The 53,071-nt window shown below is 60.2% G+C and carries 65 protein-coding genes (3 of these 65 only partly in view); 33 read left to right on the top strand and 32 right to left on the bottom strand.

All coding sequences use genetic code 11. The annotated features are described in order from the left end of the window. Both VW35_RS10130 and VW35_RS10125 read right to left on the bottom strand, forming a co-directional pair. A protein-coding gene (locus tag VW35_RS10130) for a response regulator transcription factor (protein WP_046142917.1) crosses the window boundary here: on the bottom strand, positions 1–85 show its 5' portion. 599 nt of this gene lie to the left of the window's left edge; only the first 85 of its 684 coding nucleotides appear in the window; the start codon lies at positions 83–85; its stop codon lies beyond the left edge, outside the window. A 176-nt stretch (positions 86–261) separates the two neighbouring features. Beyond that, the gene (locus tag VW35_RS10125; RefSeq protein WP_046142916.1) at positions 262–936 is read right to left on the bottom strand and encodes a YggS family pyridoxal phosphate-dependent enzyme; all 675 of its coding nucleotides are present in this window, start codon (positions 934–936) and stop codon (positions 262–264) included. A gap of 130 nt (positions 937–1,066) precedes the next feature. Between VW35_RS10125 and leuS the strand changes: the two genes are divergently transcribed. From leuS to holA, 3 genes are read left to right on the top strand one after another with little or no spacing between them, the layout of a single operon-like run. Further along, complete coding sequence (gene leuS / locus VW35_RS10120) at positions 1,067–3,676, top strand: leucine--tRNA ligase (RefSeq protein ID WP_046142915.1); 2,610 nt, start codon at positions 1,067–1,069, stop codon at positions 3,674–3,676. Continuing rightward, positions 3,663–4,166 carry an LPS assembly lipoprotein LptE gene (lptE, locus tag VW35_RS10115; protein WP_046142914.1) on the top strand — a complete coding sequence of 168 codons (504 nt, stop codon included), beginning with the start codon at positions 3,663–3,665 and terminating at the stop codon, positions 4,164–4,166. Before leuS ends, lptE begins: the two co-directional genes overlap by 14 nt. Further along, positions 4,166–5,188 (top strand): DNA polymerase III subunit delta, encoded by a 1,023-nt coding sequence (gene holA / locus VW35_RS10110; RefSeq protein ID WP_046142913.1) that lies wholly within the window; start codon positions 4,166–4,168, stop codon positions 5,186–5,188. The genes lptE and holA overlap by 1 nt, the downstream gene beginning before the upstream one ends. Before the next feature lie 65 nt (positions 5,189–5,253). On the opposite strand, the gene VW35_RS10105 is transcribed toward holA, so the two are convergent. The 8 genes from VW35_RS10105 to hemE form a co-directional block, all read right to left on the bottom strand. Beyond that, positions 5,254–6,129: a ParB/RepB/Spo0J family partition protein gene (locus VW35_RS10105; RefSeq protein WP_046143060.1), complete on the bottom strand. Its 876-nt coding sequence runs from the start codon at positions 6,127–6,129 to the stop codon at positions 5,254–5,256. A 9-nt stretch (positions 6,130–6,138) separates the two neighbouring features. After that, positions 6,139–6,939 carry a ParA family protein gene (locus VW35_RS10100; protein ID WP_046142912.1) on the bottom strand — a complete coding sequence of 267 codons (801 nt, stop codon included), beginning with the start codon at positions 6,937–6,939 and terminating at the stop codon, positions 6,139–6,141. Positions 6,940–6,961: 22 nt separating this feature from the next. Beyond that, the gene (gene rsmG, locus VW35_RS10095) at positions 6,962–7,609 is read right to left on the bottom strand and encodes a 16S rRNA (guanine(527)-N(7))-methyltransferase RsmG (protein ID WP_052951635.1); all 648 of its coding nucleotides are present in this window, start codon (positions 7,607–7,609) and stop codon (positions 6,962–6,964) included. Continuing rightward, positions 7,609–9,471, bottom strand: coding sequence for a tRNA uridine-5-carboxymethylaminomethyl(34) synthesis enzyme MnmG (gene mnmG, locus VW35_RS10090; protein WP_200896885.1), 1,863 nt, complete (start codon positions 9,469–9,471; stop codon positions 7,609–7,611). The genes rsmG and mnmG overlap by 1 nt, the downstream gene beginning before the upstream one ends. 148 nt (positions 9,472–9,619) lie before the next feature. Continuing rightward, positions 9,620–10,891 (bottom strand): tRNA uridine-5-carboxymethylaminomethyl(34) synthesis GTPase MnmE, encoded by a 1,272-nt coding sequence (gene mnmE / locus VW35_RS10085; RefSeq protein WP_244465872.1) that lies wholly within the window; start codon positions 10,889–10,891, stop codon positions 9,620–9,622. A 27-nt stretch (positions 10,892–10,918) separates the two neighbouring features. Further along, positions 10,919–12,184 (bottom strand): transcription termination factor Rho, encoded by a 1,266-nt coding sequence (gene rho / locus VW35_RS10080; protein ID WP_046142909.1) that lies wholly within the window; start codon positions 12,182–12,184, stop codon positions 10,919–10,921. Between the two features lie 238 nt (positions 12,185–12,422). Beyond that, positions 12,423–12,848 carry a protoporphyrinogen oxidase HemJ gene (hemJ, locus tag VW35_RS10075; protein ID WP_046142908.1) on the bottom strand — a complete coding sequence of 142 codons (426 nt, stop codon included), beginning with the start codon at positions 12,846–12,848 and terminating at the stop codon, positions 12,423–12,425. 10 nt (positions 12,849–12,858) lie between these two features. Next, complete coding sequence (gene hemE, locus VW35_RS10070) at positions 12,859–13,884, bottom strand: uroporphyrinogen decarboxylase (RefSeq protein WP_046143058.1); 1,026 nt, start codon at positions 13,882–13,884, stop codon at positions 12,859–12,861. A 447-nt stretch (positions 13,885–14,331) separates the two neighbouring features. Here hemE and VW35_RS10060 point away from each other — a divergent pair, with 447 nt between their 5' ends. Genes VW35_RS10060 through dnaQ form a run of 4 tightly spaced genes read left to right on the top strand, consistent with a single transcriptional unit; the run spans position 14,332 to position 17,077 of the window. After that, entirely contained in the window at positions 14,332–14,943 is a 612-nt protein-coding gene (locus tag VW35_RS10060; protein WP_046142906.1) for a Maf family protein, read from the top strand. Next, a complete protein-coding gene (locus VW35_RS10055) occupies positions 14,940–15,770 on the top strand; it encodes a shikimate dehydrogenase (RefSeq protein WP_046142905.1) in 831 nt (276 codons plus the stop codon). Before VW35_RS10060 ends, VW35_RS10055 begins: the two co-directional genes overlap by 4 nt. 3 nt (positions 15,771–15,773) lie before the next feature. Next, positions 15,774–16,370 (top strand): dephospho-CoA kinase, encoded by a 597-nt coding sequence (coaE, locus tag VW35_RS10050; RefSeq protein ID WP_046142904.1) that lies wholly within the window; start codon positions 15,774–15,776, stop codon positions 16,368–16,370. Beyond that, positions 16,370–17,077, top strand: coding sequence for a DNA polymerase III subunit epsilon (dnaQ, locus tag VW35_RS10045; protein ID WP_046143057.1), 708 nt, complete (start codon positions 16,370–16,372; stop codon positions 17,075–17,077). Before coaE ends, dnaQ begins: the two co-directional genes overlap by 1 nt. A 131-nt stretch (positions 17,078–17,208) precedes the next feature. Here dnaQ and secB read toward each other — a convergent pair whose 3' ends face one another. Further along, positions 17,209–17,718: a protein-export chaperone SecB gene (secB, locus tag VW35_RS10040; RefSeq protein ID WP_046143056.1), complete on the bottom strand. Its 510-nt coding sequence runs from the start codon at positions 17,716–17,718 to the stop codon at positions 17,209–17,211. An 87-nt stretch (positions 17,719–17,805) separates the two neighbouring features. Continuing rightward, a complete protein-coding gene (locus tag VW35_RS10035; RefSeq protein WP_046143055.1) occupies positions 17,806–18,264 on the bottom strand; it encodes an FxsA family protein in 459 nt (152 codons plus the stop codon). Positions 18,265–18,418: 154 nt separating this feature from the next. On the opposite strand from VW35_RS10035, the gene VW35_RS10030 reads away from it, so the two are divergent. Genes VW35_RS10030 through VW35_RS10020 form a run of 3 tightly spaced genes read left to right on the top strand, consistent with a single transcriptional unit; the run spans position 18,419 to position 20,126 of the window. After that, a complete protein-coding gene (locus VW35_RS10030) occupies positions 18,419–19,144 on the top strand; it encodes a Tim44/TimA family putative adaptor protein (RefSeq protein WP_046142903.1) in 726 nt (241 codons plus the stop codon). Positions 19,145–19,170: 26 nt separating this feature from the next. Then, complete coding sequence (locus VW35_RS10025) at positions 19,171–19,755, top strand: Smr/MutS family protein (protein WP_052951634.1); 585 nt, start codon at positions 19,171–19,173, stop codon at positions 19,753–19,755. Further along, positions 19,752–20,126 carry a helix-turn-helix domain-containing protein gene (locus VW35_RS10020; protein ID WP_046142902.1) on the top strand — a complete coding sequence of 125 codons (375 nt, stop codon included), beginning with the start codon at positions 19,752–19,754 and terminating at the stop codon, positions 20,124–20,126. The genes VW35_RS10025 and VW35_RS10020 overlap by 4 nt, the downstream gene beginning before the upstream one ends. Positions 20,127–20,261: 135 nt before the next feature. On the opposite strand, the gene hslU is transcribed toward VW35_RS10020, so the two are convergent. From hslU to VW35_RS10000, 4 genes are all read right to left on the bottom strand, one after another. Next, positions 20,262–21,569 carry an ATP-dependent protease ATPase subunit HslU gene (gene hslU / locus VW35_RS10015; RefSeq protein WP_046142901.1) on the bottom strand — a complete coding sequence of 436 codons (1,308 nt, stop codon included), beginning with the start codon at positions 21,567–21,569 and terminating at the stop codon, positions 20,262–20,264. A 25-nt stretch (positions 21,570–21,594) separates the two neighbouring features. After that, a complete protein-coding gene (locus tag VW35_RS10010; RefSeq protein WP_046142900.1) occupies positions 21,595–22,110 on the bottom strand; it encodes a GNAT family N-acetyltransferase in 516 nt (171 codons plus the stop codon). After that, the gene (gene hslV / locus VW35_RS10005; RefSeq protein ID WP_046142899.1) at positions 22,111–22,665 is read right to left on the bottom strand and encodes an ATP-dependent protease subunit HslV; all 555 of its coding nucleotides are present in this window, start codon (positions 22,663–22,665) and stop codon (positions 22,111–22,113) included. Between the two features lie 64 nt (positions 22,666–22,729). Further along, positions 22,730–23,227: a hypothetical protein gene (locus VW35_RS10000; RefSeq protein ID WP_152662548.1), complete on the bottom strand. Its 498-nt coding sequence runs from the start codon at positions 23,225–23,227 to the stop codon at positions 22,730–22,732. A gap of 124 nt (positions 23,228–23,351) precedes the next feature. On the opposite strand from VW35_RS10000, the gene hisB reads away from it, so the two are divergent. The 8 genes from hisB to coaA all read left to right on the top strand — a co-directional run bounded on the left by hisB (position 23,352) and on the right by coaA (position 28,416). Then, complete coding sequence (gene hisB, locus VW35_RS09995) at positions 23,352–23,945, top strand: imidazoleglycerol-phosphate dehydratase HisB (protein ID WP_046142897.1); 594 nt, start codon at positions 23,352–23,354, stop codon at positions 23,943–23,945. A gap of 197 nt (positions 23,946–24,142) precedes the next feature. Continuing rightward, positions 24,143–24,499, top strand: coding sequence for a DUF2628 domain-containing protein (locus tag VW35_RS09990; RefSeq protein ID WP_046142896.1), 357 nt, complete (start codon positions 24,143–24,145; stop codon positions 24,497–24,499). Next, on the top strand, positions 24,496–25,140 hold the full coding sequence (gene hisH, locus VW35_RS09985) for an imidazole glycerol phosphate synthase subunit HisH (protein WP_046142895.1): 645 nt from the start codon (positions 24,496–24,498) through the stop codon (positions 25,138–25,140). The genes VW35_RS09990 and hisH overlap by 4 nt, the downstream gene beginning before the upstream one ends. 139 nt (positions 25,141–25,279) lie before the next feature. Next, the gene (gene hisA, locus VW35_RS09980; protein ID WP_046142894.1) at positions 25,280–26,011 is read left to right on the top strand and encodes a 1-(5-phosphoribosyl)-5-[(5-phosphoribosylamino)methylideneamino]imidazole-4-carboxamide isomerase; all 732 of its coding nucleotides are present in this window, start codon (positions 25,280–25,282) and stop codon (positions 26,009–26,011) included. Next, positions 26,008–26,337, top strand: coding sequence for a hypothetical protein (locus tag VW35_RS09975; protein ID WP_046142893.1), 330 nt, complete (start codon positions 26,008–26,010; stop codon positions 26,335–26,337). Before hisA ends, VW35_RS09975 begins: the two co-directional genes overlap by 4 nt. Further along, entirely contained in the window at positions 26,334–27,131 is a 798-nt protein-coding gene (gene hisF, locus VW35_RS09970; protein ID WP_046142892.1) for an imidazole glycerol phosphate synthase subunit HisF, read from the top strand. The genes VW35_RS09975 and hisF overlap by 4 nt, the downstream gene beginning before the upstream one ends. 14 nt (positions 27,132–27,145) lie before the next feature. Next, positions 27,146–27,463, top strand: a complete 318-nt coding sequence (locus VW35_RS09965) for a phosphoribosyl-ATP diphosphatase (RefSeq protein WP_046142891.1) — start codon at positions 27,146–27,148, stop codon at positions 27,461–27,463. Further along, complete coding sequence (gene coaA, locus VW35_RS09960) at positions 27,463–28,416, top strand: type I pantothenate kinase (protein WP_046142890.1); 954 nt, start codon at positions 27,463–27,465, stop codon at positions 28,414–28,416. Before VW35_RS09965 ends, coaA begins: the two co-directional genes overlap by 1 nt. Here the strand turns inward: coaA and VW35_RS09955 are convergent. Further along, positions 28,413–28,763, bottom strand: a complete 351-nt coding sequence (locus VW35_RS09955; RefSeq protein WP_046142889.1) for a VOC family protein — start codon at positions 28,761–28,763, stop codon at positions 28,413–28,415. The two genes, coaA and VW35_RS09955, sit on opposite strands and share 4 nt — an antisense overlap. Positions 28,764–28,911: 148 nt before the next feature. Here VW35_RS09955 and dapB point away from each other — a divergent pair, with 148 nt between their 5' ends. Beyond that, a complete protein-coding gene (gene dapB / locus VW35_RS09950) occupies positions 28,912–29,724 on the top strand; it encodes a 4-hydroxy-tetrahydrodipicolinate reductase (protein ID WP_046142888.1) in 813 nt (270 codons plus the stop codon). A gap of 11 nt (positions 29,725–29,735) precedes the next feature. Further along, on the top strand, positions 29,736–30,350 hold the full coding sequence (locus VW35_RS09945) for a 2,3-bisphosphoglycerate-dependent phosphoglycerate mutase (protein ID WP_046142887.1): 615 nt from the start codon (positions 29,736–29,738) through the stop codon (positions 30,348–30,350). Positions 30,351–30,492: 142 nt separating this feature from the next. Here the strand turns inward: VW35_RS09945 and VW35_RS22205 are convergent, their stop codons facing one another. From VW35_RS22205 to VW35_RS22005, 3 genes are all read right to left on the bottom strand, one after another. Continuing rightward, positions 30,493–30,771, bottom strand: a complete 279-nt coding sequence (locus VW35_RS22205) for a methylated-DNA--[protein]-cysteine S-methyltransferase (protein WP_342016914.1) — start codon at positions 30,769–30,771, stop codon at positions 30,493–30,495. Next, positions 30,765–31,361, bottom strand: a complete 597-nt coding sequence (locus VW35_RS09940) for a helix-turn-helix domain-containing protein (protein ID WP_342016913.1) — start codon at positions 31,359–31,361, stop codon at positions 30,765–30,767. The genes VW35_RS22205 and VW35_RS09940 overlap by 7 nt, the downstream gene beginning before the upstream one ends. Positions 31,362–31,433: 72 nt before the next feature. Continuing rightward, complete coding sequence (locus tag VW35_RS22005; RefSeq protein ID WP_083982625.1) at positions 31,434–31,919, bottom strand: DUF2244 domain-containing protein; 486 nt, start codon at positions 31,917–31,919, stop codon at positions 31,434–31,436. A 45-nt stretch (positions 31,920–31,964) separates the two neighbouring features. On the opposite strand from VW35_RS22005, the gene nth reads away from it, so the two are divergent. Then, entirely contained in the window at positions 31,965–32,636 is a 672-nt protein-coding gene (gene nth / locus VW35_RS22000; RefSeq protein WP_046142885.1) for an endonuclease III, read from the top strand. Here nth and VW35_RS09925 read toward each other — a convergent pair. Then, positions 32,633–33,085 (bottom strand): DUF2214 family protein, encoded by a 453-nt coding sequence (locus VW35_RS09925; protein WP_046142884.1) that lies wholly within the window; start codon positions 33,083–33,085, stop codon positions 32,633–32,635. The two genes, nth and VW35_RS09925, sit on opposite strands and share 4 nt — an antisense overlap. A gap of 57 nt (positions 33,086–33,142) precedes the next feature. Between VW35_RS09925 and VW35_RS09920 the strand changes: the two genes are divergently transcribed. Beyond that, positions 33,143–33,703, top strand: coding sequence for a TetR/AcrR family transcriptional regulator (locus VW35_RS09920; protein WP_046142883.1), 561 nt, complete (start codon positions 33,143–33,145; stop codon positions 33,701–33,703). Between the two features lie 86 nt (positions 33,704–33,789). Next, positions 33,790–34,794: an adenosine kinase gene (locus VW35_RS09915; protein ID WP_046142882.1), complete on the top strand. Its 1,005-nt coding sequence runs from the start codon at positions 33,790–33,792 to the stop codon at positions 34,792–34,794. Positions 34,795–35,004: 210 nt separating this feature from the next. On the opposite strand, the gene VW35_RS09910 is transcribed toward VW35_RS09915, so the two are convergent. Both VW35_RS09910 and pyrF read right to left on the bottom strand, forming a co-directional pair. Next, positions 35,005–35,775: a TIM barrel protein gene (locus VW35_RS09910; RefSeq protein ID WP_046142881.1), complete on the bottom strand. Its 771-nt coding sequence runs from the start codon at positions 35,773–35,775 to the stop codon at positions 35,005–35,007. Continuing rightward, positions 35,772–36,473 carry an orotidine-5'-phosphate decarboxylase gene (pyrF, locus tag VW35_RS09905; protein WP_046142880.1) on the bottom strand — a complete coding sequence of 234 codons (702 nt, stop codon included), beginning with the start codon at positions 36,471–36,473 and terminating at the stop codon, positions 35,772–35,774. Before pyrF ends, VW35_RS09910 begins: the two co-directional genes overlap by 4 nt. 154 nt (positions 36,474–36,627) lie before the next feature. On the opposite strand from pyrF, the gene VW35_RS09900 reads away from it, so the two are divergent. Beyond that, a complete protein-coding gene (locus VW35_RS09900; RefSeq protein WP_052951633.1) occupies positions 36,628–37,053 on the top strand; it encodes a MarR family winged helix-turn-helix transcriptional regulator in 426 nt (141 codons plus the stop codon). Here VW35_RS09900 and VW35_RS09895 read toward each other — a convergent pair. After that, entirely contained in the window at positions 37,050–37,655 is a 606-nt protein-coding gene (locus VW35_RS09895) for a histidine phosphatase family protein (protein WP_046142879.1), read from the bottom strand. The genes VW35_RS09900 and VW35_RS09895 overlap by 4 nt on opposite strands. Then, the gene (locus VW35_RS09890; protein ID WP_046143052.1) at positions 37,652–38,194 is read right to left on the bottom strand and encodes an NADPH-dependent FMN reductase; all 543 of its coding nucleotides are present in this window, start codon (positions 38,192–38,194) and stop codon (positions 37,652–37,654) included. Before VW35_RS09890 ends, VW35_RS09895 begins: the two co-directional genes overlap by 4 nt. A 103-nt stretch (positions 38,195–38,297) precedes the next feature. Here VW35_RS09890 and VW35_RS09885 point away from each other — a divergent pair, with 103 nt between their 5' ends. Together VW35_RS09885 and VW35_RS09880 are read left to right on the top strand one after the other, a co-directional pair. Continuing rightward, on the top strand, positions 38,298–38,708 hold the full coding sequence (locus VW35_RS09885; protein ID WP_046142878.1) for a VOC family protein: 411 nt from the start codon (positions 38,298–38,300) through the stop codon (positions 38,706–38,708). A 45-nt stretch (positions 38,709–38,753) separates the two neighbouring features. After that, the gene (locus VW35_RS09880; RefSeq protein ID WP_046142877.1) at positions 38,754–38,966 is read left to right on the top strand and encodes a hypothetical protein; all 213 of its coding nucleotides are present in this window, start codon (positions 38,754–38,756) and stop codon (positions 38,964–38,966) included. On the opposite strand, the gene dnaJ is transcribed toward VW35_RS09880, so the two are convergent. The 4 genes from dnaJ to VW35_RS09860 all read right to left on the bottom strand — a co-directional run bounded on the left by dnaJ (position 38,963) and on the right by VW35_RS09860 (position 43,313). Then, the gene (gene dnaJ, locus VW35_RS09875; RefSeq protein WP_046142876.1) at positions 38,963–40,096 is read right to left on the bottom strand and encodes a molecular chaperone DnaJ; all 1,134 of its coding nucleotides are present in this window, start codon (positions 40,094–40,096) and stop codon (positions 38,963–38,965) included. The genes VW35_RS09880 and dnaJ overlap by 4 nt on opposite strands. A gap of 276 nt (positions 40,097–40,372) precedes the next feature. Further along, complete coding sequence (locus VW35_RS09870; protein ID WP_046142875.1) at positions 40,373–40,663, bottom strand: GIY-YIG nuclease family protein; 291 nt, start codon at positions 40,661–40,663, stop codon at positions 40,373–40,375. A 178-nt stretch (positions 40,664–40,841) separates the two neighbouring features. Continuing rightward, entirely contained in the window at positions 40,842–42,746 is a 1,905-nt protein-coding gene (gene dnaK, locus VW35_RS09865) for a molecular chaperone DnaK (protein ID WP_046142874.1), read from the bottom strand. Between the two features lie 237 nt (positions 42,747–42,983). Then, a complete protein-coding gene (locus tag VW35_RS09860; RefSeq protein WP_046142873.1) occupies positions 42,984–43,313 on the bottom strand; it encodes a hypothetical protein in 330 nt (109 codons plus the stop codon). Positions 43,314–43,460: 147 nt separating this feature from the next. On the opposite strand from VW35_RS09860, the gene VW35_RS09855 reads away from it, so the two are divergent. Next, positions 43,461–45,224, top strand: a complete 1,764-nt coding sequence (locus tag VW35_RS09855) for an aminodeoxychorismate synthase component I (protein ID WP_046142872.1) — start codon at positions 43,461–43,463, stop codon at positions 45,222–45,224. Then, entirely contained in the window at positions 45,221–45,856 is a 636-nt protein-coding gene (gene pncA / locus VW35_RS09850) for a bifunctional nicotinamidase/pyrazinamidase (RefSeq protein ID WP_046142871.1), read from the top strand. Before VW35_RS09855 ends, pncA begins: the two co-directional genes overlap by 4 nt. Positions 45,857–46,004: 148 nt before the next feature. On the opposite strand, the gene grpE is transcribed toward pncA, so the two are convergent. Both grpE and hrcA read right to left on the bottom strand, forming a co-directional pair. Then, positions 46,005–46,592: a nucleotide exchange factor GrpE gene (gene grpE / locus VW35_RS09845; RefSeq protein WP_046143051.1), complete on the bottom strand. Its 588-nt coding sequence runs from the start codon at positions 46,590–46,592 to the stop codon at positions 46,005–46,007. 148 nt (positions 46,593–46,740) lie between these two features. Continuing rightward, positions 46,741–47,817 carry a heat-inducible transcriptional repressor HrcA gene (hrcA, locus tag VW35_RS09840; protein WP_244465871.1) on the bottom strand — a complete coding sequence of 359 codons (1,077 nt, stop codon included), beginning with the start codon at positions 47,815–47,817 and terminating at the stop codon, positions 46,741–46,743. A 139-nt stretch (positions 47,818–47,956) separates the two neighbouring features. On the opposite strand from hrcA, the gene rph reads away from it, so the two are divergent. From rph to hemW, 3 genes are all read left to right on the top strand, one after another. Further along, entirely contained in the window at positions 47,957–48,673 is a 717-nt protein-coding gene (gene rph, locus VW35_RS09835; RefSeq protein WP_046142869.1) for a ribonuclease PH, read from the top strand. A 199-nt stretch (positions 48,674–48,872) separates the two neighbouring features. Then, a complete protein-coding gene (locus VW35_RS09830; RefSeq protein ID WP_046142868.1) occupies positions 48,873–49,514 on the top strand; it encodes a non-canonical purine NTP pyrophosphatase in 642 nt (213 codons plus the stop codon). Between the two features lie 180 nt (positions 49,515–49,694). Further along, the gene (gene hemW, locus VW35_RS09825; RefSeq protein WP_046142867.1) at positions 49,695–50,849 is read left to right on the top strand and encodes a radical SAM family heme chaperone HemW; all 1,155 of its coding nucleotides are present in this window, start codon (positions 49,695–49,697) and stop codon (positions 50,847–50,849) included. A gap of 20 nt (positions 50,850–50,869) precedes the next feature. On the opposite strand, the gene VW35_RS09820 is transcribed toward hemW, so the two are convergent. Then, positions 50,870–52,111: a penicillin-binding protein activator gene (locus tag VW35_RS09820; protein ID WP_046142866.1), complete on the bottom strand. Its 1,242-nt coding sequence runs from the start codon at positions 52,109–52,111 to the stop codon at positions 50,870–50,872. Positions 52,112–52,197: 86 nt separating this feature from the next. Between VW35_RS09820 and rsmI the strand changes: the two genes are divergently transcribed. Beyond that, positions 52,198–53,071, top strand: partial view of a 16S rRNA (cytidine(1402)-2'-O)-methyltransferase gene (gene rsmI / locus VW35_RS09815; RefSeq protein ID WP_046142865.1) — the 5' portion only. Its footprint extends 11 nt past the window's final position; the window shows 874 of its 885 coding nt (coding positions 1–874); its start codon is at positions 52,198–52,200; its stop codon lies beyond the right edge, outside the window. Next, a protein-coding gene (locus VW35_RS09810) for a YraN family protein (protein WP_046142864.1) crosses the window boundary here: on the top strand, positions 53,051–53,071 show its beginning. It continues 372 nt past the right edge of the window; 21 of the gene's 393 nt are visible here — the first part of the coding sequence; the start codon lies at positions 53,051–53,053; its stop codon lies beyond the right edge, outside the window. The genes rsmI and VW35_RS09810 overlap by 32 nt, the downstream gene beginning before the upstream one ends.

The raw sequence follows: 53,071 nt of genomic DNA, 5'->3' as shown, positions 1-53,071 counted from the left end.
ATTCGGGTTGCGCCTTGAGCTGTTCGACCAAGGTTTCACGCAGGTCCGCATCGTCGTCTACAACAAGGATGCGTCGCTTGTTCATTCTCTTCTCCGGGCTTGCGTCGGCCGAGCAGGATTCACATCATCACGGTGTGTTTGAGGCTCGCCATTCACATCGATGTTATTCAACGCTCAACAACGAAGCGAAAACGCCAAAAGTTGCAGCGCTGGCTCTATGTGTTCGCCCGCATTGGGAATTCAACCCCACGCGGCCAGAGCCTAGCGGTGACCGAAGAGGGCTGAACCCACGCGGACATGTGTAGCGCCCATGGCAATGGCTGTCTCGAAATCGCCGCTCATGCCCATCGAGAGCTGAGGCACCTGCGCCTCGCGGGCAAGCAGGGCCAATTGGGCGAAAAAGGGTCCGGCCGGCTGACCGTCGGGAGGGATGCACATCAAGCCCACGATATCGAGCCCGTGCTCATCCCGGCAGCGCCTGACGAAGGCGACCGTATCAGCAACGGCAATGCCGGCCTTCTGCTCTTCAGCCCCGATGTTGACCTGAACGAAGCAGGGCAATTGCCGCCCTGCCCGGCGCATCTCGGCCGCCAAAACAGCCGCCAGCCTTTCCCGGTCCACCGTCTGGATGACGTCAAACAGCGCCACCGCCTCCCGCGCCTTGTTGGTCTGAAGAGGGCCGATGAGATGAAGCTCGACCCCGGCAAATCGCTCCCGCAAGGAAGGCCACTTTTCCTTGGCCTCCTGCACACGATTTTCAGCGAAAAGCCTTTGTCCGGCCTCGAGAAAAGGCACGATAACCTCGGCCGAAAACGTCTTTGACACCGCGATAAGCTCGACCTTTTGTGCCGATTGGCCGAAGCGGGCGGCGGCTCTTTCCATCCGGCTCGTGATGGCGTCGAGCGCAGTTTTGGCGCTGACAACGTTGTCGGCCATGGTAAGGCCCCGTTTCTGTTGACCTTGAAGGGGATTTCTGGTGATGGTCCGGTTAGCCAAAAACCCCGAAAAGCGCAAGCTGATGAGCTCTTTGAGCCATCAGGGCTAAGCATCTTCAAGGACGAGCACAGTGAGCGGCGAACGCTACAATCCGCGCGAAAGCGAACCGAAATGGCAAAAGACCTGGGACGACGCCAAAAGCTTCGTCACCGCCAATGACGATCCGCGCGAGTGCTATTACGTCCTTGAAATGTTCCCCTATCCCTCGGGGCGCATTCATATGGGCCACGTCCGCAACTATTCCATGGGCGACGTCGTCGCGCGCTATCATCGCGCCCGCGGCAAGAACGTGCTTCATCCCATGGGCTGGGACGCCTTTGGCCTGCCGGCCGAAAACGCGGCCATCGAGCGCAAGACCCATCCAGGTTCCTGGACCTACCAGAACATCGAGGCGATGAAGGCGCAGCTCAAATCGATGGGTCTCTCCATCGACTGGACGCGTGAAATCGCCACCTGCTCGCCCGACTATTACCAGCACCAGCAATCGATGTTCATCGACATGCTGGAGGCCGGGCTCGTCACGCGAAAGTCCTCCAAGGTCAATTGGGACCCGGTGGATATGACCGTGCTCGCCAATGAGCAGGTGATCGACGGCAAGGGCTGGCGCTCGGGCGCGCCTGTCGAACAGCGCGAGCTGACCCAGTGGTTCTTCAAGATATCCGACTTTGCCGAGGATCTGCTCGAAGCACTCGATACCCTGACCGAATGGCCCGAAAAAGTGCGCACCATGCAGCGCAATTGGATCGGTAAATCCGAAGGTTTGCGGCTACTGTTCGAGATCGAGCCGAGCGACAAGACGGACGCTACCAGCATCGAAGTTTTCACGACGCGCCCGGACACGATCTTTGGGGCCTCTTTTGTCGGGCTTTCGCCGGACCATCCGCTGACGACTGCTTTGGCGGCTAGCAATCCGGCGCTGGCCGATTTCGTTGTTGAATGCCATCGTCATGGTACGGCCACGGAAACGCTCGAAAAGGCGGAAAAGCAAGGCTTTGACACCGGCCTCCGGGTCAAGCATCCGGTCATTGCAGGTGCAACCTTGCCGGTCTACGTGGCCAATTTCATCCTGATGGACTATGGCACCGGCGCTATTTTCGGCTGCCCGGCGCATGATCAGCGCGATCTCGACCTAGCGCGCAAATATGGCCTCTCCGTCAAGCCGGTGGTGCTGCCACCTGGCGCCGATGCCGCAAGCTTCGAGATCGGCAACGAAGCCTATGTTGACGCCGGTAACATCTTCAATTCCGACTTTCTCGATGGGCTGTCCATCGAAGACGCGAAAAAGAAAATCGCCGAATATTTTGGCGCACGCACCGTCGATGGCAAGTCGCAGGGTCAGGTCGAAGTCAACTATCGCCTGCGCGATTGGGGCATTTCGCGTCAGCGCTATTGGGGTTGCCCGATCCCGGTTATCCATTGCGAAGTCTGCGGCACCATTCCCGTTCCAAAAAAGGACTTGCCGGTCAAACTTCCCGAAGACGTAACCTTCGACAAGCCCGGCAATGCGCTCGATCATCACCCGACCTGGAAGCGCGTCCACTGCCACCAGTGCGGTAGCCCGGCACGGCGTGAAACCGACACCATGGACACCTTTGTCGATTCGTCGTGGTATTTTGCCCGCTTCACCGCACCGCATGCCGATACGCCCACCGTTCCGGCCGTCGCCAATCGCTGGCTGCCGGTCGATCAATATATCGGCGGCGTCGAGCACGCGATTCTGCACCTGCTCTATTCGCGTTTCTTCACCCGGGCCATGAAGGCTACGGGCCATGTCGACCTGAGCGAACCCTTCAAGGGTCTCTTCACCCAGGGCATGGTGACGCACGAGACCTATAAGTCGGCCGCTGGCGAATGGGTGAACCCGACTGAAATCCTGATCGAAGCGACCGGCGACACCCGCACGGCAAAACATCTCAAGACCGGGGCACCGATTTCCATCGGCTCGGTCGAAAAGATGAGCAAATCCAAGAAGAACGTGGTGGATCCCGACGAGATCGTTGCGACCTATGGCGCCGATACCGCGCGCTGGTTCATGCTGTCAGATTCCCCGCCGGAACGCGACGTGCAATGGACCGAAGCAGGCGTCGAAGGCGCGAGCCGCTTCCAGCAGCGTGTCTGGCGTCTCGTCAACGAAGCCATCGAGCTGCGCGATCGCACGGCCGAAGCAACCGCCAGCGACGAGAAGGAAGCGCTGGGGCTTCGCCGCATCATTCACCGCAGCGTGCACGGCGTCGGCCAGGACATCGAAGGCCTGCGCTTCAACCGTGCCGTAGCGCAGATTTACGAACTGACCAATGCGCTGACCAAGGCTCTGCAAGGCCAGACGGGCACTGCAACGCGCGCCGCGATCCTCGAAGGCGCTGAAAAGCTGACCGTGCTGCTCTCGCCCATGATGCCGCACCTGGCGGAAAGCTGCTGGGAAGTCCTCGGCAAGGCTGGCTTGGTGGCCGATGCGCGTTGGCCAGAAGTCGACGGGGCTATGCTGGTTGACGATACCGTCACCTTGCCCGTCCAGGTCAACGGCAAGCGCCGGGCCGAAATCACCGTTGCCAAGGGCACCCCGGCACCAGAAGTCGAAGCTCTGGTCTTGTCGCTGGATGAAATTGTCCGCATTCTGGAAGGCAAGGCACCCAAGAAAGTCGTCGTGGTGCCGGACAGGATCGTCAATGTCGTCGTCTAGGCTCAAGCGACTCGCCCTGATCGTGCCCCTGGCCCTCGTTTCCGTGGGCTTGGGCGCTTGTTCGTTCCAGCCAGTCTATTCGGGCCGGCTGGCCGAAAACCCACGGCTGGAGCTTGCCTACGCCAAGCCCACGACACGGCTCGAACAGATTGTCTATCAGGAACTCTCGCTCCGGCTCGGTGAAACGACGGCGCCGACCGCGCCTCTCGTGACGCTCTCCGTTTCAGGTTCGGTATCTGCGCCCTATCTCAGCGCCACCAGCAATCCCAACACGCCTTATGAAGCGAACGTAACCGCTACGGCGACTATTTCGGCGCGCGATGGCGGCTCGGACAAGCCGATCACTATTACCCGGACGGCCAGGGCTCAGCTGACGCATAGCGGTCAGGTCCTCGCCGATACGCAGGCCGACCAGGAAGCGCAGGAACGCGCCGCCCGTGCTGCCGCCGAATCGCTGCGTCTTGCCATTCTGGCTGCGCTTGCCGGCTGATGACTGCTCTCAAGGCGCATGAGGTCCAGCGTTTCCTGACGCGGCCGGACCTGACAGAAGGTATTTTTCTCGCGTATGGGCCGGATGGTGGCCTCGTGCGTGAGACAGCTCAGCGCCTTATCCGATTTCTTGCGGGCGACGATATTGCTTCGGCCGATATTATCATCTTCGATGGGCCGGAACTCGAGGCGGAACCCGGCCGGCTGATCACCGAGGCCCGCAGTGGCTCGCTTTTTGGCGGCAAACGCATTCTTCGCGTGCGTAGCGCCAGCAAAAGCCTCGTGATGCCGTTGACCGAGCTGCGGGACGATCCCGGCGGTACCGCCATCGTGCTCGAGGCGGGGAATCTCGCACCGCGCGATGCACTTCGAGCATTGGTGGAGGCAGCAAAGCTCGGCCGGGCCCTGCCCTGCTATCCCGACACAGACGAAACGCTCTCCAATCTCATGCGGGAGACGTTCAACCAGGCGGGCATCCGCATCGATGCAGATGTCATCCCAACCCTGCGTGAAATTCTCGGCAATGATCGGGAGATTACGCGCAGGGAATTGGAAAAGCTGTCCTTTTTCGCCGCCAGCACCAAAACGTTGACCCGGGAAGATGTACTCACCCTATGCGCTGACAACGGCGCGCTGGCGATCGATGCTATTTTGGATGCGACTGGTGGCGGACACGCCGAAAAACTGGAATTGGCACTCAATCGCGCACTGACGAGCGCGGTCAATCCGCAGCAGCTTCTCGCTATGCTGACCGGTCATTTTGCCAATCTGCGCCGTTGGCGAGTCGAAGTCGATGCCGGCAAATCGCCGCGCGCCGTGCTTGATGCCGTCAAGCCGAAACCACACTTCTCGCGCATCGGACAGCTTGAGCAACAATTGCGCCTTTGGAGCGACGCGGCGCTCGCCCAGGCATCGGAACGACTTCTGCAGGCGACCAGTGACACGCGGCGCAAACCGGCTTTAGCGACCGCGATTCTGCACCGAACCACGCTTGCGCTCTGCATGATGGCCGCAACGCATTAGTCTCCTGAATAAAAAAAGATCCCCGCACTTGCGAGGACCTGTTCGGCGAAGATCATTTTAGCAGACTAATTATGCTGCCCTGTCAGCTTGTGACAAAGCGCATCGAGCTGCTCGAGCGTCTTATAGCGGATCTCGACCCGCCCACCCCGTTCCGAATGACTCAACGAGACCGATAGACCAAGAACGTCTGCCAGGCGCCGTTCTAGTGCGACAGTATCAGCGTCTCGCGCCGCCTCGCTCTGCGGCGTCTTGCGCTGAGGCGCCTCGCGCTGTTGGCTCAAGGCCTCCGCCTCGCGCACGGACAGCCCCCGGTCGACGATCTGTCGCGCGAGGCCAGATGGATCCTCGACGGTTATCAGCGTCCGCGCATGTCCGGCGGTCAGCGTTCCGCTTGACACCATGCTCCGCACATCCTCAGGCAATTTCAGGAGGCGCAAGGTGTTTGCGACGTGCGAACGGCTTTTGCCGATGACCTGCGCCAGGTCTTGTTGGGTATAGTCGAACTGTTCGATCAGCTGGCCGTAACCCATTGCTTCTTCGAGCGGATTAAGATCCGCGCGCTGGACGTTTTCGATTATCGCAAGCTCGAGCGCTTCCTTGTCATCCACCTCGCGAATGATGACCGGCACGTCGTGCAGGCCTGCCTTTTGCGACGCCCGCCAGCGGCGTTCGCCGGCAATCAGTTCGAAAATATTGGGATCATCCGTTGGCCGCACAAGGAGCGGCGACATGACGCCTTTTTCACGGATAGAATTGGTCAGTTCTTCAAGCTGATCCGGATCAAAAGTGCGGCGCGGGTTTGCACGATTGGGGATGATAAAATCGACTGGCAAGCGCTTGCCGCTTGATCCGGTATCGGTCACGCGCGCCGGTTCCATCGAATGCATATCGCCGATGAGTGCTGCGAGCCCGCGGCCGAGACGAGTGGGTTTGTCGGTCATCATAGGCTCCTAGGCAGCAGCAAGCCGGCGTTCCCGGCGAATTACTTCGGTAGCTAAGCGCAGATAAGCTTGGCTGCCTGCACACTTGAGGTCGTAGAGCAGCGCTGGCTTTCCATAAGACGGCGCCTCGCTCAACCGCACATTGCGCGGAATGACGGTATCATAGACGAGTTCGCCCATTTCGCTGCGGACGTCGGCGAGAACCTGCTCGGAAAGATTGTTTCGCTTATCGAACATGGTCATTACCACGCCCTGGATCGACAGGCGCGGATTGAGCGTAGAGCGAATTTGCTCGATCGTCTGCAAAAGCTGGCTCAGGCCTTCGAGCGCGAAAAACTCGCATTGCAACGGCACCAGAACCGCATCGGCAGCAACCAGAGAATTGATCGTAAGAAGATTAAGCGACGGCGGACAGTCGATCAGGATGTAGCTAACCGGCTGATCGTTGATCCGGAGATCTCCGAGTTGCCTAAAGGCGTCGCGCAATTTGAACGCTCGGTCGGCCTGCCCCGCAATGGTGAGTTCCACACCCAGAAGGTCCATGGTCGACGGCACGATCGCTACGTTGGGGACGCTGGTCATAATGGCCGCCTGTGCCACTGTCGATTCGCCGACCAGAACGTCGTAAGCCGAGATTTCGCGATCCGTGCGCGAAATGCCAAGGCCCGTAGATGCATTGCCTTGCGGATCGAGATCAACGATCAGCACGCGCTCGCCGATGGCAGCAAGAGCGGTCGCGAGGTTGATGGCAGTCGTCGTCTTGCCGACGCCACCCTTCTGATTGGCTAGGGTCAGGATTCGGGGTGCCAAGAGGAGGCCTCCACTTTTGCCGCTAAGACGCTGATTTTCTTTTCAGATTTGTGATCGTCAGGATCACGCCACCGGGATCAGTGTCACTCTTGTTTATTACCACGTCGAAGTACCAAAGCGCACTTGTTTCCTGCAGTTCATCAACATGTTCCCGCCCCTTATGCAGCACCGCCCTTGTTTTTTCAGAGAAAAACGGCTCCATCCAGGCACAAAGCTGGGGCAGCGCCGCGAGCGCGCGTGACGTTATGACATCCGGAACAGGTGTTTCACGTGAATCAATCTGGTCGCTGCGTCGGCCAATTACGTTCACGTCAAGATCGAGCTCACGGGCAACTGTGCGCAGAAAGCTGACTTTTCTCGTCGTTGGCTCGACCAGAATGAAGTGGCGATCAAACCCCTTGCTCGCGATAGCCAAAGGCAGTGCTGGAAAGCCTCCGCCACTCCCCAGGTCGAGAATGCTTCGATCCGCAGGTTTAAAATGCCGAACAAGCTGTAGGCTATCCGCGAAGTGACGCTCCCAAATGGCGCTCAGTGTTTCACGTGAAACAAGATTCTGAACTGGCTGCCATTTACGCAAAAGTGCAGAATAGGATTCCAGGTCTCTGCCTACTTCGTCCAATGACCTACCGAAAAACTCCGAGTAGGAAGCGATTGCATCAAAGTCAGGCATCAACCAGCTTTCCGCAGCTCACTCCGGCGCAAGACCGCGAGTAGAAGCGTGACTGCCGCTGGCGTCATGCCGTCCATGGTCTGCGCTTGTGCGATGGTTTGTGGCCGGAACTGGCTTAGTTTCTGTCGCAGCTCCATCGAAAGTCCCGGGATCGCGTAATAATCGACGTTATCCGGAATTTGCCGGGTTTCATCACGTCGCATGCTGTCAATGTCAGCCTGCTGCCGATCCAGATAGACTGCATATTGAGCATCGATGGCCAGCTGCTCCCGCGCGCCCTCGGGGACATCCAACAGCTCTGGCCACAGTCTTATGACGTGATCCCACGTGAGGTCAGGATATGACAAAAGTTCAAACGCTGACCGGCGCTTTCCGTCTTCGTTGATCGGAATTCCCGCTTTGCGCGCCTGGCTTGGCGAAACTGTACTTTGATGGAGACGAGCCCTGCCCTCTGACAGAGCCGCGATTTTTTCTGAGAAGATTTGGCGGCGTGCCTCACCAACAAGTCCGCGCTCGATCCCTTCTGGTGTTAGACGCTGATCCGCATTGTCGGCTCGAAGATGCAAACGAAATTCTGCGCGCGAGGTGAACATGCGATAGGGTTCGGATACCCCGCGCGTCACCAGATCATCGATCATTACCCCAAGGTAGCTTTCAGTTCTCGATAGTACGATGGGATTTCTGCCGGCCGCTTCGAGCGCAGCGTTTGCCCCGGCTAGCAGACCTTGAGCGCCAGCCTCCTCGTAACCGGTTGTCCCATTGATCTGCCCAGCAAGATAAAGCCCGGGCTGACGCTTGACTTCCAGAGTGGAGCGCAGTTCCCGCGGATCGACGTAATCATATTCGATGGCGTAACCAGGACGCACGATTCGAACGTTCTCCAAGCCGGGCATCGATCGGAGGAACTGTTCCTGGACGTCCGCAGGCAAAGACGTGCTCAAGCCGTTGGGATAAACCGTATCCTCCTCAAGCCCTTCTGGCTCAAGGAAAATCTGATGGCTGTCTCGATCGGCAAACCGAACGATCTTATCTTCAATCGATGGGCAATAGCGTGGGCCGCGCGATTGAATGCGGCCAGAATACATAGCTGATCGGTGAAGGTTATCCTGAATGATTTTGTGCGTTTCTGCCGTCGTACGCGTGATATGGCAGGAAACCTGCTGCGTCGTGATACTACTCGTTAGAGCGGAAAAGGCTTCGGGGGGATTGTCTCCTGGCTGCTCTTCGAGAATGCTGTAATCGATGGACGTTTTATCGAGACGCGCCGGCGTCCCCGTTTTTAAACGGCCAAGTTGCAAACCGAGAGTTTCGAGCCGGGTCGACAGGCCCAGAACCGGCTTTTCGCCGACACGTCCGGCAGGGACCGTTTCCTCGCCCCGATGAATCAACCCACGCAGGAATGTGCCGGTTGTAAGAACCACTGCTTTTGTTGAAAACTTGCGGCCATCGAGCAGAATAACGCCGGAAATGGCGCCATTGGCAACTTCAAGATCATCGACTTCGCCTTCAATGACATCGAGGTATGGCTGGCTGGAGATCGCTGCCTGCATCGCATTGCGGTAGAGTTTACGATCGGCCTGTGCACGGGGGCCCCTGACCGCAGGACCCTTTCTGCGGTTTAGCACCCGAAATTGGATGCCTGCCTGGTCGGCAACCCGCCCCATCAATCCATCAAGAGCGTCGATTTCGCGGACAAGATGCCCTTTGCCGAGCCCGCCTATTGCTGGATTACAGCTCATCTCCCCGATGGTTGCAAAACGATGCGTAACGAGGGCCGTCGGAACGCCAAGACGTGCAGATGCCGCGGCCGCTTCGCAGCCAGCATGTCCACCCCCCACGATGATGACAGCGTAATCGGTCATGATATCCTCATTGATGGTGCACAGTATCTGTGCGCAACCTCGATCAGATAGGTGATGCCTGTCTAACGTGTCTGCAAGCTGCTGAAAACTGGAGGTCGTGTTTCACGTGAATCACGAAGTTGAGCAGCGCCAAAATGTTTCACGTGAATCATTTGCCGATGCAGAAGCTGGAAAACAATCGATCGAGAACTTGCTCGGCATCGACCCGGCCAATTAGGCGTTCCAAGGCAGCTGAAGCGTGTCGCAGTGATTCAGCCGCCAATTCCCAGTTCATGAGATTTCGCTTCGCCTCATCCACAGCCGCAATAGCCTCGTGCAATGCATGCCGGTCGCGTTCGTGGCTGACCAGTGACGGCTCAGAACCAGTCAGTCCCTCGCCCAGTATCTTGAGTCGATCGATAAGTTCGTTAAGCCCAGCGCCAGTGAGCGTGGATATGGCCACATCATATCGCGCTCGATCAGCCATGTCGGACTTGGTGCCAACACTAAGAGTTATCGCAGATGTGTTGGGTCGAATTGCCTTTTCCGTGTCTGGGGCTTCAAGCCAAAGGAGGATGTCGGCAGATGCTATGGCGGCTTCCGCGCGGCGAATGCCTTCGGCTTCCGCTTTGCTTGATGTCGCACGCAAGCCCGCCAAGTCGAGAAGAACGAACAGTTGCCCGCCGATGTCGAGCGGTACCTCCCGGACATCTCGTGTTGTTCCAGCTTCATCGGAAACAATCGCAACATCGGATTTGGAGAGCGCGTTGATGAGGCTGGACTTGCCGGCATTGGGCGCGCCCGCCAATGCAACGCGAACGCCTTCGCGAACGATGCGGCCACTGCTGAGGCTTGCCAAGGCGTCGGATATCGATCCGCGGAGGTCTAGCAACTGGCTCTCGAAACTCCTGGGAAGGTCATCCGCGACGTCACCTTCGTCGGAAAAGTCAAGCCGCGCTTCAATTTCGGCTCGGAGGTCAAGCAGGGTGTGACGCCACGCTTCGACACGCGCTGTCAGACGGCCGTCATAACGGGCCAGCGCTTGCTGTCGTTGCTTTTCGGTTTCCGCGTTGAGAAGGTCGCCCAAGCCTTCAATGGCCATAAGGTCGAGCTTTCCGTTTTCAAACGCACGGCGAGTGAACTCACCGCGCTCTGCAAGTCGCAGGCCAAAATCGCCAAGAGTGCGCAGGATCGCCTTGATGCCAGCAGGCGAGCCATGGACCTGCAGTTCCGCGCAGTCCTCGCCGGTGAAACTATGGGGTGCCGGAAACCACGCGACGAGGCCATGATCAAGCTGCCGATCAGCACCGATCTTTCGCAGCGTCAGGACGCGTGGCTTTGGCAACTCTCCAGCTACAAAAGAGAGCGCCTCCCGGACCTTTGGGCCCGAGAGGCGAATAACGGCAACGCCGGACGGCAGCGCGCCCGAAGACAGCGCCATGATCGTATCGCCGGCGTGCATCGACGGTCAGGTATTCATCGAATCGAAAAAGTCGGAATTTGTTTTCGTCTGACGAACCTTGTCCATCAGGAATTCCATCGCATCGATCGTGCCCATCGGATTGAGGATACGTCGCAGAACATACATCTTCTTGAGGATGTCGCTCTCGACCAGAAGCTCTTCCTTACGAGTACCCGACTTGGTAATGTCGAGCGCGGGGAAGATACGCTTATCCGCAACCTTGCGGTCGAGGATAATTTCCGAGTTACCGGTGCCCTTAAATTCTTCAAAGATCACTTCATCCATGCGCGAACCGGTATCGATCAGCGCAGTGGAAATGATCGTCAGCGAACCACCATCTTCAATATTGCGCGCTGCACCGAAAAAGCGCTTCGGACGCTGGAGAGCGTTAGCGTCGACACCGCCAGTCAGCACCTTGCCGGAGCTCGGAACCACCGTGTTGTAGGCCCGGCCAAGACGGGTAATCGAATCGAGAAGAATGACGACATCGCGCTTGTGTTCGACGAGGCGCTTGGCCTTTTCGATCACCATTTCCGCCACCTGGACGTGGCGAGAAGCCGGCTCGTCGAAGGTCGAGGAGATGACTTCGCCGCGTACCGAGCGCTGCATATCCGTAACTTCTTCTGGACGCTCGTCTATCAGCAGGACGATCAGATAGCATTCAGGGTGGTTCGTGGCGATCGATTGTGCAATATTTTGCAACAATACTGTTTTACCGGTACGCGGAGGCGCAACGATCAACGCACGCTGGCCCTTGCCAAGTGGCGCGACAAGATCGAGAAGCCGCGCCGAACGATCCTTCAACGTTGGATCCGGCATCTCCATCCGGAGACGTTCTTCGGGATAGAGCGGGGTCAGGTTATCGAAGTTGACCTTGTGGCGAATAGCCTCCGGATCTTCGAAATTGATGGTGCTGACCTTGAGGAGCGCGAAATAGCGTTCGCCTTCCTTGGGAGAGCGAATTTCGCCCTCGACCGTGTCACCAGTCCTGAGGCCGAAGCGACGGATCTGGCTTGGGCTGACATAGATATCGTCCGGCCCGGGGAGATAGTTGGCATCAGGAGAGCGCAGGAAGCCAAAGCCGTCAGGCAAGACCTCGACCACACCTTCGCCGACGATGTCGATGTCCTGGGAAGCCAATTCCTTTAGAATGGCGAACATCAACTCCTGCTTGCGCATCGTGGAAGCATTCTCGACTTCGAGTTCTTCGGCGAACGCCAGCAATTCGGCCGGAGATTTGGCCTTGAGCTCGCTGAGCTTGATATTCTGCATGGATGCGATGGACCCTTGGGGTAAATCGTAGAAGAGAGTTTTTATTTTGGGGGAGAGCACCGCGCGTTACCGGAATCGGCCGCGCCTTAGGAGGGATGCGTTGCGCACCATGTAGCGCGATCCAAAGCCGGATTCAAGGTGGAAGCCAGGCAGAGGCAAGAATTTTGCAGATTCACGTGAAACGCCGTGCGTCGTCTTCAAGGTGCACACCGCCGGGATTATCCGATGGGACCAAACATCAGAACGGCTTGACGATGACCATGATGACGATGCCGATCATCAAAACCGTCGGCACTTCGTTGATGATGCGGAAATATTTCTGCGGCTTGACGTTTTCGTCGCGGGCAAACCGCTTCACATGTCCAGCCAGAATGCCGTGGACGCCGGAAAGGGCGATGACGAAAGCCGCCTTGAACCATGGCCAGAGCGAACTCCAATCGACGCCACCAAGGTGGATCATGGTGAGCCCGAACACCCAGGTCGCGACCATGGCCGGGTTAATAATGCCCTTGAGCAGCCGCCGCTCCATGATCTTGAACGTTTCGGACTGCGCCGAGCCCTTTTCGGTCACCGAGTGATAAACGAAAAGCCGCGGCAGATAGAGCATGCCGGCCATCCAGGCGATGACCGAAATGACATGCAGCGCCTTCACCCATTCATACATGCGTCTGTCCTCAAGCGGTCTTGACGAGATTGACCAATCGCTCGACATGGGCGATCGGCGTTTCCGGCACGATACCATGGCCGAGATTGAAGATATGCGGCCGATCGGCAAAGGCCTGCTTGATCTCGACAACGCGGCGCTCCATCGCTTCGCCGCCGATGACAAGCCGCAGCGGATCGAGATTGCCCTGGACCGGCAAGTCCTGCGGCAAGTGCTCGCGCGGAAAGCTCAGCGGCGTCGCATAATCAAGACCTAAGGCATTGACCCCGGTCATTTCGGCATAGCGCCTCAGATTTCCTGCAGCGCCACGCGGAAAACCGATGATCGGAGCATTGGGCACCCGGGCTCGCACCCCCTCGACAATCCGCCGATTGGGCTCGATCACCTGGGTCGCAAAAGCCGCGTCGTCGAGATTGAGCGCCCAGCTTTCAAAAAGCTGCACCACGTCCGCACCGGCTTCCAACTGTGCGACCAGATAATCCACACTGGTTTCGACAAGCACATCCATAAGCCGCGCGAACGCCTCTGGATGTTCGAGCGCGAAACGCCGCGCCACCCATTGATCGGGCGAGCCGCGCCCGTTGAGCATATAGGTCGCAACGGTCCAGGGAGAGCCACAGAAGCCGATCAGCGTCTTTTCAGGACTAAGTGCTGCCCGCAGACGGCGCACGGTCTCCAAGACGGGCGCCAAGTGCTCCAAAGCCCCTTCGCGCTCGAGCCGATCGACGCTGTCGGCGGTCAAAGGGTCAAGGGTTGGTCCTTCCCCCTGTTCGAAGCGGACCTTTTGTCCCAGGGCGTCCGGGATGACGAGAATGTCCGAGAACAAAATTGCCGCATCCAGATCGAACCGGCGCAGCGGCTGCAGTGTCACCTCGGTTGCAAGTTCGGGATTGTAGCAGAGGTCCAGAAAGCTTCCCGCCTTGGCCCGGGTCTCGCGGTATTCCGGCAGATAGCGTCCTGCCTGCCGCATGATCCAGATTGGTGGTGTCTCCTGACGTTCACCCAGCACCGTTGCCAGCAATGTTTTCTTGGTCACCGCGCTCACCCTTCTTGCCCCTTTCAAAACCCAAAAGAGACTCTTTGACTTAGTATCTTCTTCTTTATGGCGGTGTGTATCTGCAATTCACGCCACTCCACAATCGCCCGGCCCGGCGTCACTTGCGCGCAGCGCGTCGTTAACGCTCTGTTAACACCTGTGACCGAGTGGCGTGGCTCGTCGCGTTAAGGAAGTTTAAGAAGGCCTTAATCAGCCGACTCCCGAGTCAATGATTCGGATTCGCCTGTGGATGAGGGAGTCGATAATCCTCTCCCGCCAGATCCAGTTGTCCCCAATGATTCCCCCAGCCCCTCTCCGAAGAACGCGGAAAGGAATTGTTAACTTTTTAACGAACTGGTCGAACAAGTTTCCAAGTTCGCAAAAGTTACGAGTCATTCCCCCAGATGGCGCTTGAGCTGTGGATGACAGTGTGGAAAAACTGACCTCATGCTGATCCTTGCATCCTCGAGTTCGACCCGTAAAGCCTTGATGGAAAAGGCTGGCTTGCGCTTTTTAGTGGAGGCGGCCGGGCTTGACGAACGCGTGCTCGAAGCTGGTGCCCTGGCCGAAGGCGCCGATGCGCGAGACCTCGCTTCGCTTCTTGCCAGAGCCAAGGCGGAAGCTGTTTCGGCGCTCCATCCAAAGGCTCTCGTGATCGGCGCCGACCAAACTTTGTCGCTCGGCACTGAGCTCCTCCACAAGCCTGCCGACATGGTTGACGCTGCCCGCCAGCTCGATCATCTCGCCGGCAAGACCCATCGGCTCCATGCAGCGGTCGCTTTGGCTCGGGGTGGCGCGCTGATCTGGTCCGATATCGAAACGGCTGAACTCACCATGAGGGACTTTTCGCCCGAAGAGCGGGACCGCGTGCTTGCGGCCGAGGGTGAGGCGGCGCTGTCCTCCGTTGGCGGCTATCGCCTCGAAGGCCCATCCATCCAGCTCTTCGAAAAGGTCGTGGGCGACTATTTTACGATACTCGGCCTGCCGCTGCTGCCCTTGCTCGAAGCACTGCGCGACTTCGAACCAGATGTGTTTGCCGAAACCCTGGATATGCCGTGACCCGCAAAGCCTTTGTCATCGGCCACCCCATTACCCATTCGCGCTCGCCGCTCATCCACGGCACTTGGCTTGCCGAACACGGCATCGAAGGCAGTTATGAAGCGATCGACGTGGCGCCCGACGCCCTGCCTGCTTTTTTCGAACGGCTGCGCAGCGGCGAATTCGCCGGCGGCAATGTCACGATCCCGCATAAGGAAGCCGTCTTCGCGCTCTGCGACTGTGTCGATGACCTGGCAAAAACCATCGGCGCGGTGAATACGCTGGTCGTGCGCGAGAGCAAGGTGCACGGATATAATACCGACTATCTCGGATTTCTCGGTAATCTCGACGACAAGGCACCGGGCTGGTCGGATGGGTCTGGCGATGCCATCGTGATCGGTGCCGGCGGGGCGTCTCGCGCGATACTTGTAGCCTTGCGCCAGCGCTGGAAAGGCAAAGTTCACATCCTCAATCGAACTCTCGCCAATGCCGAGAAGCTTGTCGCGGAGATCGACGAAAGGTTCGAAGCGCACGGTTTTGAAGACTTTGCGGCAATCGCTCCCAAGACGGGTCTTGTGGTCAATACCAGCTCCATCGGTCTTCATGGAACGCGCTTTGAGTGGCTCGATCTTGAGCTGCTCCCCAAATCGGCACTGGTCACCGACATCGTCTATTCGCCCCTGATCACCCCGCTCCTATCAGATGCCAAAGCTGCCGGATTGAGAACGGTCGACGGCCTCGGCATGCTTCTTCACCAAGCCGTACCCGGCTTTGCCGATTGGTTTGGCGTTCGCCCGAAGGTCACTTCTGAACTGCGGGCCCGCATCGAAGCGACTTTGGACTACTGATATATGTGGCGGCTCGGCATTACCGGCTCGATAGCCACCGGCAAATCGACCCTGCTTGCAGCTTTTGGCAAACTCGGCGTGCCCACTTTTTCTGCCGATCAGGCAGTTGCCCAGTTGTATGAAGGCGCAGCCGTGGCGGCTGTCGATGCGCTGTTTCCAGGTACGGCGCGCGAGGGACGCATCGATCGGGCGGAACTGGCGGGGCGCCTTGCCGCCGACCCGGCAGGCTTTAAAAAGCTCGAGGCGCTGATCCATCCGCTTGTCCGCGAGCGCATCGCCCGCTTTCTCGATGATGCGGAAAAATCCGGCGCATTCGTTGCTGCCGTTGAAGTCCCGCTGCTTTTTGAAAGCGGCTATGACTATGGCTTCGACGCCGTCGCCGTGACCTTCGTCGATCCCGAAATACAGAACCGGCGCATCATGGCGCGGCCGGGCATGACCGTGGAAAAGCGCGATGCGATCCTTGCCCGCCAGATGCCACAGGATGAAAAGAAGAAGCGCGCCACATATCTCTTCGATACAGCACGCGCACCAGACATCGTCGATGCCGAGGTTGCGGCGCTCGTCGCCACGCTCAAGACAAGGGGCCCAGACAAATGATCCGGGAAATCGTTCTCGATACCGAAACAACGGGCCTTTCCCATGCCGAAGGCGATCGCCTCGTCGAAATCGGCTGCGTCGAATTGATCAACCACATCCCCTCGGGTAAAAACTATCACGTCTATATCAATCCCGAACGCGACATGCCCGAAGAGGCGTTTCGCGTGCACGGGTTGAGCCGCGAATTTTTGTCGGACAAGCCGGTGTTCAAGACGCTTGCTGAGGACTTCCGCACCTTCGTCGATGGCGCGCGCCTCATCATTCACAACGCCCCCTTCGACATGGGCTTTTTGAATGCTGAATTGGGCTGGGCCGGCTTGCCCACGCTCGACAATGAGGTGATCGATACCGTCATGCTAGCGCGCAAGAAGCATCCTGGCGCGCGCGTGAGCCTGGATGCGCTCTGCAAGCATTACGGCATCGACAATTCCCGGCGCACGCTACACGGCGCGCTGCTCGACAGTGAAATTCTCGCCGAAGTGTATCTCGAACTGATCGGCGGCAAGCAGGTGAGCCTGGCGCTGATTGCCGAAACCGAAAGCGATGGCAGCGAGAGCCTTCTCACGCGCATTGCCGCTCGCCCTCGGCCAATGCCCCTGCCCTCGAGGATTTCGCTTGCCGAAGCTGAGGCTCATGAGGCTTTCATCGCCAAGATGGGCGAGACGGCGATCTGGGCGCAATACGGCGCAGCCGAAGCCGCGGAATAGCTTCATCACCGCGAGCCAAAACTTATCGTCAACCGGCAATGACGAACCTCTAAAGATCCAGACCCAAAACAAAAACCCCAGCTCGCGCCGGGGTTTTTTCATCGTCACCGAGGCCAGAAGGCGCAAAAGAATCAGTTTGGCTTGGCTTCTCCAGCTGGGGCACCGTCCTGCTGCTTGGCAGCAAGGGCGGCAAGGTTCTGGCGATAGATTGCCATGAAGTCGACCGGCTCCATCATCAGCGGCGGAAAGCCACCCTGCTGGGTGACGTTGGCGAGCACCTGGCGCGCGAACGGGAAGATGAGACGCGGGCATTCAACCATCAGCAGCGTCGAAATCTGGGCTTCCGGAATGTTGCGCATGCGGAAGACGCCGCCATAGACCAGCTCGACGTTGAAGAGCAGAGTTTCTTCGCGGTTCGCCTTGGCCTTGAGGTTGAGCTCGACCGCATAAAGTTCGTCGGACTGCTTCTTGACACCAACCGAGATCGAGACGTTGAAGGCCGGATTGCCGCCGCCAGCCATGATGGTGCCGGGTGCGCCGGGGTTCTCGAAGGAGAGATCGCGCACATATTGGCCCACTAGATTCATGCTGGGCGCTGCGCCGGGCTGCGGCGCTGCCGCGCCCTGGTTTTCGTCGGCCATATTTGGTCCCTTTGCGTTTGGACGTTTCTTGCCCGGCTGGCTAGCATCTTTGCCCGAAGCGGACAAGCAAAGAGGGCTTTTTGCGGCCTATTTGCGCTGCCAATCGTCTTCGTCGAGATCGATTGTCTGCGGCCGATTGAGATGGTGCTGCTCGCCTGGATCGGCTGAGCGGTACGTCGTTGTCGTCTGCACCACCGTCATGTTCCGCGTCATGGCGCGATAAAGCCAGTGGCGGACTGGTGGGATCAGCAGCGTCAGCGCCACGATGTCACCGAAAAAGCCCGGAATGATCAGAAGCACGGCGGCAATGGCCAGCACCATACCATCGAACAGCGTCTGTCCCGGCAAAGTGCCGGTCTGCATATTGGACCGCATGCGATTGAGCACGCTCAACCCCTGTTGACGCAGCAAGAGAACGCCCAGCACCACGGCCAGCACCACGAGCCCTAGCGTTGTCACCACGCCGATAGCGCGCCCGACGACGATGAAAAGCGCGATCTCAACGAGTGGCAGCGCTAGGAACAGGATTGGAATGAAGCGGAGCACCGGGTCATCCTTGGTTGGGGGGCGCGGCAAATCGCGCCGCCGTAAGTGAACTGGTTTTGAGCGAAAGCTTTTCCTATATATAGGAACAGTAAGCGCGCTCGGCGAGCGCCCAACCGCATCTTCATCGATGCGCAGCTATCAGGTGCACCGACATATGGACGAGTTTCTCGATCTGCCTACCCTTATCGCCATAGTGGTCGCGGTCTTTGTACTGTTCCGCCTCCGCTCTGTCCTGGGAACGCGGACGGGCAATGAACGCCCGCCGATCGACCGCAGCCGCTCCACCCCGGTGGACAAGAAAGCAGCCCCGGCTGACGATGGTGTCGTGCCGATGCGGCCACGCCCCGCAGAGACCGCCAATCTAGACGACGAACGCCGCACCCGTAAGCTTGAGGCAGAAATCGAACAGGCGTCTGCCGGCAATGCCGAACTTGCAACCGGCCTCCGTGCAGTAGCTGAAGCGGATCCCACCTTTACCCCAAAATCCTTCCTTGAAGGCGCCAAGCAGGCCTATGAAATGATCGTCACTGGCTTTGCCGAAGGTGATCGCACGACGCTCAAGAACCTTCTCGACAAGGACGTCTACGACAGCTTCGCCCGTGCCATTTCCGAGCGCGAAGCGGCTGGCCAGAAAAACGACTTCACCTTTGTCGGCCTGCCAAAGATCGCCATCGTCAACGCCGAGTACGACAAGAAGAACGTGCTCGTCACGGTCGACTTCCATGCCGAAGTCGTCTCGGCCATTCGCGATAAGGATGGCAATCTCGTTGAAGGCAATGCCGATCAGGTTCAGACCATTGCCGATGAATGGACCTTTGCGCGCAATCCGAAATCGCGCGACCCGAACTGGAAAGTCGTCACCACGAGCCAGCTCGACTGATCATCCTTCTGGCAGGCGCCCGCAACATGTCAAAGCGCGACACCAAGCGCCTGCCGCACGACTTTCACCTCTGGACTTCCGTATCCGAGACCGTCGAACCCCTGCGCCGCAAGGGTCTCTTGAAGCTGGGATCCAATAGCGCCCTTCCCATCCCTGAGCCGGAACCAGCGCCGTCGATCAAGGCGCCGCCTAAGATCGGCAGCCCGAAAAAGCCGTTCTTGCCGCCCTATCAGGCGCCGGTGCAGCCGGCCAAAGTTATCGACAAAGCCGTTGATCCCGCGATCCATAAGAAAGTCCGCCGCGGCCGCATCGAGATCGACGGCACCATCGATCTTCATGGCATGACCCAGATCGAAGCGCGTGAAACGCTACGCCGTTTCATTGGAACGCGTGCCGCCCGCGGCGACCGGACTTTGCTCGTCATCACCGGCAAGGGCGCCAAGACCGACAGTGATTATATCGCCGCCATGACCGAGCGCGGCATCCTGCGCACCATGCTGCCGATCTGGCTTTCCGAGCCCGGCCTCTCGCACATGATTTCTGGCTGGAGCGTGGCTGCCCGCGGCCATGGTGGGGAGGGCGCGTGGTATGTGCGCCTGAGGCGCACATGACCCCGCTCGGCGCCAAGCTCCGGGCTCTCCGCGAATCTCGCGGCATATCGCTAAAGGAAATGGCGGCGGCGCTTAACGTGTCGAGCGCCTATCTCTCGGCTCTTGAGCATGGCAAGCGCGGGACGCCGACGAGTTTTCTGCTCCACCGCATGATCGCCTATTTCAATGTCATCTGGGACGAAGCCGAAGAACTGCAGCGGCTCGCCGAGATTTCTGACCCGAAGGTCACGATCGACACTGGCGGGCTCAGCCCGGAGGCGACCGAATTTACCAATCGGTTGCGAGACAATATCGACCGGCTGGAACCAGAGGATCTCAAGTTTTTACGCGATGAGCTGGTCAAGCGCACGGGCAAGAAGCGCTCAATCTAGTCGGCCGGTGCTGTGCCTTCCTGCGCGAGATGTAATTTTCTCCGTCACCACCGGGCTTGTCCCGATGGTTCATTTGGGCCGAGAGATGGATTGCCGGGACAATCCCGGCAATGACGGCCTAACGAAATACAAGCCCTAGAGCACGAACTTGCTCAAGTCCGTATCTCCAGCAAGCACGCCCACCTTTTCGCGGACGAATGCTGCATCGATGGAAATCGTCTGTCCGGCCTTGTCTGGCGCGTCAAAGGATATCTCTTCGACCAGCCGTTCCATGACGGTCTGCAAACGACGGGCGCCGATGTTTTCGACCGAGGAATTGACCCGCACGGCGGCATCGGCGATGGCTTCGATCGCGTCCGAAGTGAAGCTTAACGTTACCCCTTCGGTACCCATGAGCGCCACATATTGGCGAACCAGGCTCGCTTCGGTGTCATTGAGGATGCGGATGAAATCCTCGCGCGTGAGCGCCTTCAATTCGACGCGGATCGGCAGACGACCCTGAAGCTCGGGCAAGAGGTCGCTCGGCTTGCTCACATGGAAGGCGCCAGAGGCAATGAACAAAATATGGTCGGTCTTGACCGGACCATATTTGGTGGAAACCGTCGTGCCTTCGATCAGCGGCAAGAGATCACGCTGCACGCCTTCGCGTGACGGACCGCCCTGCACGCCACCTTCGCGGGCCGCGACCTTGTCGATCTCGTCGATGAAGACGATGCCGTGATTTTCGACGAGCTCGATCGCCTCGGCCTTGAGCTGTTCCTGATCGAGCAGCTTGTCGGCCTCTTCGGCGATCAGCGGCTCATAGGCGTCCTTGACCTTGATCTTGCGCTTGACGCCGCGGCCGCCCATGGCCGACTTGAACATGTCGGAAATATTGATCATGCCGATGCCGCCGCCCTGCATGCCGGGGAAATCAAATCCCTGCGGCGTTGCCGGGGTCAGTTCGAGCTCGATCTCCTTGTCGTCGAGTTCGTTGGTCCGCAGCTTATTGCGAAAGCTATCGCGGGTCGATGGCGTCGCCGAGGTGCCAACAAGCGCATCGAGCACGCGCTCTTCGGCATTATGATGGGCCTGGGCTTCGACATCGCGGCGCCGCTTGTCGCGCAGCACGGTGATCCCCGCCTCAACCAGATCGCGAACGATCTGCTCGACATCACGGCCGACATAGCCGACTTCGGTGAATTTGGTGGCTTCCACCTTGACGAAGGGCGCCTGGGCAAGGCGCGCCAGCCGGCGCGAAATTTCGGTCTTGCCGACCCCGGTCGGTCCGATCATCAGGATGTTTTTCGGCGTGACCTCGCGGCGCAGCTCGGGCGGCAGCTGCTGCCGGCGCCAGCGATTCCTGAGCGCCACGGCCACCGCGCGCTTGGCGTCATGCTGGCCGACGATATTGCGGTCGAGCTCGGAAACGATCTCGCGCGGCGAAAAATTGGTTTCACTCATTCTATTGTCACTTTCGATCGGTGCCTCACGATTGAACCGCATCGCGGTCCAGGAAGCGCACCATCAGGTGTTCGTCGATATATCGACCGTTCACGAAGAGGTAGCGGGGCTCTGTCCCGTAGGTCTCAAAGCCCAGCTTTTTATAGAGGCGTATGGCCGGCTCGTTCTCGGCCCAGACCCCGAGGTGAATCTGGATGACCTTGTCCCGCGCATGGTCGACGAGATGCTCGACCAAAGCGCGCGACATGCCGGTGCCGCGATGTTCAGACCGCACATAGACCTGGATCATCCAGCCCCGATGCCGCTCCTTGGGCGTATCTGCGCGCATGAAGGCATTGATGCCGCCAAGCGATCCATCCGGCAGGACGGCGCCGAAGACGGTCAGCGCTGCCAGCGTCTGCCGGATTTCGGCATCGGACTTTGCCGCAAAGGCCTCGGCCGAAGAGACGAATGCTTCGGGGTGATTGAGGAGCGATTCATGCCTGATAACGCGATAGTCTGCCGCATCGCTGGGTCCGAGTTGCCGGATGGAAAAGGTCACTTAGAGCTCGATGGTTTCGACGGTGACATTGCCATTGGTGTAGACGCAGATTTCCTCGGCGATCTTCATGGCACGGCGGGCGATGTCTTCGGCATCAAGCTCGGTCGCCTGATGAAGGGCAAGCGCGGCCGAGTGCGCATAATTGCCGCCCGAGCCAATGGCGATCACACCATGATCGGGCGTCAGCACATCGCCATTGCCGGTCAACACCAGCGTATCGGTCTTGTCTGCCACGATCATCATGGCTTCAAGCTTGCGCAGATACCGATCGGTCCGCCAATCCTTGGCGAGCTCGACGGCGGCGCGCATCAGCTGGTCGGGATATTGCTCGAGCTTGGCTTCGAGCCGCTCGAAAAGCGTAAAAGCGTCTGCCGTCGATCCGGCAAAGCCGCCGATCACCTTGCCACCGGCAAGGCGCCGGACTTTCTTGGCGCCATGTTTCATCACGGTCTGGCCCATGGACACCTGGCCATCGCCAGCTACCACGACCTTATTGCCCCTGCGCACGGAAACGATCGTCGTCCCGTGCCAGCCGGGATTAGCACTGTCACTCATTTGGGGAGGTACTCCGAACTGTTGAGTACTATTTAGGAGCGCGCCGCGTGATTGCAATGCGCGGCTACATCCCGCGCGCCACGGACTCTGCGAGAGCAACGGTCGTCTCTTTCGGGAGGCCATAGGTCTCGATGGTGACCGTGTCGTTCTTATTGATGAAGGTGAGGACGTAGAGCTGATCGGGATTGGGCTCTGTCGTCACATCGACCAGATACCCCGCCTGCCACGGCCCCTCGATGGTGGCCACATTGGCTGGGGTCAGCTCTTCGAATTTGTAGCCTTGGTGCTGCTTGAAATAGTCGAGCGGTGTGCCCCCGACGATGCTCTGGCTTACCGCCGTAATGGAATGGACGCGAACCCCCTCCCCTTCGCGACCGCGCCAACTGCAAAGCGACACCCCGGTGCCCGCACCGTTTTCTTCGCGCAGTTCCGGCGTCTGGCCCAGGGTCTCCGTCAGCAGGTTCTTGTCGAGCAGCGTGCAGGCGTCGCGCGTCGATTGTGCCTGTGCCGGGAGCGGCGCAAGAACCAAAAGTCCGAGGGCGAAAACCGGGGCGAAGCGCATTGACAAATCCTTCAAGCTGAAAGCCTCGCGCCAGCCTGCATCCAAATGTGGAACTGCCATGGCACGGCAACGCCATCTTTATGCCTGCGCGCCTATCTGCTAAGGAGCCCCGACCTTCGGAGAGATGCCCATGCGCACCGCGACCATTGCCCGCAAGACCAACGAGACCGAGATTTCCGTCTCGATCAATCTCGACGGCACCGGCGCGCATAAGATGGCGACCGGCGTCGGCTTCTTCGATCACATGCTCGACCAGCTTTCGCGCCACGCGCTGATCGACATGGATGTGGCATGCACGGGTGACCTCCACATCGATTTTCACCACACGGTGGAAGATGTCGGGATTGCGCTGGGTCAAGCCATCGCAAAAGCGATCGGCGACAAGAAGGGTATTCGCCGGTATGCCTCGTGCGACCTGCCGATGGACGGCACGTTGACCCGCGCCGCGCTCGATGTTTCGGGCCGGCCCTTTCTCGTCTTCAAGGCCGAATTCAACCGCGACAAGATCGGCGAGATCGATACCGAGCTGTTCCGCGAGTTTTTTCAGGCTTTTGCGATCAATGCGGGAATCACGCTCCACATCGAAAACTTCTATTTCGACAACAACCACCATCTGGCCGAGTCGATGTTCAAGGCGGTGGCGCGTGCCCTCCGCGATGCGCTCGAGATCGACCCCCGTCAGGCCGATCGTGTCCCGAGCACCAAGGGCACGCTTTAGTTCTTCCACCGCTCTTACAGATCTCGTCACTACCGGGCTTGTCCCGGTAGTCCATGCCAATCCGTAGGATTGGCGGGCCTCCCCCAGATGGATTGCCGGGACAAGCCCGGCAATGACGACGCATCAAAGTGGTCATGGCCTTTCGCATTTCCACATTTTGCACTAAGTGGACCTCATTCCGTCCTGGGAGTTCCCCCGTGACCCTTTTTGCCCTTTATCGATCCGTGGACGATCCGACCGCCCTGCCCGTGGCCGTCGCTGAGCGCTTTTCCTGGTTCGCGGCATTGCTGCCGCCGGTCCATGCGCTTGTTCATCGGCTTTGGGGTCATTTCGGGCTTGCTGTTCTTGCCCTGTGCCTCGTGATGATTGCCGGGCGTTTCCTCGGGGCTGAAGCTGCCTTCTTTCTCTATGCGCTCCTCGCAATCGGCTTTGGCTTTGCCGCGCCCGGCGCCCAGCGCCGCGCGCTCCATCGCCGGGGGCTGGCTTCCCTTGGCCATCGCTTTGCTGCCGATGCCGATCTCGCCCGTCTCGCTGTCCTGGAATCCCGCCCATGAGCACTGTTGCCATCATCGATTATGGCGCGGGCAATCTGCGCTCTGCCGCCAATGCCTTTGAGCGCGTCGCTCGATTGCTCGACGACGCCCCCGACATCATCGTCACCGCCGACCCTGAACTGGTGCGCCGCGCCGATCGCATCATGCTGCCCGGCGTCGGCGCCTTCGCCGATTGCAAGACCGGCCTCGACGCCGTCGCCGGCATGACCGAGGTTTTGGACGAACGCGTCATCCGCGGCACGACGCCCTTTCTCGGCGTCTGCGTCGGCATGCAGCTGCTCGCCAGCGAAGGCCGCGAAAAAGTCGTCACCCAAGGCCTTGGCTGGATCCCCGGCGCCGTCGAAAAGATCACCCCGTCCGATCCGGCTTTGAAGATCCCGCATATGGGCTGGAACACCATTTCGGTCCTCCGCCCTCACGCCCTCCTTGCTGGCATTCCCGATGGCCTGCACGCCTATTTCGTGCACTCTTATCACTTCCATACGGCAGACCCAGCGCACCTTGTCGCCACAACCGATTATGGTGGGGCGGTGACCGCCTGCATCGGCCGCGACAATATTTTCGGGACGCAGTTCCATCCCGAAAAGAGCCAGGCACTTGGGTTGAAGCTGATCGAGAATTTTCTGAATTGGGTGCCGTGAGGCACCCCCACCTAACCTCCCCCTATGATGGGGAGGGATCATACCGAGTGTGTGGCACCATGCTGCCAAAACCGATGTCCCTGCTCCTCCCCCTCTCAGGGGGAGGTCGGGTGGGGGTTCTGCCAAAGGGCAAAAGACCATGATTCTCTTCCCCGCCATCGACCTCAAAGACGGCCAATGCGTGCGGCTGAAACTCGGTGACATGAATCAGGCGACCGTGTTCAACGATGACCCCGCCGCCCAGGCAAAGAGTTTTGAAGACCAGGGATTTGAATATCTCCACGTCGTCGATCTCAACGGCGCCTTTGCCGGCGAGAGCGTCAATGGCGCCGCGGTCGAAAGCATTCTCAAGACCGTCAACTTCCCCGTCCAGCTCGGCGGCGGTATCCGCACGCTCGACCACATCGAAGCCTGGCTCGACAAGGGCCTCGCCCGCGTCATTCTCGGCACCGTTGCGGTGCGCGATCCCGAACTGGTGAAAGAGGCCGCGAAAAAATGGCCCGGCCAAGTTGCGGTCGGTACGGATGCTAAGGGCGGCATTGTGGCCGTGGAAGGCTGGGCGGAAACGTCCGAACTGTCGATCATCGAACTTGCCAAGCGGTTCGAAGGCGCGGGCGTTGCCGCCATCATCTATACCGACATCGACCGCGACGGTATTTTGGCCGGCATCAACTGGCCATCGACACTCGAGCTCGCCCGATCGACCTCCATCCCTGTTATCGCCTCGGGTGGCCTCGCCTCCATGGACGATATCGAGCGCATGACGCGCCCCGAATATCAGGTTCTCGAAGGCGCCATCTCCGGCCGCGCGCTTTACGATGGACGCATTGATTCACGTGAAGCACTCGCCAAATTGAGGGCCGCAGCGTGACCGAAACCAAGCCAGCGCGCTTTCCGTGGTGGCCTTACATTCTGATCCTCGTCGTCATTCTGCTCTTCACTCTCGCTCCGGTCATTTCCGTGGTTGCAGCGAGCTCGATTGCGCAGGCCAATGGCTGCAATCTCAACGAGGGCGGGGTCAACACCTGCATGTTGGGTGGGACCGACCTTGGGGAATTGCTTTATACGATGTTCGTCATGGGCTGGCTCGGCCTGCTCACGCTGCCGCTTGGCTTTGGCGGCGTGATCGTCTGGGTCGTCATCGTCATCATCCATCGCACCGCCTGGGGGCGAAAGCGCAAGGGCCTACCGCAATGAGCCTCAAGACTCGCATCATTCCCTGCCTCGACGTGGCCGGCGGCCGGGTCGTCAAGGGCGTCAATTTCGTCGACCTGATCGATGCCGGCGACCCCGTCCAAGCCGCCATGGCCTACGATGCAGCCGGCGCCGACGAGCTGACTTTTCTCGACATCACCGCGAGCCACGAAGGCCGCGACACGATTTTCGATGTCGTCGCCCGCACCGCCGAACATTGCTTCATGCCGGTTACCGTTGGCGGCGGCGTGCGCACCGTGGACGATATCCGCAAGCTGCTGCTCGCCGGCGCCGATAAGGTCGCGATCAATTCTGCCGCCGTGAACGACCCCGATTTCATTGCCCGCGCCGCGGACAAATTCGGCAACCAGTGCATCGTCGTCTCGGTCGATGCCAAGCAGCGGCTCGACGCCAAGGTCGGCGGCGACAATCGCTCAGAATGGGAAATCTATACCCATGGCGGCCGCCGCCCGACAGGCATCGACGCGGTGGAATTTGCCGCCAGGATGGTCGAGCGCGGCGCCGGCGAACTGCTGGTGACTTCGATGGACCGAGACGGCACCAAGTCCGGGTTCGACCTCAAACTGACCCGCATGATCGCCGACGCGGTGGAAGTTCCCGTCATCGCCTCGGGCGGTGTCGGTACATTGCAGGATCTCGTCGACGGCGTCCTCGAAGGCCATGCCAGCGCTGTGCTTGCAGCGTCCATCTTCCACTTCGGCACTTTTACGATTCCCGAAGCCAAGCGCTATATGGTCGAGCACGGGATCGCCATGCGCATGGATGCGGCGGCGTAAACGGGACAAAAAAGATGAATCTCGAAGAGCTCGAAGCCCGCATCGCCATCCGCGCCGCCGCCTCGCCCGAAGAAAGCTATACGGCAAAACTCATTGCGCGCGGCATCAGCAAGGCCGCCCAGAAAGTTGGCGAGGAAGCAACCGAGGCCGTCATCGCTGCCGTCACCGGCGACCGGGCGGAGCTGGTCAAGGAGTCCGCGGACCTCCTCTATCACCTCCTCGTCGTGCTCAAGGCGGCCGACATTCCGTTGCGTGAAATCATGGCCGAGCTCGATGCGCGCACCGCTCAATCCGGGCTTGCTGAAAAAGCCTCCCGAACGGAATCCAAATAATGGCGCCCCGCTCTCCTGCGCTCAATCCTTATCACCATTTCACCAAGGCCGAATGGAGCAAGCTGCGCGACGGCCAGCCCATGACCCTCGACCAGGGCGACATCGATCGCCTGCGCGGCCTGACCGACCCGATCTCCCTTGAGGAAGCCGAGGAAGTCTATCTGCCGCTCTCGCGCCTCCTCTCCTACTATGTCGAAGCGGTGCAAGGGCTCCATAATGTGCAGTCGCGCTTTCTCGCGACGCCGCATGGCCACAAGGTGCCATTCATCATAGGGGTCGCGGGATCCGTGGCGGTGGGCAAATCGACCACGGCCCGCATTTTGAAAGCCCTGTTGTCACGCTGGCCATCGACCCCACGCGTCGATCTGGTGACCACCGACGGTTTTCTCTATCCCAATGCAGTGCTCGCCGAAAAAGGCCTGATGGAGCGCAAGGGATTTCCCGAAAGTTATGATCGCGCCCGCTTCGTCAGTTTCCTGGCGGATATCAAATCGGGCAAGGCCAATGTAAAAGTCCCGATCTATTCCCACCTCGTCTATGACGTGGTGCCCGGCACCGAAATGACGGTCAACCGGCCCGACATCCTGATCGTTGAAGGGCTCAATATCCTGCAGCCGGGAGAATTGCCGCGCACCGGCAGGCCGATCCTCTTTGCCTCCGACTTCATCGACTTTTCCGTCTATATCGACGCCGAAAACGACGACCTCGAAGACTGGTTCATGCAGCGCTTCTTCCGCTTGCGCGAAACCGCCTTCAAGGACCCCACCTCCTTCTTCCGCCGCTTCGCCGAAATGAGCGAGGAGGAAGCAGGAACGTTTGGGCGGATGGTCTGGCGCACGATCAACCTGCCCAACCTTGTCGACAATGTGCTTCCCACGAGAGGCCGAGCCGACCTGATCCTGAAAAAAGGCAAGGATCACCTGATCGAGAATGTGAGCCTGCGAAGGGTCTAGTATGTCCCCTGCTGCGGCTGGCTCAGAACGATCATATTGCCATCGGGATCGCGCAGCTTCGCCGTCTTGAAAAAATCTCCGATGGATTTGGCGACCGGCTTGATCCCATACATATCGAGCCGTCCCAGCTCGTCGGCGATATCGTCGACGATCAGCATCAAGACGCTGGCCCCGGCCCGGTCGGCATCGGTTGCCACATGCACCCAGCTGCCGCCGGGCAGCTTCCATTCGGCGACATCGGCCATGGGCCGCGCATCGGCCTTGCGGCCGAACAGATATTCGTACCAGACGAGCGATTCCGACAGGCTCTCGACGGCGATGCTGGCCAGCGCGTTGGAGATGGTCATTGCGGGTCCGTTTTTTTCGCTTCGGTCTCTAGGTTAAGGTTTTGTGGCAAAGGTGTCGATTGGGCTGCACTTGCCCAATTGCGCCAGAGAGTTGGCGCTTGGGCTTGGCACTGATATAGGCGTTCTCGACTATTTCGGGAGACCGGGCATGACAGAGCTCAGAACCGTGGTTGCCGGCGCCGGCGGCCGCATGGGGGGCGCCAATATCAGGGCAGTGGCAGCAAGCCCCGGCCTCAAACTTGTCGGTGCGGTCGACCGGCCCGGCGCCAGCTCCATCGGCAAGGACGCAGGAACGCTAGCGGGCATCGACGCTTTGGGCGTCTCAGTCACCGACGATATTTCTGCTCTTCTCGACCAGACCGACGTCATCATCGATTTTACCGCCCCCGCCGCTACGGTCGCCTTGGCCAAGCTTGCCGCTACCAAAGGTATCGTCCACCTCATCGGCACCACGGGGTGCTCCGAAGCCGATGACGCGGAAATCGCCGCGGCGGCAGTTGCCGGCGCGCGCATCGTCAAATCAGGAAATTTTTCGCCCGGCATGGTCGCCCTCGCCGTTCTCGTCGAAAAGGCCGCACAGGCCCTGCCCGATTACGACGTCGAAGTTTTGGAAATGCACCATAACCTCAAGGTCGACGCCCCCTCGGGTACCGCGTTGATGCTCGGGGAAGCTGCCGCCAAGGGGCGCAACATTTCACTGAAAGACCATTCCGTGCGCGTGCGCGATGGCCATACCGGCCCGCGCGAATTCGGCACGATCGGCTTTGCGACCCTTCGCGGTGGCAATGTTATCGGCGACCACATGGTCATCCTTGCCGGCCCTTCGGAGCGCATCGAACTCAACCATCGCGCGCAAGACCGCACCATCTATGCCAATGGCGCCGTCCGCGCTGCCCTCTGGGCCGTGCACCAGCCCGCGGGCCTATATACCATGGCCGACGTCCTCGGCCTCAACGACTAGGGAACAAAAGAATGTCCGGCACACTGATCCTGGTCCGTCACGGCCAGAGCGAATGGAACCTCAAGAACCTGTTCACCGGTTGGCGCAATCCCAACCTGACCGAACAGGGTGAAAGCGAAGCGCGCGCCACCGGCAAGGCGCTCAAAGCCCAGAACTTTGCGCCGGACCTTTTCTATACCTCGGCCCTCCGCCGCGCCCAGCACACGCTCGATCTGATCCTTGAAGAGATGGGCATTCTCAACGTCACGATCACCCGCAACACTGCGCTCAACGAGCGCGACTATGGCGATCTGTCGGGGCTCAACAAGGATGACGCCCGCGAAAAGTGGGGCGAAGAACAGGTGCACATCTGGCGCCGCTCCTTCGACGTTCCGCCTCCGGGCGGCGAGTCGCTCAAGGACACGGCGGCCCGCACCCTTCCCTATTACGAAGCCGAAATCCTGCCCCAGCTCAAGGCCGGCAAAATCGTGCTCATCGCCGCCCATGGCAATTCGCTCCGCGCTCTTGTCATGGCTATCGAAGGCCTGACGCCGGACGAAATTCTGGCCCGCGAAATCGCGACGGGCGAGCCGACGGTTTACAAGATCGGGCCGGATGGAAAGCTGGTCGAGCGGGTCAAGCTTTAGGGTAGCCCCCATCTAACCTCCCCCTGGCAGAGGAGGGACGCATCGCGTTTGCTTTTATACTTGACCAGACCACCGGCATATCCCTCCCCCTATCAGGGGGAGGCTTGGAGGGAGTTGCGGGGATTCACGTGAAACTCAGCCCTCAATGCGCCGCCGAAACGATCCCGGCCTCCCAGCCGAGAATCGCCCGCTTCCGCGGCACGCCCCAATGATATCCCGTCAGCGCGCCAGAGGTGCCCACCACCCGGTGGCAGGGCACCACAAAACTGATCGGGTTCTTGCCCACCGCTGCCCCAACTGCCCGTGAGGCTGTTGGCCGGCCGATCTGGTTGGCGACGCTCGAATAGGTCACTGCCTGCCCCACGGGAATCCTGAGCAGCGTTTCCCAGACTTTTACCTCGAAATCCGTTCCGATCAGCACGACCCGCACCGGATGATTCGGCGACCAGCGCCGAGGCTCGAAAATGCCGGCGACCATTGGGGCAATCCGCGCGTCATTGCGCGTAAACCGGGCCCGCGGCCAGCGATTGGCAAGATCGGCAAAGGCTTCTTCGACGCTGGTGTCCGCATCGGCAAAGCCAAGCCCCGAAATTCCGTAATCAGTGCCGTGATCACCGCGAGTCCGAAGGGCGACGGCGCCACGCCCCAGATCATGTCGATCCCCTCGCCCCCGGCCCGAAACACACCCGGCGGCATGGCTTCATAAGTCACAAAAAGATCGTGGAGCCGCGAGGTCGATGACAGGCCCACTTCATAGGTCGTATCGAGCACGCTCGCCTGATTGCGCAGCAGCGATTTCGCATGATCGAGCGCCACCGCCTGCGCAAAGCTCTTGGGTGACAGCCCGCACCAGCGCCGGAAGAGCTCCGTCAACTGTCGCTCGGTAAGCCCCAGAGCCCGGGCAAAGCGCGGCAGGTCGGTGGCATCGGGTCCGTTTTCGCTGAGATAGCGAATGGCGGCGCGGATTGTGTCATAGTCGCTTTCGGGCGCAAGCGCGGCAAGCTGGTTCATTTCCCGGCACCTCGGTTCAATTCGGGAAATCTAGCGCTGCGGAGACCTCTATTCGACCCGGTTTTTACCGGCTCAGCTCGCCCTGGCCTTGCGCAGCGCGCGGCCGAAGGCGCGGGCAAAACTCGATTTGTCGGCGACAGCCATGAAGCCACCGACTTCGATCAGATCGGCGCCATGCCGCAGATGCATCGCGAGCGTCCGCTCATTATCGTCGCGCTTCAGAACAAGCCGCACTTTTTTCGGATCGAAGCGCCGGAGCTTTTTTTCCTGTCGCCGTCCGTTCGTCAGGATTTCCACCTGATCGGTCCAGACAGTAACCTGTTCGACGAGCTTGGCGCGCCGGGCCTGGCGCCAGGAAAAAGCGGTCAACCCACCCCCTGCCAGCACGAAGCCAGCCGTTCCCGGCAGGATGAATTCTGGCACCGCCACGAGAAACGGCAGCCCCAAAAGCCCCGCAACCGCCAACCCGATCCAGCCGCCTGCCGCGCGCAAGGATCTATCCGGCCGCAAGGTGGCCGAAAAGAGCGGACTGGTCGTGGTGCTGGTTTGCATTGGCATGATGGACTCGCCCTGAAATATTGGCAGAGATTCGGGGTCGAGAGAATGCCAAGTCCTAAAAAAGTGAAGAAATTGAATCGTGCGGCCGCCGAAGCCATTTTCGAGCGGTTTCACGAGATCGAACCCGAGCCCAAGGGCGAACTCGACTACGTCAACGCCTTCACCCTGCTGGTCGCCGTCGTTCTCTCGGCGCAGGCGACGGACGCCGGCGTCAACAAGGCCACCAAGCGCCTCTTCGAACTGGCGCCCTCTCCCGCTGCCATGGTGGCGCTGGGGGTCGATCAGATCACCGAACTGATCAAGACCATCGGACTTTATCGCGGTAAGGCAAAAAACGTTTTTGCCCTTTCGCAGATGTTGATCGATCTCCATGGCGGCGAGGTGCCAGACAATCGTGAAGCGCTGGAGGCCTTGCCCGGCGTCGGCCGCAAGACGGCCAATGTGGTCCTAAACATCTATTTCAAGCAGCCGACCATCGCGGTGGACACTCACCTCTTCCGTGTCGGGAACCGCACCGGCCTTGCACCGGGGAAGACCCCGCTCGAGGTTGAGCTGGCGCTGACCAAGCAGGTGCCCGAGCGCTTCATGCTTCATGCGCACCATTGGCTGATCCTTCACGGCCGTTATATCTGCAAGGCGCGAAAGCCTGAATGCTGGCGCTGCCCAATCAGGGAGTGGTGTCTGTTCGAACCAAAGACGCCACTGCCGGGCGGCTAGCTCCCATATCCGCGCGCCATGGCCGCAGCGAACAGCGGGATCAGCAATAGCACCCCGGCTTGCATGTGAATGAACCGCCGGCTGGTGCCGATCTCATTGGCGGGCACGACATAGTCTGCAGCGCCGCCGCCCGCCTTGACCCAGCGCCGGATGGCGATGGTCGGCTGAATGGTCAGCAGTCCCATGATGAGGAAGGCGGCCATCTTCCCCCAGAAGGCGTGGTTGGTCAGATAATACATGGGGTCGATCCCGCCGAACCAGACGCGGACAACACCGACTGCAATGACCACCACGGCGATGACACCATAGACGGCATCCAGCTTGGCGAGTTGTCCCAGACGTTCGCCGCTTAGCCCCGGTCGCAGCAGCGCAAACTCCGCCGCGAAAACTGCGACCAGCGTAAACACCGCCAAATGGTGTGCGCATGCCAGTATCAGGTTCCAGTCCATTGCTCTGCCCTCGCACGGGTGTTAACGGTGCTCACATCTATTCTTCTAAAGTAAACAATGTCAACATCTCTGAATGCGCCCTATCATCATGGCAATCTGCGCCAGGCACTCCTTGAAGCAGCGCTGATCATTCTACAGAAAGAGGGTGAGGCTGGCCTCGGCCTGCGCGATCTGGCGCGCGCGGTCGGCGTGTCTCCTGCCGCCCCCTATCGCCATTTCGATTCGCGCGCTGCCCTTCTCGAAGCGCTCGCCGTGACGGGCTTCCAGCGTTTCGCCGCGTCGATGGAAGCCGTCGCAGCCAGCAACCCCAAGGATCCAATGGCCGCGATGGGCCGGACCTATGTCACCTTTGCCCTCGAAAACCCCAATCTCTTCCGCCTGATGTTCTCGCCACAACTCAAGAAGGATGGTCGCCCAGGCCTCAAAATGGCGGCAGACGCTGCCTTTGAAACCCTGCGTCACGTTGTCGGCGGCGATGTCGGCACTTGCCGCATCAAGGCGCTTGCTGCTTGGGCCAAGGTCCATGGACTTGCCATTCTGCTCCTCGATAGTCAGATCGCGCTGCGTGCCGGTGAAGATCGGGAGGCCCTGATCGCCGAGATCGTTGGCAGTCTCTAAAGCACTGGCGACGCCAAAGATTGCCCATGACGACCTCATGGGTTAAACCCCCGAGCGGTTTTTCCAAAAAAGTGTCCGGACCCCTAATGACCCAGACCCGCTTCGACGTGCTCACCATCGGCAATGCGATTGTCGACATCATCGCGCCCGTCGAGCCCGGTTTCATCGAGCGCGAAGGCATGAACAAGGGGATCATGCATCTTATCGATACCGATCGGGCCGAGGATCTTTATTCGAAGATGCCGCTTGGCCGGCAGCAGATTTCGGGTGGCTCTGCAGCCAACACCGCAGCCGGTGTCGCTTCGCTCGGCGGTCGAGCCGCCTTTGTCGGCAAGGTTGCCGATGATCCGCTGGGCGATGTTTTCGAAACCGATCTCGATGCCATCGGGGTTCACTACAATACCTCGCGCCTCAAGAACGGCGCGCTGACCGCTCGCTGCATGATCTTCGTTTCCGAAGACGGCGAGCGCACCATGAACACCTATCTTGGCGCCTGCCATCAGCTGACCGAAACCGATATCCGCCCAGACGATATCGGCGGCGCGGCCATCACCTATATGGAAGGGTTTTTATGGGACCCGGTGGAAGCCAAGAAAGCCTTCGTCCTTGCCGCGCACTATGCCCACAAGCATGAACGCGCCGCCGCCTTTACGCTTTCCGATCCATTCTGCGTCGATCGCTATCGCGCTGAATTCCTGGATCTGATCCGCTCGAAGACCATCGACTACGTTTTCGCCAATGTGCACGAATTAAAGTCGCTCTACGAAACCGACGATCTCGGCACCGCCGTCCGCGCCATCGCGCAGGATGCCGAATTGGCCGCCATCACCATGGGCGCCGAGGGTGCTATGGCGGTATACAATGGCGAAGTCGTCTCGGTCCCCGCCTTCGCCGTCGACAAAGTGGTCGACGCCACCGGCGCCGGCGACCTCTTTGCCTCGGGATTTTTGCTGGCCATGGCGCGCGGTCAGAATCTGGAGTCGGCGCTGAAGACGGGCTGCCTCGCTGCCTCGGAAGTGATTTCGCACATTGGCGCCAGGCCGCAGCTCGACCTGCAGGATCTTAGCCGGCAGCATGGTCTCGTCGGCTGAGAAGCTACTCTCAACTCTCCCCACGGGCAGGACCTCGTCGCCTCTTAAGGAGAAAAAATCCAGGGTGATGGACATTCTTTCCTCCGCAGACGAGCGAGTTGTTGCACCCGCAGACCCCTCATCCCAGCCGAAATTCGCAAAGCGAACTCAGTGATCCTTCGCGCCACCTTTTCCCTCAAGGGGAGAAGGGGCTTGCAGTGGCCGTGAAGGCTAAGTGCCCAAACTCGCGCGCATCTGCGTCAATGCGTCGGCGGTGGTTCCGGTCGGCCGGAATTCCAGCCCCACAAATCCATCATATCCCTGGTTCTGTAACCAGCCGAGCGGGCGCTTCAAATCCAGCCCCCCGCTCCCCGGCTGGTTGCGCCCTGGATGATCCGCCACATGCACATGCACGATGTGCCTGGCCCGATCACCAACCACCGCTTCCGGCACCTCGCCCATCACCATGGAATGATAAAGATCATAGGTGATCCCGATCTCGGGCCGATCCACCTCATCCATGATATCGAGCGCCTCGATCGTGCTCGTCAGATAATAGCTCGGATGATCCACCCGATCATTGAGCGGCTCGAGGCCCAGCTGCACGCCCGACCCCTTGAGCACATCCGCCGAGCGCGCCATGGCCAGCGTCAGATCATCGTGCTGCTGCGCGCGCTCGATCCCATCGAGCAGTGGCCCCGACTGGCAGATCAGCACTTTTGCGCCGAGCCGCATCGCCACGTCGCGGCTCTTTTCGAGCCCCGCCAAAAACCGGTCATGGTCCCCTGCCCGTGTCAGCTCCGCAAAGGGTTCGGCGACGATTCCGGCAAGGGCAACGCCGGTCTCGCCCAGCACGCGCTCGATCCCGTCGAGATCCTTGTTGGACCACAGCCAGAATTCGACCGCCTCGAACCCGGCCGCCTTGGCGAGCCGCACCCGCTCGACCGGATCGGGCGATTCCGGCACGAACAGCATTTCGATGCAGGCAGAATATTTCGTCATGCGAACCTCGTGCCGCCGCCCGCCATCTCGGCCAGGATCGCTTTCGCTGCTGCCGCCGGATCAGGCGCCTCGACGATTGGCCGCGCCACGACGAGATGCGTCGCCCCCACCGCCAGGGCCTCTGCCGGCGTCATAACCCGCTTCTGGTCGCCCAGCGCCGCACCGGCGGGCCGGATGCCTGGCGTCACGATGGCCATTTTGGGCCCCACGATCGTGCGCACCATTTCCGCCTCATGCGGCGAGGCGACAATGCCACCGATGCCGGCTTCCTTTGCCTGCTGCGCCCGCAGCGCCACAAGCCCGGCCGCGTCGCGCTCGTAGCCGGCCTCCTTGACGTCGGCATCATCCATCGAGGTGAGCACCGTTACGCCAAGGACGCAGAGCCCCGAGCCCGCAGCCGCCTTCTGCGCCGCACGCATCGTCTTGGGATAGGCATGAACGGTCAGCATCGCCGCGCCGGTTGCCGCGATCGCGCCGACGCCCTTTTCGATCGTGTTGTCGATGTCGAGCAGCTTGAGGTCGAAGAACACCTTCTTGCCCGCAGCAATCAGGTCCTTGCCCAGCGCAAACCCATCGGCCCCGTAAAAGCACTGGTAGCCGATCTTGAAATACTCGACCGTATCGCCCAGCGCGGTGATGATGTCCTCGGCGCGGGCGCGAGACGAAACGTCGAGCCCCACGATCAAATGGCCGGCCATGGCAAAATCCCTCCTGTCGCTGATTTGGGTTGGGGTCGCATATCGAGCCGCCTCCCGCAAGGCTCAATTGCCGATCCTATGCCATCATAAGAGCTTGTGGCGAGAGTCCTATGGCATCATAAGAGCCGCAATTCCTCTCTTCGGTTACAAAAGCATGCAGCAACAGGCCCTCTCAACCCTCGTCGCCTGGATGCGGCTCGATTCCGCCATCGCCGCCTTTCATCTTCAACTCAAGCAGCGCCATGGCATCACCGGCCTGCAGCTGGCCGTGCTTCACACGCTCGCGGAGCGCCCCCACATGGCCCTTGCTGCCCTCCGCAAGGGGCTCGACATGCATGCAGCGACCCTTGGTCAATCGATCGATGAACTGCGTCGCCTCGATCTCTGCATCGTCCGGACCGACCCGCGTGATCGCCGCGCGCGTCTCGTCGCCATCACGCAGAAGGGGCTCGATCTCGTCGGTGCCGTTCCGCTGGCCGGCCCCAATCGCCTCCGCCAGCTCGAAACCGATCCCGCGCGTCTCGATCGTCTCACCGAGGCGCTCAACGACGCCCTCGATCTTTTTGCCCTAAAGGCCTAGCGCCACCAGGCGTCGGGCAGCGCTTCCATTTCCATCCATTCGCTGAGTAGCTCCTGACGCTCGGGGTCGAACAAAAAAGCATTGCCGCCGCCGGGATGGGCGTGCCGACTCTGGTCCTCGCTCCGCGCGATCGCCCGCTTGCCGAAATGGCATTTGAGCAGCGTCCCCACGGCGCCATGCCCGCAAAAGATCACCGGCGTCTCGGGCGGGACGCTTTTGAGCGCCGTCAGCACGGTTCCGACGATCCGCTTTTGTGCATCGACGGCCCGCTCCCAGCCATCGGCGCTTGCTTCCGGCTCGGCAAAGAAGCGATCAGCCATCTCCTCGAACAGAGCCGGCGGCAGAAAGCCCGTCGAGCTCCTGTCGTTTTCGCCCATCAGATGATCGGCCAAAACCGGCGTGCCCGCCTGCGCGGCGAGAAGTTCCGCGAGCTCCAGCGCTTTAGTTTCCCGGCTGGAAAAAACAAATGTGCCCGCCGGGACGATCCGGCGGGCAGCAAAGGCTTCGGCTCTTTCCCGGCCCTCGGCCGAAAGCCCCCAAAGGGGCACCGGTACGGCGGCGTCGAGTTTGACCTGCGGATGGGTGATATAGAGCGCGTTCATCGCGAAAAGCTCGTGAGCTCGGTTACCATCTGCTCGACCTTGCGGATGATCGCGGGCTCGGTCGGATCGCCATTGGCGTCAAACGCCCCTTCGGCCGGCCCGATCCCCAGCAGCGTCGGCACGACTAACGTCCCGACCTTGGTCAGCGATTCGCGCAGATGGCTGAGACCCCAGATCGTCCCATATTTGCCCGAGCTCACCCCACCGATGCCGAACACGGCATGGCGAAAAGGGCTCGGCTTTTGCCGGCTGAGCCAGGTGATCGTGTTGATGATCAGCGGCGACGCGCCGCCATTATATTCCGGGCTTGCGATGAAGACGATGTCATGGCTGCGCCACATCTCGGCGAGCCGCACCGCCGCCTCCGGCACATTTTCCGCTTCGAGATCCTCGTTGAAGATCGGCATGGGAAAATCCCCAAGATCGATCTCGGTCACCGCAACCCCGGCTTGGGTCAGTGCGCGGCCCATATGCTGCTGCAAGACGCGATTATAGGAACCCTGGCGGATCGAACCGGAAAGGGTCAGCGCGGTCTTCATGAAATTTCCTTCGGGAATCGTGTCGAAGCCGGACGGCTTCAAGCGTCATAAAAGCAAGGGCAGAATTCCTGTCCCATTAACATACGTCAAGAGGAGACCCCGCATGCCAAGCATGATCTTCGTCAACGTCCCCGTCGCCGATCTCAAGGCCTCGATGGCCTACTACAAGGCGCTGGGTTTTGATCACAATCCGCAGTTCACCGACAACACAGCCGCCTGCATCGTCATCTCGGACGCGATCTACGTGATGGTTCTCACGCACCAAAAATTCAAGGAATTCTCGTCCAATCCCATCCCCGATGCCAAGATTGAGACCGGCGCGCTCTATGCCCTCTCACGCGACAGCCGCGAGGCGGTGGACGCCATCGCCGAAGCCGGGCTCAAGGCCGGCGGCAGCGAATTCCGTCCCGCCCAGGACATGGGCTTCATGTATTCCCGCGCCATCGCCGATCTGGATGGCCACGTCTGGGAATATGTCTGGATGGACATGAGCGGCGAACCGCCGTCAGCGTGACAAATAACAAAATGGCGGCCATTCTCTCTAAAAGAGGAGGCCGCCATGACGTCGAAGTTGATCATCGCCCACCTAAGCCACGATCTGCAACAGAAGAAGAGCTTCGTCACATTCCTATGGTCCGACGACATGACGAAGCGTCTTGGGCTGGAAGTGCCCTATGGCACATCGATTGAAGATATAGAAGCTGAAGCGCGCAGGGCCATCGCTGTCTTTACCGATGAGTTGAATGCCAGCGAGCTTCTTCCGCTCGCCTAGGCCTCAAACATCTTCTTGAGCTTATCGAAGAACCCACCCGATTCCGGGCTCGTCTCACCCGTCTCGAGCGAGGCAAATTCTTCGAGCAGTTCGCGCTGCCGCTTGCTCAGATTCTGCGGCGTCTCGATATCGAGCTGCACGTAGAGATCACCAACGTCCTTCGATCGTAGCACCGGCATGCCCTTGCCCTTGAGGCGTACGCGCTGGCCCGGCTGCGTGCCGGTCGGCACCTTCACCTTGGCGCGGGCATTGTCGAGCGTTGGCACTTCGAATTCGCCGCCCAGGGCGGCCGTCGTCATCGAAATCGGCACGCGTGCATAAAGGTCCGCGCCATCGCGCTGGAACAGGTCATGCGGCTTGATCGAGATGAAAATATAAAGATCGCCCGGCGGTCCGCCCCGCACCCCGGCCTCGCCTTCATTGGCAAGGCGAATGCGCGTGCCGTCCTCGATGCCCTTTGGAATATCGACCGAGAGTTTGCGGTTCTGCTGGCGCCGGCCCTGGCCACCGCAATCGGTGCAAGGCTGGTCCATCATCTGGCCGCGGCCCTGGCAGACAGGGCAGGTGCGTTCGATGGTAAAGAACCCCTGTGCGGCGCGCACCTTGCCGTGGCCATTACACTGCCGGCAGGTGTGGGTGCCCGTGCCGGGCTTGGCCCCAGTGCCGTCGCAGGTATCGCAGCCGACCAGCGTCGGCACGTCGATTTCGACCGTCCGGCCCTCAAAACTTTCCTCGAGCGCGATCTCGAGATTGTAGCGTAGGTCCGAGCCGCGCAGCTTTGACGCGCCGCCGCCACCCCGACGGCCGCCGCCGCCCATAAAGTCTCCAAAAATGTCTTCGAAGATATCGGACATGGACGAGGAGAATTCGGGCCCGAAGCCGTGGCCGCCGCGTCCGCCGCCATTTTCGAAGGCCGCGTGGCCGAACCGGTCATAGGCCGCGCGCTTTTGCGCGTCCTTGAGCGTGTCATAAGCCTCGTTGATTTCCTTGAATTTGGATTCAGCTTCCGAATTGCCCGGATTGCGATCCGGGTGAAACTGCATGGCGAGTTTGCGATAGGCACTTTTCAGCGTCGCTTCGTCGGCGCCCTTCTGACAGCCGAGCACATCGTAAAAATCGCGTTTTGCCAAAAATCTTCTCCGAAACAGCCGGTCGCGCTTTCGCTGCGCCCCGCTTAAATTCTTCTGTTGGTCCCTAGATGGCAATCGACCCCACTACCCGCAAGGGGTCTGGGGTCGGCAAGTCGCAGGGCCGCGTCGGGAGGTGCTTTAGCAAGAGTGGGGGGATGGGGCAATGCGAGTGATTCACGTGGAACAGCCGCAGCAAAAAGATGGAACACCCCGACACGCTGGGTAGTGACGCCCCCACCACCGTCATTGCCCGGCTTGTCCGGGCAATCCATCTACTCAAGTGTCAAAAAGCCAACTCGAAATGTCGGCCCAGTCCGGATTGACCGCCTCGATCAGATTGATCTTCCACTGCCGCGGATATTTTTTGATCGCCTTCTCCCGCCGGATGGCATCGACAACTAGATCATGCTCTTCAAGCCAGACCAGAGTCTTGACGCCATAGCGAGAGGTGAAGCCAGGCGTCAGTGCATGCTGGTGTTCGAAAAGGCGGCGCGAAGGGTTTGATGTCACGCCGGTGTAAAGCGTGCCGTTTTTCTTTGATGCCAGAATGTAGACATAGCCCTTCATAGTCAGAACATGCCGTGAAATGGACCACCCGGACAAGCCGGGTAGTGACGGTGGGGAATGAGCTGGATAGCCTCACCACCGTCATTGCCGGCTTGTCCGGGCAATCCATCTTTCCGCACCAAATACAAAAAGGGCCCGGTGTCACCACCGGGCCCCAAATTCCAAAACCGACAAAAAATTACTTCTTGTCGTCGTCCTTGACCTCTTCGAAGTCCGCGTCGACGACGTCGTCGTCTTCTTCGTCCCGGGTGCCATTCGCCTTGGCTTCGGCTTCAGCCTGCGAAGCCTTGTACATGGCTTCACCGAGCTTCATCGAGGCTTCGGCGAGGGCCGAGGTCTTTTCCTTGATCAGGTCGGCATTGTCCCCGTCGATGACGCCCTTGAGGTCGCTGATCGCGGTCTCGATGGCGGTCTTGTCCTCGGCCGAAACCTTATCGCCATAATCCTTGAGCGACTTTTCGGTCGAGTGGACGAGCGATTCGGCCTGGTTCTTGGCTTCCACCGCTTCGCGCTTGCGCTTGTCGGCTTCAGCATTGGCTTCGGCGTCCTTGACCATCTTTTCGATGTCGGCGTCCGAAAGACCACCCGAAGCCTGGATGCGGATCTGCTGTTCCTTGCCGGTACCCTTGTCCTTGGCCGAAACGTTGACGATGCCGTTCGCGTCGATGTCGAAGGTCACTTCGATCTGCGGCACGCCGCGCGGTGCGGGCGGAATGCCGGCGAGGTCGAAATTGCCGAGCAGCTTGTTGTCCGCGGCCATTTCGCGTTCACCCTGGAACACGCGGATGGTCACGGCCGACTGGTTGTCTTCGGCGGTCGAGAAGGTCTGGCTCTTCTTGGTCGGGATCGTGGTGTTACGATCGATGAGGCGCGTGAAGACACCACCCAGCGTTTCGATGCCGAGCGAGAGCGGGGTCACGTCGAGCAGCAGCACGTCCTTGACGTCGCCCTGCAGCACGCCGCCCTGGATGGCAGCGCCAAGCGCCACGACTTCGTCCGGGTTGACGCCCTTGTGGGGTTCCTTGCCGAAGAGCTGCTTGACCGCTTCCTGCACCTTGGGCATGCGGCTCATGCCGCCGACCAGCACCACTTCGTCGATCTGGGAAGCCGAAACGCCGGCATCCTTCATCGCCTGCTTGCACGGCTCAATAGTGCGCTGGATCAGATCGTCGACCAGCGATTCGAGCTTGGAGCGCGACAGCTTCAAGGTCAGGTGCTTCGGGCCCGAAGCGTCTGCCGTGATGAAGGGAAGGTTGATTTCGGTCTGGGTCGACGAGGACAGTTCGATCTTGGCCTTTTCGGCAGCTTCCTTGAGGCGCTGCAGAGCGAGCTTGTCATTGCGCAGGTCGATGCCCTGCTCTTTCTTGAATTCGTCGGCGAGGTAATCGACGAGACGCATGTCGAAATCTTCGCCACCAAGGAAGGTGTCGCCATTGGTCGACTTCACTTCGAAGACGCCATCGCCGATTTCGAGGATCGACACGTCGAAGGTACCGCCGCCAAGGTCATAGACCGCGATGGTGCCGGAATTCTTCTTGTCGAGGCCATAGGCGAGCGCAGCAGCGGTCGGCTCGTTGATGATGCGGAGGACATCAAGGCCGGCGATCTTGCCTGCGTCCTTGGTTGCCTGGCGCTGCGAATCGTTAAAATAGGCCGGAACAGTGATGACGGCCTGGGTGACGGTCTCGCCGAGATAGGCTTCGGCGGTTTCCTTCATCTTCTGCAGCACCATGGCCGAAACCTGCGACGGCGAGTACTTGTCGCCGGAAGCTTCAACCCATGCGTCGCCATTGTCGGCGGCCACGATCTTGAAGGGCACGAGACCCTTGTCCTTGGCCACGACCTTATCGTCGTAACGGCGGCCGATCAGGCGCTTGACGGCAAACAGGGTATTTTCGGGATTGGTGACGGCCTGGCGCTTGGCCGGCTGGCCGATCAGGCGCTCGCCATCCTTGGAGAAAGCGACCATGGACGGGGTGGTCCGGGCGCCTTCGGCATTTTCGATCACTTTGGGATTGCTGCCGTCCATAACGGCGACGCAGCTATTGGTTGTACCGAGGTCGATACCGATGACTTTTGCCATTACTCTAGCCTCTCTTTACAGCGAACCCTTGTGTGAAGCCCTTCTCGCAAAGCAGCTTCGTGCCCCAACGGGGCGGGTCCCTCGTAGGTTGATTTGGCCCGTTTCCGTGGCCTCGGGGCGTATATAGGGGGGTGAGCTTGGGGCTTCAAGCAGGCCAAGGCGCAGAAATGGGCTTGCCGGGCATAAAAGGCGCCGCCCCCGATTCGATGAGGCGGCGCCAGGATCAGACCGGTCAAATCAATCGGTCAGCGTATAGCTGTTGAGCGTGCAGATATCGACTTCATAGGCTTCGAGTTCGCCGCCTTCGGCCGTTTCGAAGCGGAAATCATAAAGACACTGGTCCGAGCCATCATAGATATAGGTGGTCGCCTGCATTCCCGATTCCAGCGTGCCAGTATCGCCGAGCAGATCGTCGCCCCAATCCTCGGTATTGCTCGGTGCGGCGTAGAAGTAGTGCAGTGCTTGCGACGAATTGTTGATCAGCGTGAATTCGACATTCTGCGCTGCAGCTGGCAAGGCGCCAGCCAGCGTCAGGGCGGCAACAGCGCCCAGGATTGCGGTTTTCATGGAAAAAGCCCTCAGATCCGGCGCACGTCGCGCCTGGACGCTGCTTTTCTGCCATTTTCGAATTTAATCGCCAAGAGGGATCGATGCGGCACTGCTGATAAGGTAAATCGTCTTTCGCAAAAGCCCGTCGCTCTATAAAACGCCGCCATGTTCACGCCCGGCACCGTGCTGTTGCACGACAACCTCGACCCCCAAGGCCAGACCCGCCTCTTTTCCGATCCTAAGGAGGTGCTCGTCGCCTATGACGTGGCGACCGCCCGGGTCGGTCTTGAGCGTCTTGAAACGGCGCGCAGCGAAGGTCTTTGGGCCGCTGGTTACCTTGCCTATGAACTCGGGTTCCTGTTCGAGGAGCGCCTGCAAAAGCATCTGCCGGAACGGAGCGAAACGCCGCTCCTCTGGTTCGGCCTTTATGATGGTCCGAAGGATTTTGCTGGCCTGCCGGATGCCGAGGACGGGTTCGCGGAAAACCTTGCGCCCCAAACATCCTTCGCCGGCTACGCGTCGGCCTTCGAGCGGGTGAAAAGCTATATCGCGGCCGGCGATGCCTATCAGGTCAACCTCACCTTCAAGGCCGGTTTTACCCTCAGCGGTTCGCCCCTCGGACTTTACCGGCGCCTCGCCCGATCACAAAAGACCGCCTATGGGGCCTATATCAATGCCGGCGATCATTTTGTCTTGTCGCGCTCGCCCGAGCTTTTTGTCTCGGGCACGGGCGACACGCTTTCCGCCCGGCCAATGAAGGGCACGATGCCCCGCGCGCCACTGGCAAGTCAGGACGCCGCCGACCGGGCAGCTCTCGCCGCCGATGAAAAGAACCGCGCAGAAAACCTGATGATCGTCGATCTCCTGCGCAACGATCTCTCCCGCATTTCTGAAGTCGGCTCGGTGAAGGTGACGGACCTTTTCACCGTCGAAACCTATTCGACCCTCCACACCATGACCTCAGGCATCACGGCAAAACGTCGCCCGGACGTAGGCATGTTGGGTGTAGTAAAAGACCTCTTCCCCTGCGGCTCGATCACTGGCGCTCCAAAATTGCGCGCCATGGAAATCATCCACGAAGTCGAAAGCGGTCCGCGCGGTCTCTACACCGGCTCCATCGGCTATATCGCCCCAAACGGGGACTTCGCCTTTAATGTCGCCATCCGCACTGCCATCATCGATGCGGCGGGCAATGGCACGATCGGCATCGGCGGCGGCATCGTCGCCGATAGCGAGGCGCAATCGGAATACAACGAGGCTCTTTTAAAATTGCGCTTCCTCAGCGATCCCGCCCCGCCGGTCACCCTCATCGAAACAATCAAATGGTCGCCGGTAGACGGTTTTGTCCTCCTCGGCCGCCACATCGCCCGGCTCCTCTCTTCGGCCGCCTATTTCGGTCTTCCCGCCGACGGCGCCGAAGCCACAATCCGGCTTCTGGCAGCAAGCCAAGCCTGGACCGCCCCCATGCGCGTCCGCCTAACGCTTTCAGAAGCCGGCATCGACATTACCGCCGTCCCGCTGCCGCCAAACCCCGACAAATTCAGCTTTCTCATTGCCAGTGAAGTGCTGCAATCAACGTCGGTCTGGCTCGCCCACAAGACCACCAACCGTACATTTTATGACCAGCCGCGCATCAAGGCGCATGACGAATTTGGCGTTGATGAAGTCGTCTTTTTGAACGAGCGTGGCGAACTGACCGAAGGCTCCATCACCAATCTTTTCATCGAGCGTGGCGAAACGCTCCTCACGCCCGCCCTATCCTCCGGTCTCCTCCCCGGCACCCTCCGCGCCGAACTGATCGAGACCGGAAAAGCCCAAGAGACCATTCTCACCCTTGCCGATCTGAGTGAAGCCGATGCAATCTTTCTCGGCAATTCCGTGCGCGGCCTCATCCGTGCCGAACTTCTTCAACCCGGAGCGCGCCCATGACGATCACCATCAGCCCCGAAGACGTCCTCGTCGTCGTCGACGTGCAATATGACTTTTTGCCCGGCGGAAATCTGGCGGTTGCTGGCGGCGATGAAATCGTGCCGCTGATCAATGCGCTGGCAAAAAAGTTCAAGAATGTCGTCATGACCCAGGATTGGCACCCCGCCGACCACATCTCGTTTGCGAGCCAACATCCCGGCAAGACCCCCTTCGAAACCGTCGAACTCGACTATGGTACCCAGGTCCTCTGGCCCGACCACTGCGTCTGGGCCACTCATGGCGCCGAACTTTCAAGCGACCTCGATCTCCCCCATGCGCAACTCATCATCCGCAAGGGCTACAATCGCGCCATTGATTCCTATTCCGGTTTCCAGGAAGCTGACCGGCAAACGCTGACCGGTCTTGCCGGCTATCTCAATGAACGCGACGTCGGCCGCCTCTTCGTCGTCGGTCTGGCGACTGACTTCTGCGTCGCCTGGACCGCGCTCGACGGCGCGGCCGGCGGGTTCGATGTGACGGTGGTCGAGGATGCTACCCGCGCAATCGATTCGAATGGATCGCTGGAAAAGGCCTGGGTTGATATGGAAGATGCTGGCGTCCAGCGCGTCATGAGCCGCGAGATTTTGGGCTAGGGCGCGGCCCTCGGGCAAAATCGCTCCGGTGGAGCGATTCTAGCGCACTAGGCCAGGAGAGCTGCGCTCGAATGGCGGGCAGCTCTATGCTCCAAAAACAAAAAGGGCCCGGTGTCGCCACCGAGCCCCAAAACCTGAAACCCAAAAATCAGACGTTCTTGTCGACGCCTTCCGGCGCTGCCGCACCAGTGGCTCCGCCGCCCTTGGCGACACCCACCATGGCTGGCCGCAGGATGCGCTCGCCGATGGCAAAGCCTTCCTGAACCACCTGTACGACAGTGCCTTCGGGCACATTCGGGTTCGGCACTTCGAACATGGCCTGATGCTTGTTTGGATCGAATTTCTGGCCGGCCGCCTCGATCGGCTTGACGCCATGCTTGCCGAGCAGCCGCTGCATTTCACGCTCGGCCAGCTCCAGCCCTTCGATCAGGCTCTTGAGCGTGCCTTCCGCCGTCTCGCGGGTCTCCTGCGGAATGACCAGCAGCGCCCGGCTCAACGCATCGGTCGCGCTCAGCATGTCACGGGCAAAGCCGGCGATCGCATAGGATCGGGTATCGGCGACGTCGCGCTCGGTGCGCTTCCTGAGGTTTTCCATTTCCGCAGCCGTGCGCAGCACGCGGTCGCGCAGTTCGGCATTTTCAACACGCAGGGCTTCGACGGGATCGACCTCCGGCTGTGCGGTTTCCGGGTTCTCGGTCTCCGGCGTTTCGCCCTGGGCGGCGTTCTCGTCGCTCATCATATCTGGGTTGACCTCTGTTGGAATTTGTTGCCCCGCATATCGGCCAATGCGGCAGCTTTTTCAATAGCTCACGGTCCCGAGCGCTTTCAGGAAAAGTGTCCGGCGTTTTTCCGTTTCGAAAGCGCCAACACCGCATCGAAGCGCGTCAGCGCGGCTTGGCCATCATCCGCGTCAAAACATTGGCCGTATAATCGACCACCGGCACGATCCGCGCATAGTTGAGCCGCGTTGGCCCGATCACCCCTAGAACGCCCACCACCTTATCGTTGGCGTCCTTATAGGGCGAGAGAATCACCGATGATCCCGAAAGCGAAAAGAGCTTATTCTCCGAGCCGATGAAAATACGAACCCCCTGAGCCTTTTCCGCATCGCTCAACAGTTCCAAAAGACCATCCTGGCTTTCAAGCGTATCGAACAATTGTCGCATGCGCTCGAGATCGTCGCTCGCCATGGCGTCATTGATCAGGTTCGCGCGTCCGCGCACGATCACCCGCGGCGCCGACGCGGGGCTATCCTGCACCAGCGTCGCAATGCCCTCGTCGACGAGCTTTTGCGTCAATTCGTCGAGCTCGGCCCGCTGCTCTATCCGCCGCGCATCGAGCGCCTTGCGCGCTTCCGACAGCGTCCGCCCCACAACATAGTTTGCTAAATAATTGCTCGCCTGCTGCAGCGCCGCGGCCGTAAATCCCGGCGGCAGCTCAAGGATGCGGTTTTCCACCTGTCCATCGTCACCCACGAGAATCGCCATGGCGCGGGAATTGTCGAGCCGCACAAATTCCACATGGCGAAGGACCATGTCGGCCTTGGTGGCGATCACGAGGCCGGCACCCTGGCTCAATCCGGACAGCAGCGAACTGGCTTCGGTCAGCATATCATCGACCTGCCGCCGCCCGGCATGGCCTTCCATATGCTGGGCGATGCTGCGCCGCTCGCTTTCGTTGACAGCGCCAACTTCGAGCATGGCATCGACGAAAAAGCGCAGCCCCTGCTGGGTCGGCGCGCGGCCGGCCGAGGTATGCGGGGCCGCGATCAAGCCCAGATCCTCAAGATCGGCCATTACGTTGCGCACCGAAGCCGGTGACAGCTCGGTCTGCAACAAGCGCGACAAATCGCGGGAGCCCACGGGCAACCCGGTATCGAGATAACGCTCTACCAGCCGCCGAAAAATCTCCTGGCTTCTGGCGTTGAGCACGCTGAGAAATTCGTCCTGCGAATAGACCATGGCTTTTTTGAATGAAATCGTCGGCTTTAACCTTGCCCCTCCATTTAAGCGCATAGGAGCCAACCGCCAAGCGTCCGGCGCTTGTTCAGCGGGGCGAGGAAGGTTAAGAGGCGGTAAACAGCAAAAGAGTTGCCTATCCATGCGGCCATCCGGACGCGCCCCCGATCAGATGCGGGCTGTCACCATCGAGCGCAATGTCTCCCTCAAGGCCGAAGGCTCCTGCCTCGTCTCTTTCGGTAATACGCGCGTTCTCTGCACCGCTTCGGTCGAAACGAGCCTGCCTGGCTGGTTGCGCGGCAAGGGCCAGGGTTGGGTCACCGCCGAATATGGCATGCTGCCCCGCGCCACTGGGACGCGCACCCGCCGCGAAGCCACCGCCGGCAAGCAGTCTGGTCGGACGCAAGAGATTCAGCGCCTCATCGGCCGCTCGCTCCGCGCCGTCGTCGATTTGACCGCCCTCGGCGAATCCCAGATCACGCTTGACTGCGACGTGCTCGAAGCCGATGGCGGCACCCGCACCGCCTCGATCACCGGCGCTTATGTTGCGCTATCCGATGCGATTCGCTGGCTCGAAGAACGCAAGCTGACCAAGGGGCCGGTGCTCAAAGATTCCGTCGCTGCCATTTCCTGCGGCATCTATCGCGGAAGCCCGGTGCTCGATCTCGATTATCTCGAGGACGTGGAAGCCGAGACCGATGCCAATTTCGTCATGACCGGGGCGGGAAAATTCGTCGAGATTCAAGGCACCGCCGAAGGCGCCCCCTTCGATCGCGCCGAACTCGACGCCCTCATGACCCTCGCCGGAAAGGGCATTTCCGAATTGACCGAATTGCAGAAGGCTGCGCTTTCCGCATGATTTTTTCGTTCCTCAAGAAAGCAAAATCCCTCCCCGCCAATCTTTCCCAAGACGGCGAAGCTGGTGGCGGGCAAGGGACGCAGCGGCAGCTGGCGCCAAGGGGCAGAGGTCGACCTTCAGGACCGGGCGATGGAGCCTTCCCCGCCCCAGCGAAGAATTGCGCCATCTGGAACGACATTCAACGCGCCTTGGAGTCCAAATGAGCATCCCAAAACTCCGCCGCGGTGATCGTCTGGTCCTTGCCACCCACAATGCCGGTAAGCTGAAAGAATTCCAGGAGCTCTTCGCGCCCTTCGGTCTAGAGCTGATCTCGGCCGGCGAACTTGGCCTGCCCGAGCCTGAAGAGACCGGCACCACCTTTGCCGAAAACGCCCGTACAAAAGCCCATGCCTCGGCCAAGGGCGCCAATATGCTCGCCCTTTCCGATGATAGCGGCCTTTGCGTTGATGCGCTCGATGGCCGACCCGGCGTCTATACCGCCGATTGGGCGGGCGTTCCGCGCGATTTCAATTTTGCCATGCAACGCGTTCAGGACGAACTCCTGGCAAAGGGCGCAACTACGCCCGAACAGCGCAAGGGCTCGTTCAACGCCACGCTCTGCCTCGCCCATCCCGATGGCCGCGACATGATCTTTGTCGGCAAATGCGATGGCACCTTGGTCTGGCCGCCGCGCGGCACTATCGGCCACGGCTACGACCCCATGTTCCAGCCTGAAGGTTTTGACATTACCTTTGGCGAAATGGCCGCGGAAACCAAACATTCCTGGGCCCCTGGCCAGCAGGGTCTTTCCCACCGCGCCCGCGCCTTCGCCCAATTCGTGGAGAACCAGATTGAAGGCTGAGGGACTGATGCTCGATCTGACATCACCCCCACCCAACGTCCCCCTCAAAGGGGGAGGGGCGCTCCCAGCTTGGGGCACAATCTGCGCAAAATTCACCGGCCTGACCCCTCCCCCTATCAGGGGGAGGTTGGGTGGGGGTCTTGGCAATCACCAAACTTCCTTCAGCCACAGGTGCCCAGCATGAGCAATCCCAACGACCTGTTCGGCGTCTATGTGCATTGGCCCTTCTGTGCCGCAAAATGCCCCTATTGCGATTTCAATTCCCACGTCCATCGCGGCCCATTTGACGAGGACGCTTTCGTCGAGGGTTATAAGCGCGAGATCGCCCATATGGCGGCGCTCTCCCCTGGCCGCCTCGTCCAGTCGATTTTCTTCGGCGGTGGCACGCCATCGCTGATGTCGCCCAAGGCCGTTGGCACGATTTTGGACACCATCGCTGCCCATTGGCAGATCGACAACAAGGCCGAGATCACCCTCGAAGCCAATCCGACCTCGGTGGAAGTCGACCGTTTTCGCGGGTTTAGAACAGCTGGCGTCAACCGCGTCTCGCTCGGCGTCCAGTCGCTGCGCGAAGGTCCGCTCGCTGAATTGGGCCGCCGTCATACGGTTGATGAAGCTATTGCGGCCGTCCGCATTGCGCAGTCGGTCTTTGAGCGCTCAAGCTTTGATCTCATCTATGCTCGCCCCAAGCAGACGCTTGAGGACTGGGAAGACGAGCTCAAGGAAGCCATCTGGCTCGCCAAGGGCCATCTGAGCCTCTACCAGCTCACCATCGAGCAGGGCACGCGCTATTTCGATCTCTTCAATGCCGGCAAGCTGCAGATGCCGAGCGAAGATCTCGGCGCCGATTTTTATGAGCTCACGCAGGAATTGACGGCCGCCGCTGGCATGCCGGCCTACGAGATTTCCAACCACGCCGTGCCCGGCCAGGAATCGCGCCACAACATGCTCTATTGGCGCTATGGCGAATATGCCGGCATCGGCCCGGGCGCCCATGGCCGGCTCCTCGTCAACCATCAGCGCCACGCCACCGCCACCGAAAAGCTGCCCTTTGAATGGCTCAAACTCGTCAACGAGTTCGGTCACGGCATGACGACGGACGATGTCCTTACCTGGGAAGAGCAGGGCGACGAATATCTCGTCATGGGTCTTCGTCTCAAAGAAGGCATTTCGCCGAGCCGGTTCATGTCGATCTCTGGGCGTACCATCGCCGAAAAGCAGATCCAGGCCCTCAAGGGCTATGGTTTCGTCGAAACGCTTCCCAACGGCAACATCCGCGTGACGGAAAAGGGTTTCCCGGTGCTCGATGCCGTGGTGGCGGATCTGGCGGCGTAACGCGCCGCTCGGGGGTAATTCTAGAGCTTCGGCCCCTCCACCGTCGTCGCTGCGCCTGTCTCGATCGTCTTGATGACCAGCGCATATTCCGCCCGGCCATTGCTCAGAAACCGGAACTGCCCATCCCGCCCGTTGAACCCGGACGGGCTCGTCACCAGCCCCGGATTATAAGGCGGCGTTGCCATAGAGAGCGTGTTCACATTGGCCAGGATCGTGGCCGTATAGGCAATCGTTGCCATCGGATGCGGCCGCGTGCCGAACCGGCTTTGATAGTCCCCGGTAATGGCAGCGAACCCGGCTTCATCGACGGCCGGAAAGATCGCCCCTGCAAGACCAGGCGTCGAAAGGATTGTCTGGTCCCCCGCCCAATCTGCCGATCCGACGATCTGCACGGCGTCTCGGCCGACGCCCGCGCTTGCCAGCGCCGTAGCAAAGGCTGGAGCACTGGCGCGATCAGGAATGAAAAGCGTATCGATCATGCCGCGATCGATCTGTTGCTTTGCCTGACCCACGATCTGCGCGGCCTCATTCGCCGCGGTGAACGTATAGACAGCGTTCGGCGCAAATCCCGCCGCGATCGCCTGCTGCCGGAATGCCGTGGCCAATGCGTCGCCATAGGGCGTCGAGGGAAACGCTCCCCCAATTCCCCGCCGTCCCTGCGCCTTCACATAGGCGAGCGACCGCTTCATCTCCGCGTCCGGCAGCACGGAGAGGAGATAGACCCCCTGCCCTGCGAGAGCCGGATTGTTGGCAAACCCGATCATCGGCACACCTGCCGCCCGCGCCACCGCGCCCGCGGCGGCGACCTGATCGCCCTTGAGTGGCCCAAGGATCAATTTTGCGCCACTCTGTACCGCCGCATTGGCCGCCGCCGCAGCGCCTGCCGCGCTATCCCCCGTATCGCGCAGCGTGATCGTGGTGTTTTCGGCAATGTTCGGATTGGCTTCGATAAAGGCCATGGCGAGCTTGGAGGAATTGGCGAGCGATTTCCCGAGTTCGGCCAGCGACGGCTCGCCCGAGAGCGGCAGGAGCAGCGCGACCTGAACCGGACCTCGCCCAAAACGCTCGCCGCCTGTCTGCGGCGCCTGCTGGATTGGTCCGGCACTATTCGGCGCCGTCCCGACATTGGTCGGCGGATTGCCCCAGCCAAGGGTTCGAGATCCGATCTGAAATGTGCCTGGCGAGCATGAGGTCAAAAGCGCGCCGAGCGCGAAAGCCAGCGCGCCACGAGCCCAATTACCCCAATCGTACCGCGATCGCATGAATGATGCTCTCAACGCTCCCCAAGTGTTAACAAACTCGTCTCATTTCGTTAAGCAAGTCTCAACCTCGGGGAGCCGCGCGCAGAATGGATCGACCAGCCGAATACTTCATTGCCGGCAACACCTTCGCCGCCCCCCCGCTCACGGCCGGCCTCTATGTCGTCTCGACCCCCATCGGCAACCTGCGCGACATCACCATCCGGGCGCTCGAAACCCTCGCTGCCGCCGATCTCGTTCTCTGCGAAGACACACGCACCTCGGCAAAGTTGCTCGACCACTACGGCATCCGGGGAAAACGTCAGGCATTACATGAACATAACGAGCGCGCCCGCGCCGAGGAGATCGTCTCCCGCATTGCGGGCGGCGAGGCCATTGCGCTGATCTCCGACGCCGGCACGCCCCTCCTGTCCGACCCAGGCTTCCCCCTCATCCGCGCTTTGGCCGAAGCCAATCTTCCCGTTTTCCCGATCCCCGGCGCCTCTGCTCTCTTGTCCTCGCTGGTTGTCGCCGGCCTCCCCACCGACGCCTTCGCCTTCCACGGTTTCCTGCCGTCTAAAGCCGGTGCCCGCGCTAACGCATTGGCAAAACTTGTGGATTCACGTGAAACACTGGTCTTCTACGAAAGCCCCCGGCGCCTCGACGACACTCTCGCCGCCATGGCCGAAGTTCTTGGTGACCGCCAGGCTTCCGTCAGCCTCGAATTGACCAAGCGCTTCGAGCGCACTTTTCGCGGGACGCTCGCAGAACTCGCCGAAAAGTTCGCCGGCGAAGAAACCAAGGGTGAGGCCGTCATCGTCGTGGCCGGAGCTGCCGAACCTAGCGCCCCCGCTGCCGAAGATTGGCAAGCCGACCTTTTTGCCGCCATGGCTGACCAGTCGATGCGTTCCGCCATCGATGAAATCGCCGCCCGCTATAGCCTCAAACGCAAGGAGGTCTACGATGCCGCCCTCGCGCTCAAGG

This window comes from Devosia soli (assembly GCF_000970455.1).
Classification (GTDB): domain Bacteria; phylum Pseudomonadota; class Alphaproteobacteria; order Rhizobiales; family Devosiaceae; genus Devosia; species Devosia soli.
The sequence above is the reverse complement of the archived record's forward strand: the minus strand, read 5'-3'. Positions and strand labels throughout refer to the sequence as shown.

What these genes read in the sequence shown, in the direction of transcription:
- VW35_RS09870 (WP_046142875.1), bottom strand. Translation starts at nt 40,663, where the DNA reads ATGAAGGGCTATGTCTACATTCTGGCATCAAAGAAAAACGGCACGCTT.
- nth (WP_046142885.1), top strand. Translation starts at nt 31,965, where the DNA reads ATGCCAAGTCCTAAAAAAGTGAAGAAATTGAATCGTGCGGCCGCCGAA.
- rph (WP_046142869.1), top strand. Translation starts at nt 47,957, where the DNA reads ATGCGGCCATCCGGACGCGCCCCCGATCAGATGCGGGCTGTCACCATC.
- VW35_RS09915 (WP_046142882.1), top strand. Translation starts at nt 33,790, where the DNA reads ATGACCCAGACCCGCTTCGACGTGCTCACCATCGGCAATGCGATTGTC.
- grpE (WP_046143051.1), bottom strand. Translation starts at nt 46,592, where the DNA reads ATGAGCGACGAGAACGCCGCCCAGGGCGAAACGCCGGAGACCGAGAAC.
- VW35_RS09910 (WP_046142881.1), bottom strand. Translation starts at nt 35,775, where the DNA reads ATGACGAAATATTCTGCCTGCATCGAAATGCTGTTCGTGCCGGAATCG.
- VW35_RS09965 (WP_046142891.1), top strand. Translation starts at nt 27,146, where the DNA reads ATGAATCTCGAAGAGCTCGAAGCCCGCATCGCCATCCGCGCCGCCGCC.
- hemW (WP_046142867.1), top strand. Translation starts at nt 49,695, where the DNA reads ATGAGCAATCCCAACGACCTGTTCGGCGTCTATGTGCATTGGCCCTTC.
- lptE (WP_046142914.1), top strand. Translation starts at nt 3,663, where the DNA reads ATGTCGTCGTCTAGGCTCAAGCGACTCGCCCTGATCGTGCCCCTGGCC.
- VW35_RS10020 (WP_046142902.1), top strand. Translation starts at nt 19,752, where the DNA reads ATGACCCCGCTCGGCGCCAAGCTCCGGGCTCTCCGCGAATCTCGCGGC.
- hemJ (WP_046142908.1), bottom strand. Translation starts at nt 12,848, where the DNA reads ATGTATGAATGGGTGAAGGCGCTGCATGTCATTTCGGTCATCGCCTGG.
- hisA (WP_046142894.1), top strand. Translation starts at nt 25,280, where the DNA reads ATGATTCTCTTCCCCGCCATCGACCTCAAAGACGGCCAATGCGTGCGG.
- VW35_RS09885 (WP_046142878.1), top strand. Translation starts at nt 38,298, where the DNA reads ATGCCAAGCATGATCTTCGTCAACGTCCCCGTCGCCGATCTCAAGGCC.
- VW35_RS09890 (WP_046143052.1), bottom strand. Translation starts at nt 38,194, where the DNA reads ATGAAGACCGCGCTGACCCTTTCCGGTTCGATCCGCCAGGGTTCCTAT.
- VW35_RS09920 (WP_046142883.1), top strand. Translation starts at nt 33,143, where the DNA reads ATGTCAACATCTCTGAATGCGCCCTATCATCATGGCAATCTGCGCCAG.
- VW35_RS09860 (WP_046142873.1), bottom strand. Translation starts at nt 43,313, where the DNA reads ATGAAAACCGCAATCCTGGGCGCTGTTGCCGCCCTGACGCTGGCTGGC.
- VW35_RS22005 (WP_083982625.1), bottom strand. Translation starts at nt 31,919, where the DNA reads ATGCCAATGCAAACCAGCACCACGACCAGTCCGCTCTTTTCGGCCACC.
- VW35_RS09830 (WP_046142868.1), top strand. Translation starts at nt 48,873, where the DNA reads ATGAGCATCCCAAAACTCCGCCGCGGTGATCGTCTGGTCCTTGCCACC.
- mnmG (WP_200896885.1), bottom strand. Translation starts at nt 9,471, where the DNA reads ATGACCGATTACGCTGTCATCATCGTGGGGGGTGGACATGCTGGCTGC.
- dapB (WP_046142888.1), top strand. Translation starts at nt 28,912, where the DNA reads ATGACAGAGCTCAGAACCGTGGTTGCCGGCGCCGGCGGCCGCATGGGG.
- VW35_RS10125 (WP_046142916.1), bottom strand. Translation starts at nt 936, where the DNA reads ATGGCCGACAACGTTGTCAGCGCCAAAACTGCGCTCGACGCCATCACG.
- rsmG (WP_052951635.1), bottom strand. Translation starts at nt 7,609, where the DNA reads ATGCCTGACTTTGATGCAATCGCTTCCTACTCGGAGTTTTTCGGTAGG.
- hisH (WP_046142895.1), top strand. Translation starts at nt 24,496, where the DNA reads ATGAGCACTGTTGCCATCATCGATTATGGCGCGGGCAATCTGCGCTCT.
- VW35_RS10105 (WP_046143060.1), bottom strand. Translation starts at nt 6,129, where the DNA reads ATGACCGACAAACCCACTCGTCTCGGCCGCGGGCTCGCAGCACTCATC.
- pyrF (WP_046142880.1), bottom strand. Translation starts at nt 36,473, where the DNA reads ATGGCCGGCCATTTGATCGTGGGGCTCGACGTTTCGTCTCGCGCCCGC.
- VW35_RS09900 (WP_052951633.1), top strand. Translation starts at nt 36,628, where the DNA reads ATGCAGCAACAGGCCCTCTCAACCCTCGTCGCCTGGATGCGGCTCGAT.
- hisB (WP_046142897.1), top strand. Translation starts at nt 23,352, where the DNA reads ATGCCCATGCGCACCGCGACCATTGCCCGCAAGACCAACGAGACCGAG.
- VW35_RS09895 (WP_046142879.1), bottom strand. Translation starts at nt 37,655, where the DNA reads ATGAACGCGCTCTATATCACCCATCCGCAGGTCAAACTCGACGCCGCC.
- secB (WP_046143056.1), bottom strand. Translation starts at nt 17,718, where the DNA reads ATGGCCGACGAAAACCAGGGCGCGGCAGCGCCGCAGCCCGGCGCAGCG.
- VW35_RS10060 (WP_046142906.1), top strand. Translation starts at nt 14,332, where the DNA reads ATGCTGATCCTTGCATCCTCGAGTTCGACCCGTAAAGCCTTGATGGAA.
- hisF (WP_046142892.1), top strand. Translation starts at nt 26,334, where the DNA reads ATGAGCCTCAAGACTCGCATCATTCCCTGCCTCGACGTGGCCGGCGGC.
- VW35_RS09955 (WP_046142889.1), bottom strand. Translation starts at nt 28,763, where the DNA reads ATGACCATCTCCAACGCGCTGGCCAGCATCGCCGTCGAGAGCCTGTCG.
- coaA (WP_046142890.1), top strand. Translation starts at nt 27,463, where the DNA reads ATGGCGCCCCGCTCTCCTGCGCTCAATCCTTATCACCATTTCACCAAG.
- VW35_RS09855 (WP_046142872.1), top strand. Translation starts at nt 43,461, where the DNA reads ATGTTCACGCCCGGCACCGTGCTGTTGCACGACAACCTCGACCCCCAA.
- VW35_RS09820 (WP_046142866.1), bottom strand. Translation starts at nt 52,111, where the DNA reads ATGCGATCGCGGTACGATTGGGGTAATTGGGCTCGTGGCGCGCTGGCT.
- dnaK (WP_046142874.1), bottom strand. Translation starts at nt 42,746, where the DNA reads ATGGCAAAAGTCATCGGTATCGACCTCGGTACAACCAATAGCTGCGTC.
- hslV (WP_046142899.1), bottom strand. Translation starts at nt 22,665, where the DNA reads ATGAGTGACAGTGCTAATCCCGGCTGGCACGGGACGACGATCGTTTCC.
- VW35_RS10000 (WP_152662548.1), bottom strand. Translation starts at nt 23,227, where the DNA reads ATGCGCTTCGCCCCGGTTTTCGCCCTCGGACTTTTGGTTCTTGCGCCG.
- VW35_RS09880 (WP_046142877.1), top strand. Translation starts at nt 38,754, where the DNA reads ATGACGTCGAAGTTGATCATCGCCCACCTAAGCCACGATCTGCAACAG.
- coaE (WP_046142904.1), top strand. Translation starts at nt 15,774, where the DNA reads ATGTGGCGGCTCGGCATTACCGGCTCGATAGCCACCGGCAAATCGACC.
- pncA (WP_046142871.1), top strand. Translation starts at nt 45,221, where the DNA reads ATGACGATCACCATCAGCCCCGAAGACGTCCTCGTCGTCGTCGACGTG.
- VW35_RS10030 (WP_046142903.1), top strand. Translation starts at nt 18,419, where the DNA reads ATGGACGAGTTTCTCGATCTGCCTACCCTTATCGCCATAGTGGTCGCG.
- VW35_RS09945 (WP_046142887.1), top strand. Translation starts at nt 29,736, where the DNA reads ATGTCCGGCACACTGATCCTGGTCCGTCACGGCCAGAGCGAATGGAAC.
- hslU (WP_046142901.1), bottom strand. Translation starts at nt 21,569, where the DNA reads ATGAGTGAAACCAATTTTTCGCCGCGCGAGATCGTTTCCGAGCTCGAC.
- hrcA (WP_244465871.1), bottom strand. Translation starts at nt 47,817, where the DNA reads ATGGTCTATTCGCAGGACGAATTTCTCAGCGTGCTCAACGCCAGAAGC.
- rho (WP_046142909.1), bottom strand. Translation starts at nt 12,184, where the DNA reads ATGCAGAATATCAAGCTCAGCGAGCTCAAGGCCAAATCTCCGGCCGAA.
- mnmE (WP_244465872.1), bottom strand. Translation starts at nt 10,891, where the DNA reads ATGGCGCTGTCTTCGGGCGCGCTGCCGTCCGGCGTTGCCGTTATTCGC.
- VW35_RS10025 (WP_052951634.1), top strand. Translation starts at nt 19,171, where the DNA reads ATGTCAAAGCGCGACACCAAGCGCCTGCCGCACGACTTTCACCTCTGG.
- VW35_RS09925 (WP_046142884.1), bottom strand. Translation starts at nt 33,085, where the DNA reads ATGGACTGGAACCTGATACTGGCATGCGCACACCATTTGGCGGTGTTT.
- VW35_RS09940 (WP_342016913.1), bottom strand. Translation starts at nt 31,361, where the DNA reads ATGAACCAGCTTGCCGCGCTTGCGCCCGAAAGCGACTATGACACAATC.
- holA (WP_046142913.1), top strand. Translation starts at nt 4,166, where the DNA reads ATGACTGCTCTCAAGGCGCATGAGGTCCAGCGTTTCCTGACGCGGCCG.